The organism is Micromonospora sp. DT43 (genome assembly GCF_049841645.1).
GTDB lineage: Bacteria > Actinomycetota > Actinomycetes > Mycobacteriales > Micromonosporaceae > Micromonospora.
The window spans coordinates 341,043-398,713 of record NZ_JBNCKR010000003.1; the positions used below are offsets into that span (position 1 = coordinate 341,043).

General features: G+C 70.1%; 46 protein-coding genes, 4 tRNA genes and 1 pseudogene (2 of these 51 cut by a window edge). 25 read left to right on the forward strand and 26 right to left on the reverse strand.

What is annotated here, in order from left to right:
- From ACLQ26_RS09345 to ACLQ26_RS09370, 6 genes are all read right to left on the reverse strand, one after another.
- Positions 1 to 411 carry the 5' portion of a glycosyltransferase gene (locus tag ACLQ26_RS09345; protein ID WP_425744057.1) on the reverse strand. The gene continues 654 nt to the left of window position 1, outside the view, so the window shows 411 of its 1,065 coding nt (coding positions 1-411); the start codon lies at positions 409 to 411; the stop codon falls past the left edge of the window.
- A gap of 118 nt (positions 412 to 529) precedes the next feature.
- Positions 530 to 2,080, reverse strand: coding sequence for a lipid II flippase MurJ (locus ACLQ26_RS09350; protein ID WP_425744058.1), 1,551 nt, complete (start codon positions 2,078 to 2,080; stop codon positions 530 to 532).
- A gap of 2 nt (positions 2,081 to 2,082) precedes the next feature.
- Positions 2,083 to 3,213: a glycosyltransferase family 4 protein gene (locus ACLQ26_RS09355; protein WP_425744059.1), complete on the reverse strand. Its 1,131-nt coding sequence runs from the start codon at positions 3,211 to 3,213 to the stop codon at positions 2,083 to 2,085.
- 53 nt (positions 3,214 to 3,266) lie between these two features.
- Positions 3,267 to 4,304, reverse strand: coding sequence for a glycosyltransferase (locus tag ACLQ26_RS09360; RefSeq protein ID WP_425744060.1), 1,038 nt, complete (start codon positions 4,302 to 4,304; stop codon positions 3,267 to 3,269).
- Complete coding sequence (locus ACLQ26_RS09365; RefSeq protein ID WP_425744061.1) at positions 4,234 to 5,745, reverse strand: O-antigen ligase family protein; 1,512 nt, start codon at positions 5,743 to 5,745, stop codon at positions 4,234 to 4,236. The genes ACLQ26_RS09360 and ACLQ26_RS09365 overlap by 71 nt, the downstream gene beginning before the upstream one ends.
- Positions 5,738 to 7,003 (reverse strand): glycosyl transferase family 1, encoded by a 1,266-nt coding sequence (locus ACLQ26_RS09370; RefSeq protein WP_425744062.1) that lies wholly within the window; start codon positions 7,001 to 7,003, stop codon positions 5,738 to 5,740. The genes ACLQ26_RS09365 and ACLQ26_RS09370 overlap by 8 nt, the downstream gene beginning before the upstream one ends.
- 435 nt (positions 7,004 to 7,438) lie before the next feature.
- On the opposite strand from ACLQ26_RS09370, the gene ACLQ26_RS09375 reads away from it, so the two are divergent.
- Entirely contained in the window at positions 7,439 to 8,707 is a 1,269-nt protein-coding gene (locus ACLQ26_RS09375) for a DUF1800 domain-containing protein (RefSeq protein ID WP_425744063.1), read from the forward strand.
- Between the two features lie 14 nt (positions 8,708 to 8,721).
- Entirely contained in the window at positions 8,722 to 9,978 is a 1,257-nt protein-coding gene (locus ACLQ26_RS09380; RefSeq protein ID WP_425744064.1) for a DUF1501 domain-containing protein, read from the forward strand.
- A 9-nt stretch (positions 9,979 to 9,987) separates the two neighbouring features.
- Here ACLQ26_RS09380 and ACLQ26_RS09385 read toward each other — a convergent pair whose 3' ends face one another.
- Positions 9,988 to 11,292, reverse strand: a complete 1,305-nt coding sequence (locus tag ACLQ26_RS09385; protein WP_425744394.1) for a sugar transferase — start codon at positions 11,290 to 11,292, stop codon at positions 9,988 to 9,990.
- A 330-nt stretch (positions 11,293 to 11,622) separates the two neighbouring features.
- On the reverse strand, positions 11,623 to 12,711 hold the full coding sequence (locus tag ACLQ26_RS09390; RefSeq protein ID WP_425744065.1) for an LCP family protein: 1,089 nt from the start codon (positions 12,709 to 12,711) through the stop codon (positions 11,623 to 11,625).
- 329 nt (positions 12,712 to 13,040) lie between these two features.
- Between ACLQ26_RS09390 and ACLQ26_RS09395 the strand changes: the two genes are divergently transcribed.
- Together ACLQ26_RS09395 and ACLQ26_RS09400 are read left to right on the forward strand one after the other, a co-directional pair.
- Positions 13,041 to 13,859 (forward strand): MOSC domain-containing protein, encoded by an 819-nt coding sequence (locus tag ACLQ26_RS09395; RefSeq protein ID WP_425744067.1) that lies wholly within the window; start codon positions 13,041 to 13,043, stop codon positions 13,857 to 13,859.
- Positions 13,860 to 13,968: 109 nt separating this feature from the next.
- Positions 13,969 to 15,015 carry an expansin EXLX1 family cellulose-binding protein gene (locus tag ACLQ26_RS09400; RefSeq protein ID WP_425744068.1) on the forward strand — a complete coding sequence of 349 codons (1,047 nt, stop codon included), beginning with the start codon at positions 13,969 to 13,971 and terminating at the stop codon, positions 15,013 to 15,015.
- A gap of 48 nt (positions 15,016 to 15,063) precedes the next feature.
- Here ACLQ26_RS09400 and ACLQ26_RS09405 read toward each other — a convergent pair whose 3' ends face one another.
- The 5 genes from ACLQ26_RS09405 to bcp form a co-directional block, all read right to left on the reverse strand.
- Positions 15,064 to 15,591, reverse strand: coding sequence for a GNAT family N-acetyltransferase (locus tag ACLQ26_RS09405; RefSeq protein ID WP_425744395.1), 528 nt, complete (start codon positions 15,589 to 15,591; stop codon positions 15,064 to 15,066).
- 91 nt (positions 15,592 to 15,682) lie between these two features.
- Positions 15,683 to 15,765, reverse strand: a tRNA-Leu gene (locus ACLQ26_RS09410).
- On the reverse strand, positions 15,751 to 15,939 hold the full coding sequence (locus ACLQ26_RS09415; protein ID WP_425744069.1) for a hypothetical protein: 189 nt from the start codon (positions 15,937 to 15,939) through the stop codon (positions 15,751 to 15,753). The genes ACLQ26_RS09410 and ACLQ26_RS09415 overlap by 15 nt, the downstream gene beginning before the upstream one ends.
- Positions 15,933 to 16,304, reverse strand: a complete 372-nt coding sequence (locus tag ACLQ26_RS09420) for a hypothetical protein (protein WP_425744070.1) — start codon at positions 16,302 to 16,304, stop codon at positions 15,933 to 15,935. The genes ACLQ26_RS09415 and ACLQ26_RS09420 overlap by 7 nt, the downstream gene beginning before the upstream one ends.
- 31 nt (positions 16,305 to 16,335) lie before the next feature.
- Positions 16,336 to 16,812: a thioredoxin-dependent thiol peroxidase gene (gene bcp, locus ACLQ26_RS09425; protein WP_425744071.1), complete on the reverse strand. Its 477-nt coding sequence runs from the start codon at positions 16,810 to 16,812 to the stop codon at positions 16,336 to 16,338.
- Between the two features lie 262 nt (positions 16,813 to 17,074).
- Between bcp and ACLQ26_RS09430 the strand changes: the two genes are divergently transcribed.
- Genes ACLQ26_RS09430 through ACLQ26_RS09445 form a run of 4 tightly spaced genes read left to right on the forward strand, consistent with a single transcriptional unit; the run spans position 17,075 to position 19,775 of the window.
- The gene (locus tag ACLQ26_RS09430; protein WP_425744072.1) at positions 17,075 to 17,791 is read left to right on the forward strand and encodes an energy-coupling factor ABC transporter permease; all 717 of its coding nucleotides are present in this window, start codon (positions 17,075 to 17,077) and stop codon (positions 17,789 to 17,791) included.
- Positions 17,788 to 18,234: a PDGLE domain-containing protein gene (locus ACLQ26_RS09435; RefSeq protein WP_425744073.1), complete on the forward strand. Its 447-nt coding sequence runs from the start codon at positions 17,788 to 17,790 to the stop codon at positions 18,232 to 18,234. Before ACLQ26_RS09430 ends, ACLQ26_RS09435 begins: the two co-directional genes overlap by 4 nt.
- Before the next feature lie 15 nt (positions 18,235 to 18,249).
- Positions 18,250 to 19,020, forward strand: coding sequence for a cobalt ECF transporter T component CbiQ (cbiQ, locus tag ACLQ26_RS09440; protein WP_425744074.1), 771 nt, complete (start codon positions 18,250 to 18,252; stop codon positions 19,018 to 19,020).
- Entirely contained in the window at positions 19,017 to 19,775 is a 759-nt protein-coding gene (locus ACLQ26_RS09445; RefSeq protein WP_425744075.1) for an energy-coupling factor ABC transporter ATP-binding protein, read from the forward strand. The genes cbiQ and ACLQ26_RS09445 overlap by 4 nt, the downstream gene beginning before the upstream one ends.
- Here ACLQ26_RS09445 and ACLQ26_RS09450 read toward each other — a convergent pair.
- From ACLQ26_RS09450 to ACLQ26_RS09465, 4 genes are read right to left on the reverse strand one after another with little or no spacing between them, the layout of a single operon-like run.
- Positions 19,751 to 20,851: a hypothetical protein gene (locus tag ACLQ26_RS09450; RefSeq protein ID WP_425744076.1), complete on the reverse strand. Its 1,101-nt coding sequence runs from the start codon at positions 20,849 to 20,851 to the stop codon at positions 19,751 to 19,753. The two genes, ACLQ26_RS09445 and ACLQ26_RS09450, sit on opposite strands and share 25 nt — an antisense overlap.
- Positions 20,848 to 21,564: a DsbA family protein gene (locus ACLQ26_RS09455; RefSeq protein ID WP_363679100.1), complete on the reverse strand. Its 717-nt coding sequence runs from the start codon at positions 21,562 to 21,564 to the stop codon at positions 20,848 to 20,850. The genes ACLQ26_RS09450 and ACLQ26_RS09455 overlap by 4 nt, the downstream gene beginning before the upstream one ends.
- Entirely contained in the window at positions 21,557 to 22,081 is a 525-nt protein-coding gene (locus ACLQ26_RS09460; RefSeq protein ID WP_425744077.1) for a MauE/DoxX family redox-associated membrane protein, read from the reverse strand. Before ACLQ26_RS09460 ends, ACLQ26_RS09455 begins: the two co-directional genes overlap by 8 nt.
- A 31-nt stretch (positions 22,082 to 22,112) precedes the next feature.
- Entirely contained in the window at positions 22,113 to 22,694 is a 582-nt protein-coding gene (locus ACLQ26_RS09465) for a sigma-70 family RNA polymerase sigma factor (RefSeq protein WP_425744078.1), read from the reverse strand.
- Between the two features lie 202 nt (positions 22,695 to 22,896).
- Here ACLQ26_RS09465 and ACLQ26_RS09470 point away from each other — a divergent pair, with 202 nt between their 5' ends.
- From ACLQ26_RS09470 to ACLQ26_RS09480, 3 genes are all read left to right on the forward strand, one after another.
- Positions 22,897 to 24,561 carry a copper resistance CopC/CopD family protein gene (locus ACLQ26_RS09470; RefSeq protein WP_425744396.1) on the forward strand — a complete coding sequence of 555 codons (1,665 nt, stop codon included), beginning with the start codon at positions 22,897 to 22,899 and terminating at the stop codon, positions 24,559 to 24,561.
- Between the two features lie 17 nt (positions 24,562 to 24,578).
- On the forward strand, positions 24,579 to 25,316 hold the full coding sequence (locus tag ACLQ26_RS09475) for a YcnI family protein (RefSeq protein ID WP_425744079.1): 738 nt from the start codon (positions 24,579 to 24,581) through the stop codon (positions 25,314 to 25,316).
- 151 nt (positions 25,317 to 25,467) lie between these two features.
- Entirely contained in the window at positions 25,468 to 26,445 is a 978-nt protein-coding gene (locus tag ACLQ26_RS09480) for a hypothetical protein (RefSeq protein ID WP_425744080.1), read from the forward strand.
- A gap of 183 nt (positions 26,446 to 26,628) precedes the next feature.
- On the opposite strand, the gene ACLQ26_RS09485 is transcribed toward ACLQ26_RS09480, so the two are convergent.
- Complete coding sequence (locus tag ACLQ26_RS09485) at positions 26,629 to 27,915, reverse strand: glycosyltransferase family 87 protein (protein ID WP_425744081.1); 1,287 nt, start codon at positions 27,913 to 27,915, stop codon at positions 26,629 to 26,631.
- A gap of 72 nt (positions 27,916 to 27,987) precedes the next feature.
- Here ACLQ26_RS09485 and orn point away from each other — a divergent pair, with 72 nt between their 5' ends.
- Both orn and ACLQ26_RS09495 read left to right on the forward strand, forming a co-directional pair.
- Complete coding sequence (gene orn, locus ACLQ26_RS09490; protein ID WP_425744082.1) at positions 27,988 to 28,578, forward strand: oligoribonuclease; 591 nt, start codon at positions 27,988 to 27,990, stop codon at positions 28,576 to 28,578.
- A 109-nt stretch (positions 28,579 to 28,687) separates the two neighbouring features.
- Positions 28,688 to 28,763 (forward strand) — tRNA-His (locus ACLQ26_RS09495).
- A 159-nt stretch (positions 28,764 to 28,922) separates the two neighbouring features.
- Here ACLQ26_RS09495 and ACLQ26_RS09500 read toward each other — a convergent pair.
- Positions 28,923 to 30,191, reverse strand: coding sequence for an Ig-like domain-containing protein (locus ACLQ26_RS09500; protein ID WP_425744083.1), 1,269 nt, complete (start codon positions 30,189 to 30,191; stop codon positions 28,923 to 28,925).
- Between the two features lie 253 nt (positions 30,192 to 30,444).
- Entirely contained in the window at positions 30,445 to 31,716 is a 1,272-nt protein-coding gene (locus ACLQ26_RS09505) for an Ig-like domain-containing protein (protein WP_425744084.1), read from the reverse strand.
- Positions 31,717 to 31,903: 187 nt separating this feature from the next.
- On the opposite strand from ACLQ26_RS09505, the gene ACLQ26_RS09510 reads away from it, so the two are divergent.
- Positions 31,904 to 31,979, forward strand: a tRNA-Lys gene (locus ACLQ26_RS09510).
- A 64-nt stretch (positions 31,980 to 32,043) separates the two neighbouring features.
- On the opposite strand, the gene ACLQ26_RS09515 is transcribed toward ACLQ26_RS09510, so the two are convergent.
- From ACLQ26_RS09515 to ACLQ26_RS09525, 3 genes are all read right to left on the reverse strand, one after another.
- Positions 32,044 to 32,295: a hypothetical protein gene (locus tag ACLQ26_RS09515; protein WP_425744085.1), complete on the reverse strand. Its 252-nt coding sequence runs from the start codon at positions 32,293 to 32,295 to the stop codon at positions 32,044 to 32,046.
- 106 nt (positions 32,296 to 32,401) lie between these two features.
- Positions 32,402 to 33,112, reverse strand: a complete 711-nt coding sequence (locus ACLQ26_RS09520) for an ABC transporter ATP-binding protein (protein ID WP_425744086.1) — start codon at positions 33,110 to 33,112, stop codon at positions 32,402 to 32,404.
- Positions 33,113 to 33,132: 20 nt separating this feature from the next.
- Positions 33,133 to 36,315 (reverse strand): FtsX-like permease family protein, encoded by a 3,183-nt coding sequence (locus ACLQ26_RS09525; RefSeq protein ID WP_425744087.1) that lies wholly within the window; start codon positions 36,313 to 36,315, stop codon positions 33,133 to 33,135.
- Between the two features lie 12 nt (positions 36,316 to 36,327).
- On the opposite strand from ACLQ26_RS09525, the gene ACLQ26_RS09530 reads away from it, so the two are divergent.
- The 4 genes from ACLQ26_RS09530 to ACLQ26_RS09545 all read left to right on the forward strand — a co-directional run bounded on the left by ACLQ26_RS09530 (position 36,328) and on the right by ACLQ26_RS09545 (position 42,921).
- Entirely contained in the window at positions 36,328 to 39,312 is a 2,985-nt protein-coding gene (locus ACLQ26_RS09530; RefSeq protein WP_425744088.1) for a glycoside hydrolase family 3 C-terminal domain-containing protein, read from the forward strand.
- Between the two features lie 347 nt (positions 39,313 to 39,659).
- Positions 39,660 to 42,359 carry an RICIN domain-containing protein gene (locus ACLQ26_RS09535; RefSeq protein ID WP_425744089.1) on the forward strand — a complete coding sequence of 900 codons (2,700 nt, stop codon included), beginning with the start codon at positions 39,660 to 39,662 and terminating at the stop codon, positions 42,357 to 42,359.
- Between the two features lie 121 nt (positions 42,360 to 42,480).
- On the forward strand, positions 42,481 to 42,777 hold the full coding sequence (locus ACLQ26_RS09540) for a DUF6582 domain-containing protein (protein ID WP_007456213.1): 297 nt from the start codon (positions 42,481 to 42,483) through the stop codon (positions 42,775 to 42,777).
- Between the two features lie 68 nt (positions 42,778 to 42,845).
- Positions 42,846 to 42,921: transfer RNA gene (locus ACLQ26_RS09545), tRNA-Lys, on the forward strand.
- A 140-nt stretch (positions 42,922 to 43,061) separates the two neighbouring features.
- On the opposite strand, the gene ACLQ26_RS09550 is transcribed toward ACLQ26_RS09545, so the two are convergent.
- Together ACLQ26_RS09550 and ACLQ26_RS09555 are read right to left on the reverse strand one after the other, a co-directional pair.
- Entirely contained in the window at positions 43,062 to 43,511 is a 450-nt protein-coding gene (locus ACLQ26_RS09550) for a hypothetical protein (RefSeq protein WP_425744090.1), read from the reverse strand.
- A complete protein-coding gene (locus ACLQ26_RS09555; RefSeq protein ID WP_425744091.1) occupies positions 43,501 to 47,640 on the reverse strand; it encodes a polymorphic toxin-type HINT domain-containing protein in 4,140 nt (1,379 codons plus the stop codon). The genes ACLQ26_RS09550 and ACLQ26_RS09555 overlap by 11 nt, the downstream gene beginning before the upstream one ends.
- A 785-nt stretch (positions 47,641 to 48,425) precedes the next feature.
- Here ACLQ26_RS09555 and ACLQ26_RS09560 point away from each other — a divergent pair.
- The 6 genes and pseudogenes from ACLQ26_RS09560 to ACLQ26_RS09585 form a co-directional block, all read left to right on the forward strand.
- Positions 48,426 to 48,523, forward strand: a pseudogene (locus ACLQ26_RS09560) (kinase); the annotation flags it as partial.
- Positions 48,524 to 48,696: 173 nt separating this feature from the next.
- A complete protein-coding gene (locus ACLQ26_RS09565; protein WP_425744092.1) occupies positions 48,697 to 49,083 on the forward strand; it encodes a hypothetical protein in 387 nt (128 codons plus the stop codon).
- 145 nt (positions 49,084 to 49,228) lie between these two features.
- Entirely contained in the window at positions 49,229 to 52,297 is a 3,069-nt protein-coding gene (locus ACLQ26_RS09570) for a VWD domain-containing protein (protein ID WP_425744093.1), read from the forward strand.
- Positions 52,298 to 52,446: 149 nt separating this feature from the next.
- Positions 52,447 to 53,217: a hypothetical protein gene (locus tag ACLQ26_RS09575; RefSeq protein ID WP_425744094.1), complete on the forward strand. Its 771-nt coding sequence runs from the start codon at positions 52,447 to 52,449 to the stop codon at positions 53,215 to 53,217.
- Between the two features lie 338 nt (positions 53,218 to 53,555).
- A complete protein-coding gene (locus ACLQ26_RS09580; RefSeq protein WP_425744095.1) occupies positions 53,556 to 54,158 on the forward strand; it encodes a hypothetical protein in 603 nt (200 codons plus the stop codon).
- Positions 54,159 to 54,285: 127 nt separating this feature from the next.
- Positions 54,286 to 55,431 (forward strand): FUSC family protein, encoded by a 1,146-nt coding sequence (locus ACLQ26_RS09585; RefSeq protein WP_425744096.1) that lies wholly within the window; start codon positions 54,286 to 54,288, stop codon positions 55,429 to 55,431.
- A 23-nt stretch (positions 55,432 to 55,454) separates the two neighbouring features.
- Here the strand turns inward: ACLQ26_RS09585 and ACLQ26_RS09590 are convergent, their stop codons facing one another.
- Positions 55,455 to 55,880 (reverse strand): VOC family protein, encoded by a 426-nt coding sequence (locus ACLQ26_RS09590; RefSeq protein WP_425744097.1) that lies wholly within the window; start codon positions 55,878 to 55,880, stop codon positions 55,455 to 55,457.
- Positions 55,881 to 56,023: 143 nt separating this feature from the next.
- On the opposite strand from ACLQ26_RS09590, the gene ACLQ26_RS09595 reads away from it, so the two are divergent.
- A protein-coding gene (locus tag ACLQ26_RS09595; RefSeq protein ID WP_425744098.1) for a glycoside hydrolase family 15 protein crosses the window boundary here: on the forward strand, positions 56,024 to 57,671 show its 5' portion. Its footprint extends 182 nt past the window's final position; only the first 1,648 of its 1,830 coding nucleotides appear in the window; the start codon lies at positions 56,024 to 56,026; its stop codon lies beyond the right edge, outside the window.

Genomic DNA, 57,671 nt, shown 5'->3' on the forward strand with positions numbered 1-57,671 from the left:
ATCGGCGGTCTGCAGCACACGCCGCGGCAGGGTCAGCAGCGGGTTGGAGCCTCGACCGTCGAAGTTCGGGCTCCAGATGTATCGGGCGGGGGAGTGCACGTAGCTCAGGTACCGGACGTGTTCCGCCGAGCCGAGCCGTACGGTGTGGGCGAACGCGTGGCTGGACGAGATGACGAGGTCGAACCGCTCCCGGCTGAGGGTCCGCCAGACCAGCGGCATCAACGGCAGCGCCCCTGCCTTCGTATGGCGCAACGGTGTCTTCGCCAACCAGGATTCCCGCAGGTTGGGCTCGTCGGCGTCGTGGTCCTTCCACAACACGAAGCGCTCGGCGTCCGGCAGCAGGTTGCTGATTTGCCGGAAGACGTTCTCCGAGCCGCCGGTCGCCCCGAACCACTCGTGCACGAGCGCCACCCGCCCGCTCCTCAGGTGGTCGAGCGGGCGCGTCCCGTCGGCGTCAGGATGGTCTACCACTGGTTGCTCCTCATCCCACGGGCCGCCGGCGTCCGGCCGTACCGGGCCGCCGAGATGGTCACTGCTCGCCTGTTGCGCTCTTGGTTGCCACCAGGCCGTCAGGCTGAGGCTCGTCCGTGCTGCGGCCGGGCTTCTTCAGGACGAACGACAGGAACGTACGCCGAAGCGAGGGCACGGCCGTTACGTAGCCGGTCCAGATCAGCAGGATGGCCACGCACGATGCGACGAGGCGTAGCAGCCCGGCGCCGGCCAGCAGATATCCGGCTACTGCGGCGACGGCCGCGCCGGGCAGCGCGATGGCGAGCAGGCGTGTGCTGTAGCCCAGCACCGACAGCCACCTCGCCGAGATGAGGAACATCAGGACGCCGCCGATCGAGGAGGCCGCGCCGATCGTGAAGGCCCCCCACTGCTTGTACAGCAGGAGGTTCACGGCGATCGGAATGCCGAACGACAGCGCCATCACGATCGCGACCTGGAAGTTGGCCCCTCGGGCGTTCAGCACCTTTACGAAGGTGTAGCCGAGGACGTGTGCCCAGATCCCGAGCGCGAAGCCCAACAGCAGCACCGATGAGACGTCCACCGCCCGCTCGTCGAACTGGCCTCGGGCATACAGGAGGGTGACGATCCCCCGGCTGTTCAGCGACAGGATCAGGGCGAGGGGGACGGCCACCAGGATCACCGGCGGGATCAGTCGGCGGAGCCCGGCACCCACCTCATCGGCCTTCATGCGGGCGAAGGACGCCAGGCCGGCCAGACCCAGCGGGGCGGCGAGCAGGGCCATGCACGAGTCGACCACGAAGCGTGCGTACTCGGTGGCAGCCACCACCTCGACGCCGAGCAGCGAGCCGACGGCCCGCTCGGCCGCGATCGAGCCCTGCAGGATCACGGGAATCAGCAGCAGTGGCCGCAGGCGTCGCCAGAACATCCCGAGGGCCACCTTGGTGGCCGCCCGATCCAGGCGGTGCGAACCAGTGTCGTTGCCTCCGTGCAGGTAGCCCTGACGGCGGATCCAGTAGGCGCCCCAACCCCACAGCACGATGTACGGCACCGTGAAGCCCCACGCGAGCACGGAAACGTGCCCGGTCCTCCAGGCGATCACGGTGGCGACGATCAGCCCGACGCTCTGGCACGAGGGCCGCAGGTTGATCAGGCGGACGTCGTCGTTGGCCAGGCCGACCAGGGTATTGAGGTTGTACAGAACGTAGAACGGCACGCCTAGCGCGGCGATGCCGAGCATGGCCGCGGCGATGTCCGCCGTGTGCGAATCCAGCCCCGGCCCCAGGAGCCCAACCCACAGGTCCCGCCCGAAGATCAGCGCCACGGTCAAGAGCAGCGAGAAGACGGCCAACAGCAGGTGCACCGCACGGTAGAGCGTCCGCGCCATCGCCGGCCGCTCCTGGCGGTACTGCACGTACAGGGGCAGGAAGCCCGCAGTCAGCGCGTCGGCGGTGAAGAAGTTGATCGGAATCAACGTCGCAGTCAGCGCGATCCGGTTGGCTGCCACCACCCGCCCCGCCCCGAAGAGCGCGGCCAGCAGCACCTCGCGGAGCAGGCCGAGGATCTTGCCGGCGATGCCGCCGAGGACCAGACGGAAGAAGATCTTGCCCATGGTCAGGCTCGGCGCTGTGTGATCAGGTGCGCGAAGTCCGCCAGGTACTCCCGGGCACACTGGTCGAGCAGGAAGGCCGGGGGCAGCAGATTCTTCCGCGGCGCTCGGTCCGCGGTCACCTTCAGCACCACGTCGGCAAGAGCGTCGGAGTTCGACGTGTCGACCTCGTGCATGACCCGGCTCAGCGCCTCGGATCGGATCGACCCGGACGTGACGACGCAGGGCAGGCCGCTGGCCAACGCCTCCAACACCGCCATCGGAAGCCCTTCCAGTCGAGCGGTGGTGAGCAGTGACACGTCCGCGGCCGAGTAGTAGTCGGGCACCGCGTCCGCGTCCACCCGTCCGGTGAAAACGACCATCTTCTCCAGGTGGAGCTTGCGGACCAGGCCGCGCAGCCGCCCGTCGTCCGGGCCATCGCCCACCATGAGGAACCGGAACCGGTCGCCGAGGCCACGGTCGCGGAGAGCCGCTGCCGCATGCAGGGCCCGGTCGACCCGCTTCTGCACGTGCAGCCGGCCGACGCAGCTGACCAGCACCGTCGCCTCGTCGATTCCCAGAGCGCGCCGGATCCGGTCCCGGGCCGCGCCGTCAAAGGCGTGGTCCTCGGCCCGGACACCGTTCGGAATCAGGCGGATCTTGCCCGGCGTCGCCGACCAGTTCTGCGGCGCCGCTGTCAGCGACTCGACCACGTTCTCGCCGACCGCGATCAGGCGGTCGAAGTCGCGATACCGGGCCAGGTCGCGGACCAGCGAGAGGGCGTTCTTGGGCGTACCGGCCAGGGAACGCGCGGTGGGTGCCCGCAGCTTCGACCCGAGTTCCATGGCGGACGTGCCGTGGGCCTGGAGCACGAACGGAGTGTGCGGGTGCAGGGCCCGCTCCCGGACCACCGAGTAGGAGCCGGCGCTGACCGAGAAGACCACCCCCGGTGGGGTGCCGATCGCTGCCCAGTGGGCCCGGGACTCCTCCCACCAGGCGCGGGAGTAGCGGCCCGGTCGGGTGCGGGCCAACGGCGTCACCTGGACGCCGTCCTCGGTGAACGCGCCGGTCCGGCCCGGAATCGCCGTGGTGACCATGTGCACCCGCGGCACGTTCCTGGCCCACTCGGCGGCCAGTCGCCAAGCGAGGGTTTCCATCCCGCCGGTGTGATGGTGCGGCGTCGACCGGGAATGGATGAGAATTGACCCGATCACAGCAGATCGCTATACAACGACTCGAGTTTCGCGGTCTGCCGGCGCAGGTTGAACCGGTCCTCGACAGTCTGCCGCCCGACCTTGCCGAGTTGGTCGCAGAGGTGCTTGTCCCGCAGCAGTTCGATCAGCCGGTCCGCGAGGGCCGCGACATCCCGCTCGGGCACCAGGAAGCCGTTCGCCCCGTCGGTCACCGCCTCCGGTATCCCGCCGTGGAGAGTGCCGATCACCGGCTTGCCGGAGGCGGCTGCCTCCAGGAGGACCATGCCCAGTCCCTCCTGGTCACCGTCCTGGGCGGTCACGCTCGGCAGGCAGAGCAACGTCGACTGGCTCAGCCACTGGAGGGTGTCGCTGTGCTTCTGGGCGCCCAGGAAGCGCACCGATGCCTCGATGCCGAGTTCCCGGGCGAGCGCGCCGAGCGGGTCGCGAAGCGGACCCTCACCGATGAGCGTCAGCTCCGCGCCGGGAATCGCCTTCCGCACGTCAGCGAACGCCCGCAGCAGGTACTGCGTTCCCTTCTTTTCCACCAGCCGCGCGACGTGCAGGATGCGGGGCACCTCGACAGGACCGGTGGGCTGGATGGCGTCGACGTCCACGCCGATGGGCAGTACGCGGCACCGATCCGCGGGGTATCCCCACTCCACCGCGCGGCGGCGGATGTGCTCGGACACGCAGAGGAACACCGCGCCCTCGGTGAAGAGAGAGTTGCGCCAGGTGACGTAGTTCAACCACGAAGGCTTCTTCGAGGCGAGCATCTTCGCCCGGGTGACCGTGACGTCGAAGCCATGCAGGGTCGTGACCAGTGGCACTCCAAGCGCCTTCGCGGTGGGGACCGCGTACACCCCCTCGACGCCGAAGTGGGCGTGCAGCAAGGCGGTGCCGCGCTCCGCGAGGGCGCCGACCAGCGCCTCGGAGCGGCGCGTCAGCGTGTACGACAGGACGGCCGGCTTGCCGAACTCCGCGATGCTAATCGATTCGGTCCCAGGCCGCTTCGGGACCAGATCCCGGCCCACGAACAGCGGTCGGAAGCGGCGCATCGCCAGCGCCTGGCTCGGGATGAACGTCTCCGAGGGCAGGAACTGTTGATGTCGCAGGATTCCAACGGCGGGCAGTCGCATGGTCGTTCGCCTCCTCGCGGCCGCCCCCGACAAGGAAGGCGACCAGCAGCGAAAGGATAGGTATGAGGTGGATGTCACCGAAAATCTCGGTGTTGTCACCCAGCCCATGAATGAGCGTCCAGGCGATGGCCGCGGTGGTCCAGAGCGCGATCGCCCGGTGTCGGGGCTCGCCGTTGGTGACGACGCGGACGGCGAGCCGCAACGCGAGCGTGAAGAACACGGCGGTCAACACCAGGCCGACCAGACCTGTCGCGGCCCAGGCCGCGAGGAGGACGTTGTGCGGCGGGAAGCTGCGGTAGATGCCGTGCTCTCGCGCGTATGTCCCGAAGCCGGCATCCCAGCCGCCGTAGCCGAGGCCGAGCAGCGGGTCACGCAGGAACGCCTCCGCGCCGAAGCCCCAGATGGCCGCCCGGTCGCCGAGGGACTTGGCCAGCGCATCGGTGAAGCCGAGGTTGGCGGCGAGCAGCACGGCCGCGACCGCACCGAGCAGACCGGCGCCGCCCAGCCCGAGCAACAGCTGACGGCCTCTGCGGCCGGTCGGCCAGTGGCGGACGTTCTGTCGGGCCGACCCCGACCCGCGCTTACGGGCGACCCTTTGGACGGCGAGCACGATCGCGGGTAGGACGACCGCGAGGATCGTCGCCGATTTCGAGCCGGTGATCGGCACTGCCGCCAGCGCGACGAAGCCCACCACCCGCGTCCACCGATCCCGGGTGGCAGCCGCGAAGGCGAACGCGGCAATCGCGTTCACACCGAGGAACAGTCCGGCGACGTTCGCGTTCACGAACACCCCGCCGGACTTCGCCTCGTCGAAGACGTTGTTGGGACTGTCCCCAAACAGGGCGGCGACGGTGTTCTGCCCGGCGACGATCCCACCGACGGAACGCAGGAACGCGTCCTCCACGTCAGGCAGGACCCGGAAGGTGAGCACCATCGCCGCCTCCGCCATGACCCAGGGCCAGTACCAGCGCGCCAATCGGCGCGGCAGATCGGGGTCCTGACGGACAGCCTGGAGCATCAGCGTCAGCGTGACGATGAACTGGCCGAGCAGCGCGATAAGCGGCAGACCGGCCCGTGGATCCGGCGACCAGGCCAGCGCGAGCATCCGTACCACTAGCAGCGCCACGAGGACGCGGAAGAAGCCGAGGCGGAGCAGGTCGATGCCCGAGCCGCGACGGGCCGCAAGGAGGACTCCCGGGACCAGCAGGACGGTGACCACCGTCGACGCGGCGATGTCGGTGCTGCCCTTGGGTAGAAGGTAGAACTGCGGCAGGGCGAGGAAGAGCACCAGGCAGGCTGCCGCCGCCGGCGTCGATCCGGTCGCGATCGCCCAGGCTGCGGCTGAGCGTGCCCTAGCCACGGATGCCTCCAGTCTCGCCCGCGGGCTGCGCCACGACCTCGGCGGCGCGTCGTGGCATGCGATGTGCGATGTCGCGCAGGAGGCCGCCCCGAGAGCGCCAGCCGAAGTCGCCGGCATATCGGACACGAGCCTTGATTACGTCGTCCGTGTCAGGGCGGATCGTGGCCAGCACCCGGTCGACGAAGTCACCGGTGGAGCTCGCGGCAGTGATGTGCTTGGTGGCCCCCGCCGTCTCTACGACGTCGGGGATGGGGGTGCTGACCACGTTCAAGCCGGACGAGAGGTACTCATAGCACTTGAGCGGGCTGACGCCGGCGGTGTAGTCGTTCAGCGCGTACGGGATCAGCCCGACGCTGCACGTGCCCGCGGCGGCGGCGAGTTGGTCGAGGGTCAGTACTCCCAGGTACCTGGCGCCGAGGCGTTCGAGTTCGGCCAGTTCGCGGTCGAACCCGCCGCCGCCCGCCGCGATCGGGCCGGCGAGGAGAAGCTCGCCGTGCCCCTGAAGTGCGGTTGTCAACGTGCGGAGCAGTTCGAAGTCCAGCTTGTGTGGCGAGAGGTTACCCGCGAACAGTGCTGCGGGAAGCCGCTGCGCCGCCGGCTGGCTCGCGGCGGAGAAGACATCGATCTCGGCAACGTTCGGCAGCGTGAGGACCTCGGAGAACCCGACGGCGGCCAGGTGGGCGGTGACGGCCCGGCTGGTGCCGATGGTCAGGTCGGCCCGCTCGGCCAGGTTCCGCTCGCCGACGGACACGGCCGAGGCGTCGATGCCGGGGAAGGCCTGAAGGATGTCGACGCAGTGGTAGAGGGTGAAGTCCGCGTACTGCTCCAAGCTGTACGTGACGGGGGTGAACGTCCAAAGGATCCGAGGGCTCGGGCTTCGCCGCCATTCGGCCACGGCACGTTCCAGGAGAAGTCGGTTCGGCAAGCGGGTCGGCCCCTGGTGGATCGGCACGATGAGCGGCGAGATGACCGTGGCCCGCTCGGGGACGGGACGGTAGGCCGCCGTCTTCTGATGGCCGACGACAGCGTGTCGCAGCCGCTTGGCGATGCGGGTGACGTCCTTCGAGTCGAGTCTCACTCGCCGTAGACCCAGAGATTCCACGAAGTAGGTGTCAGAGTCACGGGCCAGTTCCCGTACGACGTAGTGCTGGTTCGTGGCGATCTGAGCATTCCACTCGGCGGTGCCCAGGACGAGGATCGTCGGTGCTGCCGACCCGGCTCCGGAGAGGGGGTCCGGCGGCGAAGGTGGTGTCGTCACGTGTCTCTTCCGGATTCGTCCGGCCACATGTTCGCGCTGCGGCCGCAGGTGTGCAGACCGCGCGGCAGCGGTGGTGCGTGCACGACAGGAAGCACTCCGCTACAACCCGATCCCCGTTCGGTTGGGTGCGTTTCGCCAGCCTCGACAGGTGGCCGGGCGCACCCGCAGACGACGGCAGCGAGGGCCGCCCCCGTCAAGCCCGGGTTAATAGACCTCAGCGCCGGCCCTTCTGTCAATGATGGACCGGACTGCTGGAGCGTCCGGTGACGACGCCGACAAGCTAAGTCAGAACGCTACTCAATCCTTCTGTAGGCATTTGGGATCAGATGGGCTACTCGGGAACACTGAGGAAATGACTCTTTGGTCAGATCCTTTCGACGTGGGAAGGGCTCAGGCCTGTCGCCGGACAACGGTGACACTCCTTAGTGTGGACGGATGACCGACGACATCGTCCTTCTGCTTCGGCGGGCCGGGTTCGGCCCCACCGCGGCGGAGGTGGGCGCCGCGCGGCAACTCGGCTACGCGGCGACGCTGACGGGGTTGGTCGCCCCTGCCGGGCCGGATGTCGGCGCGACCAGCGCACCGGTTCCCGACCTGGGTCCCGATCCGTTCACCCGCATGCCCCGGCCGACGGACGCACAGCGGGCCGAGGGAAACCGCCGGCGTACGGAGCAGACGGTGTCCCTCGCGCGCTGGTGGCTCGATCGGATGACCGTGGCAGATCACCAGGCGGTCGAAAAGTTGGTGTTCTTCTGGCACGGGCACTGGGCGACCTCGGTGGCGAAGGTCCGCAGCCCGCAGCTCATGCTCGGGCAACTGCACGCGTTCCGGGAGGCCCGCGACTTCGCCGAGCTGGCTCACCACATGGTGCTCGACCGGGCGTTGGTGTACTGGCTGGACGGGCAGCACAACAAGAAGGCGGCACCGAACGAGAACCTCGCCCGGGAACTGTTCGAGCTGTTCATGCTCGGTGTCGGCCGGTACACCGAGCAGGACGTCAAGGAGGCTGGCCGCGCACTGACTGGCTGGCGGGTCATCCTCGACCGTGAGTCGTTGGTCTCCGATCCTCAGCACCGCGACACCGGTCGCAAGAAGGTCCTCGGCGTCACCGCGAACTTCGACGCGCCCAGTCTCGTCGACCTCCTGCTGGAACAACCGACTTGCCGGCGGTTCATCGCGTCCCGGCTGTGGTTCCGGTACGCCTCGGCCACCCAGCCCATCCCGGAGCACACCCGTGACGCGATGGCGGAGGCCTTCCCGGCGCCGATGGCGATGCTGCGAGTGCTCTTCGCTGACGAGGCGTTCCAGGCGACTCGCGGGACGATGGTCCTGCAACCCGTCGAGTGGCTGGTCGGCGCGATGCGTCACCTGGGGGTCCGGCCGGCCGCGATGCCCGAGCAGGTGTTCACGCAGATCTACTGGGCGATGGAAGCGCTGGGTCAGCGTCCGTTCGCGCCGCCGAGCGTCGGCGGGTGGCCGGCAGGTGCTGCCTGGCTGACCTCGGCCGCCGCCCAGGTCCGGTTGAGAATCGCCAGCATGCTTGTTGGTCTGGTGCAGCCCGGCTCCCTGACACCGGAAGCCGTGGCGCAACTGCTCTGCGTCGAACGATGGACCAACCGGACGTACGCCGTGCTGCGCGACGCCCGAGATGACCGAATGAAGCTGACACTCGGGCTGGTCAGTCCCGAGTACCTGGTGACCTAAGTGGATGTGTGGACATGAATGCGTTGACCCGACGGCGGTTCCTCATCTCGTCCGGGGTTGTCGGCGGTGGCGCGCTGGCGGCCGGCGCGGGAGTGCTGGGCTTCCACGAACTGCTCAAGAGTGGTGAGAAGACCAGGGCCGGTGATGCCCAGGAGGGCCTGCCAACGCTCGTTCTGGTCACCCTCTACGGCGGCAACGACGGGCTCAACACGGTCATCCCGTACGCGGACCCGGCCTACCACAGCGCCCGGCCGGAGTTGGCCTACGCGCCGGGGCAGGTGCTGCGCCTCGACGACGCGTTGGGCCTCAACCCGGTGCTGCGCGGAATGAAACGGCTCTGGGACGACCGGAAGATGGCAATCGTGCGTGGCGTCGGCTACCCGAAGCCGGATCGGAGCCACTTCAAGTCGATGGACATCTGGCAGACCGCGTCGCCCGGCACTCCCGCTCCAACCGGTTGGGTGGGGCGCTGGCTCGACGCGACGAAAGCCGCCACCGAGACGGCCGTCAGCTTCGAGCCGGCCCTACCGCCGATGCTGGTGGGTAAGTCCCGCATCGGCGCCTGCGTGAGCTACCGAGGGCTCACCCTGCCGCCGGGCGTCTCGCCCGCCGCCGTCTCGGCACTCGGCCGGGCTGAGCCCGGCGAGTCGGAGATGCAGGCGCGGGCAGCGGCTAGCTACGCGGACCTCATCACGATGAACCGTGTGGTGCAGGAAGCCGCGAGCGGAACCGACGAGCAGGGCCATACCGGCGGGAGCGTCGTCCAGGCGACCGGCACGGGCGGCGACAACGCACTCGTCGCCCAGTTGGCGCTCGTCGCCCGGTGCGTGGAGTTCCAGGTGCCCACCCGGGTCTACTCGGTGAGTCTTGGCGGGTTCGACACGCACGCGGGCGAGCGCGTGTGGCAGGAGACGCTGCTCAAGGACCTCGACGAGGCGCTGAGCGGCTTCGTGGACCGGATGGGCCGCACCGAGGCCGGCCGACGAGTCACCGTGGTGGTCTACAGCGAGTTCGGCCGGCGGGTCCGGGCGAACGCCTCCGACGGAACCGACCACGGCACGGCCGGGCCGGTGTTCGTCCTCGGCCACGCGGTGGCCGGCGGTTTCTACGGTGAGCAACCGAGCCTGACCGACCTGGATGACGGCGATCTCAAGGCGACGACGGACTTCCGGGACGTCTTCGGTACCGTGCTGGCCAGCGTGTTGGCCAGCGATCCGGACCGTTACCTCGGTGGCTACCGGGCCCAGTTGCTGCCGCTGCTCATGCGCTGATGCCGACCGTCAGCGGCCACCAGCGCGGAACACCTCGGCGACGGTGCGGAGCACGACCTTGAAGTCCAGCCAGAGCGACCAGTTCTCGATGTAGTAGTTGTCGAACCTTGCCCGGTCCGAGATCGGTGTGTCGCCACGCAGGCCGCTGACCTGGGCGAGTCCCGTGAGCCCAACGGGGACCCGGTGGCGCATCGCGTAGGTGGGGTACTCGACCGAGAACTTCTCCACGAAGTGCGGCCGTTCCGGCCGGGGGCCGACCACGCTCATCTCGCCGCGCAGGATGTTCCAGAGCTGGGGCAGTTCGTCGAGCGACGTCCGCCGCATGAACCGGCCGACCAACCCGACCCGCTGGTCGTGCGCGATGGACCAGTTCGTCTGCGACTCGCTCTCGTCGGTGGGCTGCATCGAACGGAACTTGATGACCTTGAATGGCCTGCCGTATCGACCGATCCGCTCCTGATAGAAGAAAATCCCCCGCCCACCGTCGAGAAACGTCGCAACCGCGCACAGCAGCAGCACCGGGCTGAGGACGAGCAACGCCACCGCGGCGAAGACCACATCGGATGCCCGTTTGACGATCCATCGAGGGCCGGAGAGCCTGGTATCACCGATCTTGACGATCGGTATCGCGCCGATGTGGTCGGGATATCCGCCCAGGGACCGGGATCCCCAGAGACGCGGCACCACCCAGAGGTCGGAGCGCGAATTGACCGCCCGCAGCAGGATGTCCATCAACACCGACTCGGAACAATCCGGATCGGCGATGACCAGGACGTCGCATTCGAGCATGTCGGTGAGCTTTTCGAGATCGTCCAGAGTGCCGATCAAGGGAACCGACCCGACGCCCTCGCCTAGTGCGACGTCGACGCAACCGACGAACCGCAGGCCGTACTGCGGGTAGCGCCGCAGCAGCCGGGCGAGCTCCAGACCGACCGGGCCGCTACCGATGATGATCGTGTTGTGCTCCACCCACCGGCGCTTGCGGGCGACGATGGTGAGCGCCCTGCTGAAGGCCCGGCCGACGATCACCAGGCCGGCGGAGAGCGCGACGCCGCGCATGAACCCGCCCACGTAGTGCACCGAGTCGTGACGCTCAGCCGCGATGATGGCGACCACGGCGGCGGAGGCCAGCAACCGTCCGCAGATGCTCGGCAGTTCGTCCAGAATGCCGACGTGCCGCCGGGCCCGGTAGAGCCCGCCGGACGCGAAGATTGCCACGGTGAGCGCCGCGTTGGCCAGCGTCCCCCGCCAGTAGTCCTGGGTCAGCAGCAAGGGAACGAGCAGCGCGACGACGTCGATGGGCGCCGTCAACATCCACGCTCGTAGCCAGCGCGTGCGCTTCGACGCGCGGGATCCCGCGTACGGCAGAACCGCTGTCGTGTCCAGACCGGGACGGACGGACGCTGTCGCCGACATCTTCGGTGGGTCGGCGACAGGGCTGTTGCTCGCGTCGTGTTGCGCCTCCGCCTGCGGCGGCGCGCCGCCGAACTCCGTCCGTCTCGTACCCGGGTAACTCATGACCGGTTGGCTCGACATGGTGATCCTCCCCCGTGAGCCCTCAGGCGCAAATTCATAGCCAGGGGGCGATCGAAGGTTACGACCGCGTCAGTTGCACCACCAGAGCCGGCACGGTAATCCTGTCTCCTACTTTGCGGCGGACGCGATGTCGGTCACCGAATCGCGGCGAACCGCGTCGAAGACGCGTTGCGCCTTGCCCTTGTCCGCGATCACGACGCTTTCGCTGCCGATTTGGCCCGTCCCCTTGGTGGGGCAGGTGAAGAACGCGAGGTTGCCGCCCCGGAGATGACGAAGTTCCATTGACAGATCGACCAGCGACAGGGAACGGTCGACGGCCACCGAGTTGGCCGTGGCCTTCACGAACGAGTTCAGCTTGGCGGGATTGGCGAGCACGCCGCCGGAGGCCGCCTTGTCCAGAATGGCCTTGATGACCTGCTGCTGATGTTTGATCCGGGCGAAGTCGCCGTTGGCGAAGGCGTAACGCTCACGGGCGTAGTCGAGGGCCGCGGCCCCGTCCATCGTCTGCCGGCCCTTGGTGAACTCGCGCCGGCCATCGGGGTTGAGCGAGTGGGTCGAGGTGAAGTTCTGCTCCACGTCGATCTCCACACCACCCAGCGCGTCCACGATCTCCTTGAAGCCGGAGAAGTCGACCATCGCCACGTGGTCGATGCGGACGTTCGTGAACTCCTCCACCGTCTGGACCATCAACGGGACACCGCCCCAGGCGTACGCCGCGTTGATCTTGGCGTCGGTGCCGCCGCGACCCTCCTTCGACTTGGGCACGTGCACCCAGGTGTCGCGGGGAATGGAGATCAGCTGAGCGCTGGACCGGTCCTTGGGAAGGTGGGCCAGGATGATGGTGTCCGAACGGGAGCCCGAGCTGTTCTCCGTGTCGCGGGAGTCGCTGCCGAGGATCATGATGTTCATGGCGCCGGTCGCCACGGGCTGGGGACGCGACTCTTCGGGAACGTCGCCGAACGCGTCGACCCGCTCGATGTCGGAGTTGATGGAACGGAAGTAGAGCCCGCTCGCGACCACGCCACCGCCGGCGAGCAACGCCACGACCGCGAGGGTGATCAGGACGATCCGTTTCCACCGCCGCCGGGGCCGTGGCGACGGGGAGGCGATCTGCTCGCCATCATCTGGCTGCCCAGGGTCGACCGGCCCCGTGTTCGCCGGGAGGTTCAGTTCTGCGGTCTGGTCTGCACGCGCCATAGCGGCGATGCTACTGATTCACGTTCCGGCCCGCGTACCCTCGTCCGGCCAGGAACGCCCGCCGATGGTGGAGGATCGTCGGCCGGCGATCGGTGACATTTCCAGCCATCGTGCGGCTGGACCTGGTGAGAACCGGCCCGTGGACGCAACGAAGCTCCGACGCCGTGTGACCGAATCGCGCCTGGCGCGGTTCTGCTTCCCGACAATGTCACCACCACCAACGTGCTCACGGAGCACGCCGAGCGCACCGGTCGCCGTTCCTCGCCTACCGGGAAAGCCCGCCAACCACTGGTATCCCGGCGACGGCGTCGGCGTGGCATGGTGAACGGGTGCGGTTGACCTCGATCCACACGTACCCCGTCAAGGGCTGTCACCGGCTCGACCACGACGACGCGTTCGTGCAGCCGTGGGGCCTGGCCGGCGACCGACGCTGGATGGTGGTCGACGCCGACGGCGTCGGCGTCACCCAGCGGGAGACCACACGGCTGGTCGGCCTGCGCGCCACGGTGCGCCCGGGCGGCCTGGTGCTGCGCGCCGACGGGCAGCCCGACCTCGACGTGCCGGAGCCGGCCGGCGGCGACCCGGTGCCGGTGCGGACCTTCCGCAGCCGGACGATCCGGGTGCCCGCGCTGCCCGCCGGCCCGCCGGCCGACGCCTGGCTCGGTGCGCTCCTCGGCCGGCCGGTCCGACTGGTCTGGCTGGCCAGCCCGGCCCGGCACCTGGCCGCGGACGCGCGCGAACACGACACCGGCGACCGGGTCAGCTTCGCCGACGCCTACCCGCTGCTGCTGACGAACGCCGCCTCTCTCGACGCGCTCAACGGCTGGCTCGCCGAGGCGGGGGAGGAGCCGGTGCCGATGACCCGCTTCCGACCCAACCTGGTCGTCGACGGCGCACCGGCCTGGGCCGAGGACGGCTGGGCCGGCCGGTCGCTGCGCGTCGGCGACCTGCGGCTGCGCGCCGCCGGGCCGTGCGACCGCTGCGTGGTGACCACGACTGACCAGGAGACCGGGGTACGCGGGAAGGAACCGCTGCGCACTCTCGGCCGCCACCGCAACATCGGCCGGAAGCTCCTCTTCGGACTGAACGTGGTGCCCGTCGACAGTGGCCCGTTGGCTGTCGGCGACCGGGTCGTCATCGAACCCTGACCAGCCGGCTCAGCGGTCAGGTGAGAGACCGTCACCGTCCGTCGATGCTGTCTTAGCTTTGGCTTAGTCGGCTTGTCCGGTCACACTCGGGTCCGGCAGCATCGCCGACGTGACGGACGGAAGCGCTCCCGGCGGCGTCGACAGCAGCAGCGACGTCAGAGGCGTCGACGTCAGAGGCGTCGACATCGACCTGGACCTGGACCGTGCTCCGGACGACCGGCCCGCGTCCCCGTCGGGCCCGATGCCCTGGCTGGTCGCTGCCGGCGTCACAGTGCTCGCGGCGGCGCTCGGGCTGACCCTGGCCCTGCGGTCCGGCTCCGCTCCGGCCTGCGCGGCCGGGCGGACGCTCGCCGCCGCGCCACCCACCGGCACCGCCACCCACAGCGGCAAGGCGACCTTCTACGACTCGAAGGGCGCCGGCGGTAACTGCTCGAACCCCGCGGCGCCGGCCAACCGACTCTACGTCGCGCTCGGCCCCACCGAGTACGCCGCCGGCGCCGCCTGCGGCGGTTTCCTCGACGTCACCGGCCCGAAGGGCACCGTCCGGGTGCTGATCATGGATCAGTGCCCGGAGTGCGAGCCGGGGCACCTCGACCTGTCCCGGGAGGCGTTCGCGCGGATCGCCGACCCGGTCCAGGGCCTCGTCCAGGTCACCTACCGCGCGGTGGTCAACCCTCCGCTGCCCGGTCCGCTGACCTTCCGGATCAAGGAGGGCGCGTCGCAGTTCTGGTTCGCCGTGCGGGTAGGCAACCACGGCAACCCACTGCGCGCCGTCGAGGTGCGCAAGGGCGGCGACGGCCCGTGGCACGCCACCGCCCGACAGGACTACAACTACTGGCTGCTGGCCTCCGGCGCGGGTCCCGGCCCGTACAGCGTTCGGGTCACCGACGTGTACGGACACCGGGTCACCGTCTCCGGCATCCGGATGGCGCCCGGCCAGGTCCAGACAAGTGTGGTGCGGATGTACGAGCGTGGCGTCGTGACGAAGACCCCGCGCCCGTCCGCGACGGCCCGCCCGCCGAAGGCCCGACCCGGCGGTACGCCGACACCGGCGCGCCGCCCGGCCGAGGTGGCGAAGGCGAACACCCCGGCCACCCCGGTCGCCGACGGGCCCTCCACCCGACCGGCCGGGGCAACCGCCCGCTGGTGCGGCTGACCTGGCTTGTCGGCGCGGTGTGGCCGCCGGCCTGGCGTGTTTGATCTGTCAGTCGGTTGGCGTCAGGTCGAGCCACATGAGGATCTCGTCGCGGTCGTCGCCCGGTGCCACCCGCAGCGCGCCCGGCAGCCGGCCGATCTCCCGGTACCCGAGACGGCGGTAGAACCCGTCCAGCCCCAACCCGTCGCGCACCGTCACGTGCAGCGCCTCGTGACCCAGCTCCCGGCCCAGCCGGGTTGCCTCGCGCATCAGCGCCGACCCGTGGCCCGCACCCTGGGTGTCCGGGTGGACCATCACCCGCTTCAGCACACACCAGTGCGCCTTGAGGCCGAACCGGTTGTCGCAGAAGACCAGCACCGCCACGGGCCGGTCGCCGTCGTACCCGACCAGCAGCCGGTCGAGCCCGTCGGCGATACCCGCGAACGTCGGGTCGGCGATCGTACGGACGTCGGCGGCGGTGACCGGGGGTACGAAGCCGACAGCGCCACCGGCGTTGCTGACGTCCACCCAGAGGGCGACGATCTCGGCGCGCAGCCGTGGGGTCAGCTCGGGATCGAGGACGAAGCGCAGAGTCACGGCGCCCATCCTGGCTGCTCGACCAGGCTCGTGGCCCGCGACCGTGACGCGTTCGACAGCGGGCCCCGCGCACGAGATCTGCGTTGGCTTGTGCGGGAGAGGGGATTCGAACCCCTACGCCCTTTCGGACAATAGGACCTAAACCTATCGCGGCTGCCGTTACGCCACTCCCGCCAACTCGCTGAGTCTAGAGCGTCGGGCTTCGACGGTGTTGAGCCCCGCCTCCTTGAGGATGGTGGAGATCGTGCCGTGGCCCACCGTGCACTGCCCGTCGGGCAGGCTGCGCAGGATCCCCGACAGCCGCTTCGGCCCGACATCCGGGTTGGCCAGCGCCTGTTCGATCACCACGTCGCGATGAGCCCGGGAACGCCAGCTACGGTCCGGCGCCAGACCGGCCCTGTCCCGAATGCCTCGCACTCCTCCGGCACGCCGAGTGTGGCGAGGGCCCGTTTCAATCGCACACCTGGCGTCCGTCGGGACCCCTCGGGCATTTGGACCAGGAGCTGTGCTGATGTCGTCCGCCGTACGCCTCGGTTGTGTGCCTGCCCGGTGAAGTGCGACGTGTCGACGCCGAACCTCTTGAGCTGCCGGCTGATGTGCGCGTGGGAGCCGCCACTGACCCGGACGCCGAGCAGCCGCATCACCTCGGTGATGTTGCGTGCAGCGGCGGCCGCCTGCGCCAGCGTCTCGGGCGTGTACTTGTACCGAACCATTGACGCACGGTAACGAGACCGTACGACAGGGTCAGTCCAGGCCGAGGTCGCGGCGGAGTTTGGCGACGTGCCCGGTGGCCTTGACGTTGTAGAGCGCGCGTTCGATCTTGCCGTCGGCGTCGATGACGAAGGTCGAGCGGATCACGCCGGTGACGGTCTTGCCGTACAGCTGCTTTTCGCCGTACGCGCCGTACGCGGTGAGCACCGCCCTGTCCGTGTCCGACACGAGCGGGAAGGTGATGGCGTCGCGGTCACGGAACTTCGCCAGCTTCTCCGGCTTGTCGGGTGAGATGCCGACCACCTCGTAGCCGGCGGCCTGGAGCGAGGCGAGCGAGTCGCGGAAGTCGCAAGCCTGCTTGGTGCAGCCAGGGGTCATCGCCGCCGGGTAGGCGTACAGGACCACCTTGCGGCCGCGCAGGTCGGCCAGGGAGAGCTGCTCGCCGGTGTCGGTGGGGAGGGTGAACTCGGGTGCGGGGTCACCGGGGGAGAGGCGGTCGGGCGCGGTCATGGCCCGACCCTACCGCCGGGTGCGCCGGTGTCGGCGTCGGCGGCGCTCCAGCGCGTCGATCAACTCGCCTTCGGCGAAACCGGGGTGTCCCCGAGCCGCGGACACCCCGGTTTCCAGAAAAGCGAGTCGATCACCAACAGGAGCGGCGCGGCGAAGGTGATCAAGGCCATGCCTTGTTGCCAGACTCTGGCAACAACAAGTCCTAGGAAATAGGCTGACCCCGCCGGTCCCGGAACGGGTCCGCTGACGCGTGGGAGGTCGCGTGGAGACACTGGCGATGCACATCTCGAACGGGATCATCGACGGTCCCGTCGCGGCGGTCTTCGCGGCCCTGGCGCTCGCCGCGCTCACCGCTTGCGTGCTGCGCGGCCGGCGGGACCTGGACGACCGGCTCGCCCCGATGGCCGGCCTGGTCGCGGCGTTCATCTTCGCCGTCCAGATGCTCAACTTTCCGATCTTCACGGCCGGTGTGAGCGGTCACCTGCTCGGTGGCGCGCTCGCCGCGATGCTTGTCGGGCCGTGGGTCGGCGCGCTCTGCGTGGCCGTGGTGCTCGTCGTGCAGGCGCTGATCTTCGGTGACGGTGGTGTGGCGATGCTCGGCCTGAACATCACCAACATGGCGCTGATCGGCACCGCCGCCGCGTACCTGCTGATCGCCGTGCTGTTGCGGGTGCTGCCGCGCACGCGCGCCGGCCTGGCCGTCACGGCGTTCGTCGCGGCGCTTCTCAGCGTGGTGGTCGCGTCCCAGGGGTTCGTCGTCGAGTACTGGCTGGGCGGCACCACCGACCTGGGCGGCAACCTCGCCGGCCTGGCCGGCACGATGGCCGGCGTGCACCTGCTGATCGGCATCGGCGAGGGCCTCATCACCGCGACCACGGTGCTCACCGTCGCGAAGGTGCGCCCCGACCTGGTGTACGCGCTGCGCGCGCTGCCCACTTCCGCCACCCCTGCCGTCGAGGTCTCCGGAGGTGTCCGATGAAGAACCGAACCTGGGCGTTCCTGGCCGGCGGTCTGCTGGTCGCCCTGCTGCTCGCCGGAGTCGTGAGCAACTACGCCTCGTCGCACCCGGACGGGCTGGACTCGTCCCTGCTCAAGGGCTGCACCGTCGACGCCGACGACAACATCGTCGGTGGCAGTTGCCCGGCGCAGCAGGCCCGCGAGCACGAGCTGGGGGACAGTCCGCTCGCCGACTACGGCGTGCGGGGCATCCGGAACAGCTTCGTCTCGACAGGCCTCTCCGGGGTGCTCGGAGTGCTGGTGACGTTCGCGATCGGCGCCGGCGGGTTCTGGCTGCTGCGCCGCCGGGGCGACGCGTCGACCACTGGCGACGACACGGCCGACGGCACGCCGACCACCGGCGACGCGACGGCCGCCGAGGGCGCGACGGGCGACGTGGTCACCGCCGCGCGCCGCACCAGCTGAGCAGGGGGTACGTCGATGGGTGCCGGTCACGGGCACGTGCTGTACCGCGAGTCGACCTCGCCTGTGCACCGGCTTCCGCCCGAGGTCAAGATCGTGGCGATGGTGGTCTTCACGATCGCCGTGGTGGCCACCCCGCGCGAGGCGTTCTGGGCCTTCGGCGCGTACGCCCTGCTGGTGGCGGCGGTGGCGGCGCTGGCCCGGGTGGGGCCGCGCTGGCTGCTCAGCCGGGCGTTGATCGAGTTGCCGTTCGTGCTGTTCGCGGTGGCGCTGCCGTTCCTGGGCACCGGCGAGCGGGTCGAGGTGCTGGGGCTGCGGCTGTCCGAGGACGGCCTGCACGGCGCGTGGAACATCCTGGCCAAGGGCACCCTCGGTGTGCTCGCCTCGCTGCTGCTCGCGGCGACCACCACCACCCGGGACCTGATCGTCGGGTTGGACCGGCTGCACTGCCCGCAGGTGCTCACCCAGATCGCCACGTTCATGCTGCGCTACCTCGACGTGCTGGTCGGCGAGGCGCGACGCATGCGGGTGGCGCGGATCTCCCGGGGCGACGACCCACGCTTCCTGTGGCAGCTGCGCGGCTTCGCCGCCGGCATCGGGGCGCTGTTCCTGCGCGCGTTCGAGCGCGGCGAGCGGGTCTACCTGGCAATGCTGTCGCGGGGCTACACGGGGCGGATGCCCGCCGTGTGGCAGGGCGACGGCGCGGCGACCGCCGGTCAGTGGCTGGTCGCGGCGACCGTGCCGGTGGTGGCGGCCTCCATCGCCGCGACCGCCGTCGTGCTGACATGATCGGTGTCGTGCAGACAGCCCTCTCGCTGGACGTTCGTGGTGTCCGGTACGCGTACCCGGACGGGCACGTGGCCCTGCACGGGGTGGACCTGACGGTGCCGCGCGGTGACCGGGTGGCGCTGCTCGGGCCCAACGGCGCCGGTAAGACGACGCTTGTGCTGCACCTCAACGGCATCCTCACCCCGACCGAGGGCAGCGTGCACGTCGGCGGGCTGACCGTCACGCCGGACCGGGCCACCCTGGCCGAGGTGCGCCGCCGGGTGGGCATCGTCTTCCAGGATCCGGACGACCAGCTCTTCCTGCCCACCGTGGCGGAGGACGTCGCGTTCGGGCCGGCCAACCTGGGCCTGCGCGGCGCGGAGCTGGCCGCCCGGGTGGACGAGGCGCTGGCCGCCGTCGGGATGAGCGAGCATCGGTCCCGGGCGCCGCAGCACCTCTCGTTCGGGCAGCGCCGGCGGGTGGCGGTGGCGACGGTGCTCGCCATGCATCCGGAGATCCTGGTGCTGGACGAGCCGTCGTCGAACCTGGACCCGGCGGCCCGGCGCGAGCTGGCCGAGATCCTGCGCGGCCTGCCGGTGACCCTGCTGATGGTCACCCACGACCTGCCGTACGCGGCGGAGCTGTGCGAACGTTCGGTGATCCTGGACGGCGGCCGGATCGTCGCCGACGCCCCCACCCTCGATCTGCTGGGCGACGAACCCCTGCTGGCGCGCCACCGCCTCGAACTGCCCTATGGCTTCACCCCCCGGCCGTAACGCCCCGATGGTGCTGTGGCGGCGCGGGAGGCGGCGTGCAGGCGGAGGACGCCTGCCGCTGTCGCGCCGACGCCGGTGATCAGGACCGCGGCCACCATGACGCGGGCGACCTCGGCTGACCACGGCACCGGGGCTACCGACCGGGTGAACACCGACGCGTTCGCCACGCCTGCGAAGAGGGCCAGGCAGGCGCCGGCAAGCGCCACCGCGAAGTCGGCGGCCGGGCGGCGGGCCAGCGCGTAACCACCGGCGGCGAGCGCGCCCAGGCCGGTGAGCAGCGCCCAGACCTGACCGCCGAGCAGGCCGGCGAGCACCCCGCCGACGCCCTCGGCGCCGGCGTCCAGTTCCCGCCCCACCGGGTAGAGCACGGCGACCGCGCCGCCGACGAGCAGCAGCACGCCCACCGCGGACAGCGCCCGGGCGCCGGCCGTGGAGGCGGCGGCGAGCAGCCCGAGCGCGCCCACCGCGAGCAGGCCGACGATTGTCACGGTCCACCAGGTGTACGCGTCCGGCGGCGGTACCCAGTCCAGCGTGCCGGCTATCTGCGCGGGGTCTGCGCCGTCGCGCAGCGGGATCGTCCAGTCCCGTACCCGGTGCGCACTCTCCGGCGCGAGGCGTGCCGCGTCGGGTGGCGCCGACTCCTGCCACAGGGCCCGCTGGTCGTGCCAGCGCACGGTGGCCCCGTCGTCGACGCGCCGCCAGGACGGCGGGGCGGCCGGGTCCGCGTCGGCCGGCAGCGCGGTGTCCCCGGCGAGCGTGCGGTTGAGGTAGGTGGCGGGGGACCGGCTGTTCTCGTACACGCCGTCCGGGCCGACGCGCAGGTACGGCTCGCCGGAGTAGCCGATCACCTCGATCGCCCGGCCGGTGCGGTTGGTCAGTTCCAGTCGGGCGCCCGCCTCGATCACCCGTACCGTCAGGCCGGGCCGGGCCGGCGTGACGCCTGTGACACGTGTGCGGTAGTCGGTGCCGTCCGGCGCGTCCGCGCCGTGCGCGGCGGCGGGCGCCGCGGTGAGCAGCGTCGCCGCGCAGGCGGTGGCGGCGATCAGGGTGGCGCGCGCCAGCAGCGTACGGATCACCTGCCGGCCGCCGCCACGGCTGCGGTGAGGCCCTGCGGGCTGCGGTCGGCGAGGGGCTGGCCGTTGACCAGGACTGTGGGCGTGCCGGTGACCTCGCTGCGGCCGGCCTCGTCGGTGACGTGCTCGGTCCACGTCTTGTACGTGCCGTCGGAGACGCAGCCTCCGAACGAGCCCCGGTCCAATCCCACACCGACGCCGATGTCGATCAGCTCGTCGTTGCCGAGCCCGGCGCTGCCCTCGGGTGGCTGCTTGGCGAAGAGGGCCTTGGCGTACTCGCGGAACTTGCCGCCGGCCGCCGCGCAGCCGGAGGCGGCGGAGGAGCGCGTCGAGTACTCGGTGGTGGAGAAGCGGTTGAGGAACGCGACGGGGTGGTAGACGACCTTCGCCTTGTTGTCGGACACCAGCTGCTCCAGCGTCGCACCGGTGCTCTGCTCGAACTGCTTGCAGACCGGGCAGAGGAAGTCCTCGTAGACGTCGACGGTGACCGGCCCGCCGCCGGTGACGATGCCGGTGCCGGGCCCGTTCGCGCCGGGCGGGGTGGTGAAGCTGTCCGAGCGTTGGCTGGACCAGACGCTCCAGCCGATCAGGCCGGCGATGACAAGCACGGCGACGGCGGCGGCGGAGACCCAGAGCGTGCGGCGGCGGCGCCGTTCGCGGGCCAGTTGCTCGCGGACCACCCGGGCCGCGTCCCGCTGCCCCTTGCGACTACTCATCCTCGTCCTCCACGGCGGGTTCGGCGGACAGCCACCCGTCCACCGAGACGGGCGTACGCGGCCAGATCACCAGAAATCCGGCCAGCACCAAGAATCCCAGGTCCCGCAGGATCTCCGGGAGGTAACTCGGGGCCTGTCCCTCGGCGAGCTGCCCACCGCTGCCGAAACAGCCGCAGTCGATGGCCAGGCCACGCGCCCAGGCCGAGGAGATCCCCGCGACGAAGACCAGCAGCAGCGCGACGGAGACGGCCGCGCTGAGCCGGGTGGCCAGCCCGAGCAGCAGCAGCACGCCCAGGGCCAGCTCGACGAAGGGCAGCGCGGCGCCTACCACTGTCGCCACGTCGTAGGGCAGCACCTGGTAGGCGTTCACGGCCCGCCCGGAGGCGGCCAGGTCGCCGACCTTCGACGCCCCGGCGACCAACCAGACGGCGGCGAGGCCGAGGCGGGCCGCCGTGCTGAGCCAGGGCCGGACGGCCGCCCAACGGCCGGCCCGGGTGGGGGGTGCTGTCACGTTCATTTGTCGTCCCGTCCGTGCCGGAAGTTCCGGCTCAACCGGTCTGGGCGTCGCCGACGGCCTCGACCAGCTCGTCGCGGGCCCGGGCGACCCGGGAGCGGATGGTGCCCACCGGCACCCCCTCGACGGCGGCGGCCTCGGCGTACGACAGACCGAGCAGTTGGGTGAGCACGAACGCCGCGCGGCGCTCGGGGCTCAGCCGGCGCACGAGGTCGGTGGCCCCGAGTTGCCCGGCCGGGTCGGGGTGCGGACGGTCGGTGTACGCGTTCGCGGCCAGCCGCTCGTCGAGACGACGACGCCTGATCACCGTCCGCAGGTGGTCGGCGCAGGCCCGTCGGGCGATGCCGAGCAGCCACGTACGGACGCTGGATCGGCCCTCGAACGCCGGCAGGGCCCGAAACGCCCGCAGGTACGTCTCCTGGGTGAGGTCGTCGGCGCTGTCCGGGCCCACCAGGGCGGCGACGAAGCGCCACACCTCGGCCTGCGTCAGGCGGACGAACACGGCCTGGGCTGCGGGGTCGCCGTCGCGCGCGGTCAGGGCCGACTCGGTCGCCGGGTCCCGTGCGACGTCATCTGTCGCACCGGCGGCTGCGGAGTCACGCGGGACGGGGATCACGACAGACCAGGTTACGCGCCGCCGGGGGTGGCGTCAGGATTCTTCGACGCCTGGATGGTCTGCACCACGTCGGGAACTTTTTCCCGCCGCCGTTCGACTACCTGCTCATGACACGCGACCCCTCGTGCGCGGCGCTGGCGGCTGGCCAGAGGTGAGCCGTTCCCCCGCCTCGGGTCGCCGACTGACAGGTCCGTCGGCGACCATGGCCGGCATGACTGTCGCACCCCGCCGCTGGATCGCCAGGCTGGCTGCCGCCGCCGGCCTCCTGGTCACCGTCGTCGCCCTGTTGATCGCGCCCGCCACCCCGGCCAGCGCCCACGCGGTGCTGTCGAGCACCAGCCCGGCCGCCTCGTCGGTGGTGCCGAGCGGGCCGGGCGAGGTGGTGCTCACGTTCAGCGAGTCGGTCCGCAAGGTCCCCGACAAGGTCCGGGTCATCGGGCCGGACGGCTCCCGGGCCGACCGGGGTGAGCCGTCCTTCGACGGCGCCGTGGTCACCATTCCGGTGGATCCGGCGGGTCAGCGCGGCACGTACCTGGTGACCTTCCGGGTGATCTCCGCCGACAGCCACCCGGTCTCCGGCGCGTTCACCTACTCGGTGGGGGCGCCCTCGACGCCGCCCGTCGATTCCGGCAACGACAGCCGCGCCGACCCGGTGGTGGAGAACGCCGTGAAGGTGGCCCGCTTCCTCGGCTACGCCGGTCTGGTGCTGCTGGTCGGGCCGGCGCTGGTGCTCGCCGCGCTGTGGCCGCGTCGGCTTCCCCGGCGGGGTCCGGCCCGGCTGGCCTGGACCGGCCTTGGCCTGGTGGCCTTCGCCACCCTCGCCGACCTGTGGTTGCAGGTGCCCTACACCGCCGGTGGCGGCCTCTTCGAGGTGACCGGCGAGGGGTTCGGCAGCGTGTTCGGCAGTGCCTTCGGCGCCGCCCACCTGGTCCGGCTCGGCCTGCTCGCGGCCTCGGCGTTCCTGCTGCGGCCGCTGCTGAGCCGGCCGGCCGGTCGCACCGACGCGATCATCCTGGCCGTGCTCGGCGTGGCAGCGCTGCTGACCTGGCCGCTGGCCGGGCACCCGGCTGCCTCCCCGGCGCCGGCGGTCTCCGTGGTGGTCGACGCGGTGCACCTGGGCAGCATGGCGGTCTGGCTGGGCGGCCTGCTGATGCTCGCCGTCTTCCTGCTGCGTCAGGCCGACGAGCGGGAGTTGGGCGCGATCCTGCCGATCTGGTCGCGCTGGGCTGCGCTGGCCGTCTCGGCACTGCTGCTTGCCGGCACCGTCCAGGCGCTTATCGAGGTGGCCACCCCGGACGCCCTGTTCACCACCACGTACGGGCAACTGCTGCTCGCCAAGATCGCGCTGTTCGCGATCGTGATCGCCGTGGCCGCGTACTCCCGGCAGTTGGTCCGTCGGCGCACGGCGGCGCAGCGACCGGCGCCGGTGCGCCGGGCGGTCCTGGTGGAGTTGGCCGTCACCGTGGTGGTGCTGGGGTTGTCGGCGACGCTTGTGCAGACCACGCCCGCCCGCACCGCCGTGGCCGGGCCGTCCGGCACCGAGGCGGGGCTCTTCTCCACCACCCTGACCAGCTCGCTCTTCACCCTCCAGGTCGAGCTGGATCCGGCGCGGCGGGGCAACAACTCGGTGCACCTGTACGCGTACGGCAAGGACAACCAGCCGCTGCCGGTGGCCGAGTGGCGGGCGACCGCCGCGCTGCCCTCGGCCGGGATCGAGCCGATCGAGCTGCCGCTGCTGCCGTTGACCGACAGCCACTCCTACGGCGACGTCAGCCTGCCGGCCGCCGGCGACTGGCAGCTCAAGATCACCGTTCGCACGTCCGACATCGACCAGGCCACGGTGACCGCCACCGTGCCCATCCGTTAGAGAGGTTCCCCGCGCTCATGACCCGACTCCGGCGTACCGCATCCGCCGCTGCCGCCCTGGCGTTCACCGCCGTCGCCACCGCCGTGCTCGGCTTCGCCGGGCCGGCGTCCGCCCACGTCACGGTGAACCCGAAGGAGGCGACCCAGGGTGGCTACGCCCGGGTGGCATTCCGGGTGCCCAACGAGAGCGACTCCGCGTCGACCACCAAGCTGGAGGTCGTGCTGCCGGAGAACGCTCCGGTCGGCTCGGTGTCGACCATCCCGGTGCCCGGCTGGACCGTGGCGACGGAGAAGCGCAAGGTGAACCCGCCGATCGAGGTGCACGGCAGCCAGCTCACCGAGGCGGTCTCCAAGATCACCTGGACGGCCACCGGTGACGCGGCGGTCAAGCCGGGCCAGTTCCAGGAGTTCGGCGTCTCGATGGGGCCGCTGCCGAAGGTCGAGACCATGGTCTTCAAGACCCTGCAGACGTACTCGGACGGCAACGTGGTGCGCTGGATCGACGAGCCGCAGCCGGGCGGCGAGGAGCCGGAGAAGCCCGCCCCGGTGCTCACCCTTGCCGCCGCCGCGGCGCCGTCGGCGTCGGGCGCCCCGGCCGCCTCGGCCGTCGCCGCGGCCGACGATGACGACGACGACGAGAGCGACGGCGCCGCGATCGGCCTCGGCATCGCCGGCCTCGTCACCGGCCTGGCCGGCCTGGTGTTCGGCGGGTTGGCGTTCGCCCGCACCCGCCGGGAGCCGGTCGTCAAGTCCTGACCGCCTCGCTCACCCGCTGGCCCGCCGGAGTTTCCGGCGGGCCAGCGTGCTTCCCGGGACCAAAGCTGGCCGTGCCGTCGATATCCCCTGATCAGCCGGTGTACGTCGGTAAGGTCGGCCGGGTATCTGGCTACGGAGGGGGACGCTGCGAATGCGGTTCGTGCGGGCGATCAGCGGAATGCTGCTGTTGGTCATCGGGATTCTGGCGCTGTCCGTCGGCGGCGGGCTGTGGCTCGTCACCCGGCACGCCGACCCCGGTGGGGCCTTCGCCGCCCGGTTCGAGACGGTTCGCACGCCCGGGCACGCGGTCGTGGTCACCGACCTCGACCGTCTGCTGCGGCGGGAGGCGCCCTTCGCGCGAGGCGCGCAGACCCGCCTCCGGCTCGACGCCCGTACGCCCGATGGACCGGCCTTCGTGGGGTTGGCGCCCACCGCCGAGGTGCGCAGGTGGCTGGAGTCCGTGCCGTACGCCGCGGTCCGCCGGGTGGCCCTGGCCCGAGGTCCGCTGCCGGTCCGCATGGACCCGGCGGTCCCGGCCGCGGCTCCCACCGCCGGTGCGGCGCTCCCCCCGCTCGGGCTTCCCCTCTGGGTACGCGAGGGGGTCGGCACCCTGGAGTGGAGTGCCGACGAGTTGGACGGCGAGTCGATGAGCCTGGTGGTGATGCGCCCGGACGGCCGCGCTGACCTGAGCCTGGATCTGCGCGCCGAACTGCGCGCGGGTTGGGTCGCGCCGGTCACCTGGGGTCTGCTGGCGGCGGGGGTGCTGTTGGTGGCGTGCGCGGTGCTGCTCCTGCTGCGCCCGCCGCGTGCGCGCGAGGTGGTCTTCGTGGTCGAACCGGATCAGGTGCCCGTGCTCGCCGGCCGGCTCGGGGTCACGTCGCTCACCGGCCTGAGCGCCCGGGCTTCCCAGGCGGCCGCACCACCGCCGGCGGTGCGGCAACTCGCTTCGGTAGGCGTCGGCGCGGCCGAGTCGCCCCGGTCGGCGACCGGCGCCGAACCGACCCGGCCGGTCACCCTCGCCGACCTGGACGCGCCGTCGCGACTGCCCCGACCGCCGGAGGTGGCGTTGAGCCTGGCGTGGCCGCCCACCGGCGCCGAACCCACGGCACGGCCGGTGCCGACCGACTAGAGCGTGTGCCGGTGCCTCGGTCGATCCTCGGCCCGCCGCAGGCCGGTCAGGGGCTTCGACACGCGCCCTGACAGCGGCGAGTGGCCCTCCGCGCTGCCGACGCGGAGGGCCACTCTCACCGGGGGATCGGTGCTACCCGAGCGACGCTTGAGGTAGGTGAGTCCAGATTAGCGCCGATCGTCGCTACTGGGGAGTTGTGTCCATTTGGCGCGACTTTTCCACAGTCCGGATCGGGCGGGCCACGCGGATCGGCAGGGCCACCAGCAGGAGCAGGCTGAGCAGCACGTAGGTGTTCTGCAGGACGAAGTCCACCGGGTCGTGGGTGCGGACCGGCGCCGTGCCCCAGTCCTGGAACGTCACCACTCCGTAGATGATCAGGGCGACGGTGCCCAGCGCGAGCCCGGCCAACCACCGACGACGGCGTAGCTCGTCCGGACGATTGGCACTCAACGCCGCGTCGGCGAGCAGCACCACCGCCGGCACGAACCAGTAGATGTGGTGGGTCCAGGTGATCGGGCTGACCAGCGCGCCGACCAGCCCGGTCAGCGTCAGGCCCGCCAACAGGTCACCGGCGCGCGCGGCGCGGACGGCCCGCCGTATCCCGTAGACGGCGACCACGGCGATCATCAGCAGCCAGAGCAGCCAGAGCAGGTGGTCCGGCTTCTCCGGTGCGGTGAACCGGCTGAGCAGGCCGAACAGCGACTGGTTGCCGACGTAGTCGGTGCGACCCACCCGGTCGTTGTCCCACAGTTCCCGGGTCCAGAACCGCCACGAGTCCTCGGGTGCGATCGCCGCCGCGAGCAGGGTCGCCGCCGCCGCGGTCGCGCTCGCCACCGCGGCGGCCCGCCACCGCCGGGTGGCCAGCAGGTACACGATGAAGATGCCCGGGAAGAGCTTGAGCGCCGTCGCCAGCCCCACGCCGACCCCGGCCCACCGCCGCGCCTGCGGTACGGCGAACAACAGGTCGGCCAGGATCAGCACGACCAGCAGCATGTTGATCTGCCCGAACGTGATCGTCTCGCGGGTGCTCTCCACCGCCAGCACCAGCAGCACGGCGACGATCAGGGTGAACGTGCGTGGCAGGTTGTGCCGGGCGATGACCGGCGTCACCAGCCAGCGGGTGGTCACCACCACGGCGAGGACGGTGAGCACCGTGAAGATCGTCACGGTGGCGCTGAGCTTCAACAGCCCGAACGGCCAGAGCAGCAGCGCGCTGAACGGCGGGTAGGTGAAGTACAGCTCGCCCTGCACCCGATCGGGTTGCGCGTAGTCGTAGAGCGGGTGCCCGACGCGCCACCAGTCGACCGCCGACATATAGATCTTGAGGTCGAGGAACTTGTGGTTAAGGCCCGGCAGGTAGAGGGCTGGCAGGACGGCGAGGAGGGCCACGACCGCGACCAGGCGACGGACCGTACGGCCGCCGGGATCGTCGTCGCTGACGGCGGGCGGTGCGACGGGTTCTGCTGGCACCCCGAAACCCTAGCGGGCGGGCGGGCCGAGAGCGCGCAGCCGTGGGGCGTGGGCTGCGCGTAGTCTGTCCCGGTGGCTGATCTCCTCGTCTGGATCGATTGTGAGATGACCGGGTTGGACCTTGGCAGCGACAAGCTGATCGAGGTCGCGGCACTGGTCACCGACCCCGACCTCAACGTGCTCGGTGATGGTGTCGACGTGGTGATCCACGCTGACGAGGCCGCGTTGGAGGCGATGCCGGAGATCGTCCAGACGATGCACGCCAAGTCCGGCCTCACCGAGGAGGTTCGCCGCTCGGTGGTGACCCTGGCCGAGGCGGAGGACCGGGTGCTGGAGTACGTCAGCACCTTCGTCAAGGACCCGCGTACCGCGCCGCTGTGCGGCAACTCGATCGCCACCGACCGTGGCTTCATCGCCCGGGACATGCCCCGCCTCGACGCGCACCTGCACTACCGCATGATCGACGTCTCGTCGATCAAGGAACTCTGCCGCCGCTGGTACCCCCGCGTGTACTTCGGTCAGCCGCAGAAGGGCCTGGCGCACCGGGCGCTCGCCGACATCCGGGAGAGCATCCGCGAGCTGGAGTACTACCGGCGCACCATCTTCGTCCCGCTGCCCGGCCCGGACGTCGAGACCGCCAAGGGCATCGCCGCCGACCTCTGACGGCGCCGGCTGCCTGCGGGCGGGGAACCCGCTGGACGCCGTGAGCGGTCGTGTGGCTATCATTGGTCCGCACCCCGCCCGGGGCGATCGACCGGGCGACGGCGGCATGGTGGCTGTAGCTCAGTTGGCAGAGCACCGGGTTGTGGTCCCGGTTGTCGTGGGTTCAATTCCCATCAGTCACCCCACAGCTCAGGCCCCCTCCTCGGAGGGGGCCTGAGTCGTTGCGGGGGCACCTCGCGGTCCGGGCGCGACCGCTGATCCACCCCCGTTTCACGGAATCCGCGGTGTCCAGGTCGGTCGGACACCCCGGATTCCGCGAACCCGAGTCGATCGTGGCGCGTGGATCAGGCGGTCGGGGTGGGCGTCGGCGTGGCGGCGTCGTCGGGGCTCGCCGGGGCGTACGGCAGGGCGCTGCCCTTGACGTACTCGTCCCAGCTCATGTTCCAGTCGGTCCAGCCGTTGCCGTTCTGGAGCTTGCGCTCGGTGCCCTTGACCGTGATCGGGTCACCGACCTGGGTGTTCCTGAACAGCCAGTCACCGTTGGCCATCGACACGTTCACGCAGCCGTGCGAGACGTTGACGCTGCCCTGCTGTCCTTCGGACCAGGGGGCCGCGTGGATGAACTCGCCACCCCAGGTGAGCCGCTGCGCAAAGTCAATCTTGGTGCGGTAGCCCTCCTCGGGGCCCAGCTCCTCCATCGTGTCGAAGACGGTCTTGCGCAGCTTCTCGATCACGACCATCGTGCCGCTGGACGAGGGGGTGCTCTTCTTGCCCAGGCTCACCGGGATGGTCTTGATCACCGAGCCGTTACGGGTCACAGTCATCCGCTTGGTCTTGTTGTCCACGGTCATGATCAGCGACGAGCCGATCTTGATGTCCACGGAGAGGTCCGAGCGGCCGTAGTAACCGTCACCCATCGGCAGGCCGCCGGCCTGCACCCGGTAGGAGACCTTGCTGTTCGCCTTCCAGAACACCTTCGGCCGGTACCGGATCTCGGTGGGGCTGACCCAGTGCCAGATGCCCTCCTGGGCCGGCGTCGAGGTCACAGTCATCCGACGCTGCACGTCGTCGCGGTAGTCCTCCGGAACGGCCCGGTCGAACTTCACGATCAGCGGCATCCCGACACCGACGACCTGGTTGTCGCCGAGGAAGCTGCTCACCCGGATCTGCTTGGCCGGCTTGGCCATCGTGGTGAAGGTGCTCGTCGCCGTCGCCGGCCGGCCGTCGTCGCCGGTGGCGGTGACCGTGGCGGTGTAGCTGGTGCCGTACGCCAACGCCTCCTTCGGCAGCCACGTCTTGCCGTCCTTGGCGAGGGTGCCCTCGACGGCCTTGCCGGCCGCGTCCTTGAGGTCGACGGTGGTCTCCTCGGCGTCCTTCGTGGTGAAGGTGATGCCTGTGGACGCCGGCACGTCCTTGGCGTCCGCCGCCGGCTCGCTGATGGTCGCCGTCGCCTTGGCCGCCGGGCTCTCGCTGCCGCCCTGCCACGAGGACGGTTTGCCGCCCTCGTCGGCGGTGCAGGCGGAGGTGAAGGCCAGCGCCACGGCGAGAAGCCCCGCCGCGAGCACGCGGCGTCGCCCACGGGGCCGGATCAGCTGGTCCTGGCTAGCTCGCATGATGTCCTCACAGTCGTGGTCCCTGACCCATCGTCTCCTAATGACGCGTCAGAACCGGTCTCGGTTGCCGAGGGTGAACCGGAACACGCCGATCAGGTTGTCGGAATTTTGGTACTATCCGGCGTTTCGTGATTCCGACTCGTCTTTGTGTCGGGACTGAGGGGTCGCCGCCGCCGTCGTCGCGGCGCGGGCAGTGCAAGGGTACGCGCCGGCCCCTGCCGTCGGCAGGGGCCGGCGCGAAGGAATCGAGCCCTCAGAGCGCCGGGCCGGACCCACCCTTGGGCACCGGCAGCGCGCTGCCCTTCACGAACTCCGACCAGCTCACGCTCCATGCCGTCCAGCCGTTACCGGCGGCGATCTTGCGCTCGGTGCCCTTGATCGTGATCGGATCGCCGATCCGCGTCTTCTCGAACAGCCACCTGGCGTTCGCCGTCGACACGTTCACGCAGCCGTGCGACACGTTCGACCGCCCCTGTACGTGCTCCGACCAGGGCGCGGCGTGGATGTACTCGCCACCCCAGGTGAGCCGCTGGGCAAAGTCGATCTCGGTGACGTAGCGGTTGGCCGGGTCCGGGTCGTCGCGGGTGTCGAAGACCGTGGACTCCTTCTTCTCCATCACGACCATCGTCCCGCTCGACGACGGGGTGCTCTTCTTGCCCAGGCTCACCGGGATGGTGCGCGAGAGCGCGCCGTTCTCGTACACCGACATCTTCTTCGTGGCGTTGTCGACCTTCATCACGAACGACCGGCCGATCTTGGCGGTGGCCTTGCGGTCGATGTCGCCGTACCTGCCGTTGCTCAGCGGCACGCCGGCCAACGCGATTCGCACCGTGATGGTGGTGCCGGGCTGCCAGTACTCCGGAGCGCGGTAGTAGGCCTGGGTGCCGTTGTCGACCCAGTGCCAGGCGCCCGGCTGCGGCGGGTCGGTCTTGACGAACATCCGCTTCTGCACCGCGGCCCGGTCCTTCTTCGGAATGCCCGGGTGGAACTCGGTGACCACCGGCATCGCGACCCCGTAGCTCTTGTCGTCGAAGAGGTACAGGCCGGATCCGATTGTCGACTTCGGCTTGGCCATCGTGGTGAAGGTGCTGGTGCCCTGGCTGGTCGTGCCGTCGGACCCGGTAGCGGTCACCGTGGCCGTGTATTTGGTGCCGTACTTCAGGGGGGCTGACGGCACCCAGGCGGAGCCGTCGGTGCGGAGCTTGCCCTCCACCGCACCCCCGCCCGCCGCGGCCAGGGTGACCGCGGACACCTTCCCACCCTCCGGGAGCTTGGCGCTGATCTCCGTACTCACGGGCTTGTTCTTCGTGTCGTTCGCCGGGCTCAGCGTCAGTGCCGGCCCGCTGGGCGCGCTCGACGCGCCCGGCGCCGACGGCGCAGCCGAGTCGGGTCCGGCACTCGCATCTGCCGACGTCCCGCCGACGAATTCCGGCTTCTTCTGCTCGTCGCCGCACCCGGTCAGTGCCAGCGACGCCGCCAGGGTCAGAGCGCCCACCACCGCCCCGGCTCGCGTGAACCGTGCCATCCCCACCTCTGTTCTCGCGTACCTGGCGGACATCGTGCCGCATCAACGCCGAGACCCATGCCCCCGTGCCGGCGTCGGCGGCCGGATTGTGGCTGTATGCCCGTTAAGCTCGACCGAAGGGGGGAGCCGGGTAACCGGATTGGAGGCCCGGTTGGCGGGGTGCTAATGTTCTCTCCGTTGCCGACGAGCGCCGCTAGCTCAACTGGCAGAGCAGCGGACTCTTAATCCGCGGGTTCGGGGTTCGAGTCCCTGGCGGCGCACCAACGAGCAAGGCCCCGATCTGGTGATCAACACCAGTCCGGGGCCTTTTTCGTGGATCGCCGTCTCTCAGGCGCCACTACTGGTGTCCGATCCGTAAGCGGCGTCGGAGGACAACTTGCTGCTGCCCTCGCTGCCCGTGCCACGAATCGTCCCCCGGCCGCGCTTGTTCGCCGCGCCGCCCAGTTGCTTGATGGCAAGCCGGCCCTCGGCCGCGGCATCAAGTCGTCGCTTGGCCGTCATACGGACCAGAACCAGCGCAACTACTGCAAGCAGCAGCGCGAAGCTCATGCCGACAAGGAGCCAGGTCGCACCGTCCACTGCGCCACCTCCCACTGGCAGTGAAATTACCGGGATTTCTCACGGTATTGATCTAAGATTCTCGATCTTGACTGCCGCGCCCCCCACGACCAGGACTGCGCCGGTTTCAGCTGTCCAGGCTGGTGAGGCGTCCGTCGCGCATCTGGACCGCTCGGTCGCAGCGCGCGGCGATGCCGTTGTCATGGGTGGCCATCACGACTGTCGTACCCTGCTCGTCGCGCAGTCTCAGCAACAGGTCGACGATCGCGGTGCCGGTCTGACTGTCCAGGTTGCCGGTGGGCTCGTCGGCAAGGAGCAGGGCGGGTTGGTTGATCAACGCGCGGGCGATGGCGACCCGTTGCTGCTGTCCGCCGGAGAGCCGCGACGGCAGGGCGGCGGTCCGGTCGGCGAGCCCGACCATCGCCAGCAGTTCGCGTGCCCGCGCGGCCTTGTCGAAGTCGGTACGGAACGGAATCAGCGGCGCCATCACGTTGTCCAGGGCGGTGAGCGTGGGCAGCAGGTGAAACCGTTGGAACACGAATCCCACCCGTCGTCGGTACGCCGCCAACGCCCGGCCGGACAGGCCGGTCACCTCCTGGCCGCCGACGTCGATGCTGCCACCGTCACTCCGTTCGATGGCGCCGATCAGGTGCAGCAGCGTCGACTTGCCGGAGCCGCTCGGCCCGGTCAACGCGATCGCGGTGCCGGCCTCGATCGAGAGGCTGACGTCGTTGACCGCGACAAGCGGTGGGCCGTCGGGCAGCCGGAAGGACTTCCGCACATCGGTGAGACGAACCAGCGACGTGGTGGCCAGGGCGTCGACTGACGTCCGTTCCATCGGACCTACTCCTTTGCCGCTCACCCGTCGGCGAGCAGTTGGGCCGTGGGTAGTCGGCGAAGCATGGCGATCGGCACCACGACCGAGACGGCGGAGACGACGACGCCGAACGCCAGCGCGACCACGGAGCACCAGATGAGCGGGGCGGTGACACCCCCTGCGAAGGCCGTCGCGGCGCCAAGGCCGGCGGCGGCGCCGAGCGTACCGCCGAGGACACCCATGCCGAGGGCCTCGACGACGACCAGCCGGTTCAGCATGGCGTCGCTCCAGCCGACCGCGCCGAACAGCGCGAACTCGGCGGCGCGCTCCGAGATGTTGAGATAGAGCACGTCGGCGACGGAAACGATGCCCAGCACGATGGTGACCGCCACGGCGATGTGATCGACCGCGCGGGCCTGGAGGGTGACGGCAGCACCGAGCAGGGTGCCGGTGAGCGCCCCGCGGAACGCGAACGTGATCGCCAGCAACATGGTCAGCGCCGCCACCCCGATCATCAGACTCATCGCGCCGAGCGCGGTCCGACCGGGTGTGCGGGCAAGGTTCGCCAGGGCGAGGGTCGTCAGTCGGCGCGGGGCCTGCCGGCGTACGGCGAGGCCCAGGACCGCCGGGCGGATGATCTCGCCGGGATCGGGTCGGGCGGCTCGCCAGGCGGGCCAGCCACCGGCGAGCAGGGCGAGGACCACCGCTGCGGGTACGGCGAGCAGGGTGTGACTCCAGGCGATGTTCAGCCCGAGGCCTAGTGCGATCCCGAGTGCGAGCCCGGTGCCCGCGACACCCGCGGCGAGACCGATACCGGCGATCTCGATGAACATCAGCTGGAGCAGATGTCGCCGGCCCCAGCCGAGGCAGGTGAGGATGCCGAACTCGGTGCGTCTGGCGCGGATGGCCGCGGTGTTGGCGTTGAGCACCGCCAGCGCGCACACGGTGAGCACCAGAACGGACAACAGCACGCTCTTGCGGTCGGCGGCGCGGACGAGCACCGACGCGACGCCCTTCTGCACCCACGGCTCGGCGACGGCGAGGTCGGGCCGACCGTAGTTTCCCGCCGGGTAGTGCACAGTCATCGCGGTGGGTGACGATCCCAGCGTGATGTCGACCTGGAGGCCGGTGCGTTGCGCGATCTCCTCGGCGATCACGCGGACCCGCTCCCGGGAGAGCGGGTCGATGCCCACATCCCCGGCCAGCCGCACCCGTACCACGCTGATGGGCGCGGCCGTGTTGAGCTGGTACTCCGGATAGCTGGGTTCGGTGCTGTAGGCGCCGGGGTCGAAGACGGCCGGCAGGGCCGCCATCGTGGTGAGCATCAACGGCGGTTGGCTGAGCAGGCCCGTGACGTTCGAGTTGGGGGCCAGGCGGCGGCCGCCCAACGCCTGCCGTGACGCGTCGTCGGCGCCGTCGGCCCCCGGGTTGAAGTACGTGTCCATGGGCACCGCCGACAACGCACTGCCCAGCGAGACCCTGGCGGGGTCGAACGTGCCCACCGCGCCCAACGCGGCGTCCGGCATCTGCACGTCACCGGGTTGCGCCTCGTAACCGTGCGACAGGTTCTGATGGACCGCCACGCCGCTGCGCACGCTGGTGTCGGCGAACTCCATCGGCACCCACCGTGACGACCCGCCGTCGTCGGCCCCCTGACCCCAGATCTTCAGGTCGTACGGGTCCGGCTGGGCGCGCAGGCCGTCCCCGGACCGCACCCTCTTCGGCGGTCCGACGGTCCAGAACTGGTCGAGCCACATGGTGTTCGCCGTCGCCAGGTCGTACTCGACGCCCAGATCGTCGGGCCGGAGCATCCGGTTGACCATGTCCTGGTAGGGGTTCCGCAGCGGCGTCGACCTCTGTGCGACAGGGGTGCCGGACTGGGTGCCCAGGGCTGCGCGTAGCCGCTGATCGTCGGGGGTTGTCCGGACCAGTTCGGCCGCGTCCGGGTTCAGGCGCTGCACGGCCACGTCGAGTGTCGAGTCGACCTGGGGCTGGTCGGCTACCAGTACCGGAAGCACCGAGTACGGATACGGCATTCCGTCCAGTCGCCGTGCCGTCGGCGCCTCCGCCGGCGTGAAGTAGCGGCCCGAGGTCACGGCGTCATCCAGCCCTGCCAGCGCCGCCTCCGAGTCGGGATCCACCGCTGCCATCAGGAACGGCACCGTCCACACCAGCGTGACGACCGGCCGCATCGCCTTGCCCTCGCGATCCGTCGATCCGGGACCGCCGACGCACGTCAGTGAGGACCGGGCTCGTGGGTCCGTCGGTGACAGCCAGTCCTGCTCGCCGACGGCCACCGCCGCGGGGCAGATCTTGACCCGCCGGCCGTCTGCGTCGATCTCCTCGGGCGGCGGTAGCCCTCCGCCGCTCCTCAACTCGCTGTTGGGCAAGACCTCCAGTCGGTTCCGCGTCACGTAGAGAAACGCCGGTCCGTCCGGGATGTGACTCAGCCCCCCGTCGGTCAGCCACGTCGGCTGAACCCGCAACACCTGGCGCTCGGCGTTGGGATCGAGGTGTTCGGACAGGTCGACCGTCACGGGCACGGTACGCATCACGTACCCGATCATCGCGACCGGCGCCGCCACCGACACCCCCTGCACCGCCTGGATCTCGCGCCACTGGGCAGGTGTGATTCCGCCACGCATGCCCGCCAACTGACCCGACTGGACGAGGTTGCGCTCCTGCTCCAACGGCAGCACCGCATCCTTCGGCCGTACCAGAAGGTCGTAGACGGGGCGGTAATTGGCGCTCACCGTGCCGACGGCGTCCAGACGCGAGGTCACCGCAGCACCTGTGAGCAGGGTGAACCCCGCTACGGCTATGGCGATCATCGACAGCAGGGCCACCGACCGACGCAGTCGTACTCGCCATTGCGAGGCGGCTATCGCCAGCATTGACGCACCATGCCCCGCATCATTGGTCCTCCAGCGTGCGGCCGTCGGCCGCATGGCGATCTCCGACCCTTGTTGTTGTAGCAGAAGGGCACGCGCCACGCGGATGCCGCGACCGTCGGTGGGACGGAGGGTCGGTGCGCGGTGGGGCGCGCCGGTATTGCCAGCCCATTGGCGTGCATCTATAGTTGCGCGGATCACCACATTCATGGCCGTGGTCAACGCGGCCGGGTCGTCGAAGCGCTTCGACGATTCGTCGTTCAGGCCCGTCAGCCGGGTGTCGAGCCTGGCCACGCCGGTCTCGACGCCCGCCGGGTGTCTGTCGTACGACATGAGGAGAACCGCATGCGGAACAGGCGCCTCCGGCGCGGAATCACCGCGCTCGCGCTCGCACTGCTCGCCCTGCCAGTCGTCCCCGGCACGGCGCACGCCGAACCCACCTACCCGTTCCGAGATCCACACCTGCCCGTGCAGGCAAGGGTCGACGACCTGCTCGGCCGGCTCACCCTGGACGAGAAGATCTCGTGGCTGCACCAGTACCAGCCGGCCGTTCCCCGGCTGGGCATCGGCCTGTTCAAGACCGGCACCGAGGCGCTGCACGGGGTCGCCTGGTCCACCGACATCGACAACAACGGTGCGGTCGTGAAAGCTCGCGGCACGTCCTTCCCGCAGCCGGTGGGCATGGCGAGCACCTGGGACACCGACCTGATCAAGCGGGTCGGCTCCGCCGTGGGCGACGAGGCGCGGGGCTACCACGCGCAGAACCCCCGGGTCTGGGGTCTCAACCTCTGGGCGCCTGTGGTCAATCTGCTCCGCGATCCGCGCTGGGGTCGCAACGAGGAGGGCTACTCCGAGGACTCGCTGCTCACCGCGAAGATCTCCACCGCGTACGGCACGGGTATGACGGGTGGAGACCCGGACCACCTGAAGAGCGCACCGACCCTCAAGCACTACCTGGCCTACAACAACGAGGTGCGGCGTGACGTGACCTCGTCGAACGTACCGCCGAGGGTCTTGAACGAGTACGACCGCGCCGCCTTCAAGCCGGCCATCGCCGCCGACGCGGCCACCGGGGTGATGGCGTCGTACAACCTGGTGAACGGTCGTCCCGCCACTGTGGATCCGGACCTGGCCACTGTCGTGCGCGGCTGGACCGACCAGCCGCTGATGAACGTCACGGACGCCTGGGCGCCGAACAACCTCGTCGCCTCGCAGGGCTACTACGCCACCCAGCCCGAGGCGAACGCCGCGATCGTCAAGGCCGGCATCAACAGCTTCATCACCGACGACACAAACGCGCAGCCGACCGTCGCCGCCATCAAGCAGGCGCTGTCCTCCGGCCTGCTCACCGAGAGCGACATCGACGCCCGGATCTCCGAGACCCTGAACGTCCGGTTCCGCCTGGGTGAGTTCGACCCGGGCGGCGGTCGCTACGGCGGCATCACCCCGGAGGTCATCAACAGCGCGGAGCACCAGCGGCTGGCGCGTCAGGCCGCAGGCGAGGCGATGGTGCTGCTGAAGAACTCCCGACAGGCGCTTCCGCTCAACCCGACCCGGACCCGCAAGGTGGCCGTGCTCGGCCCGCTGGCCGACACCCTCTACTCCGACTGGTACGGCGCTGACCTGCCGTACGAGGTGACCGCCCTCGACGGCATCCGCGAGCGGCTGGGCGGCGCCGCAAGCGTCAGCGGGCTCGACGGGGCGGACCGGATCGCCCTGAAGGACCCGGCGACCGGCCGGTACGTCACGGCCACCGGCACCACCGACGCCGACCCGGTCGCGGCGACCGGTGCCACCGCCTCGCTCGCCGCCCAGTTCGACGCGGTGGACTGGGGCCAGGGTGTGGTGACGCTGCGCAACGCAGCAAACGGCCGTTACCTCGGCTACAACTGGGGGCCCTTCATCACCCGCGACCAGCAGCCGAACGGGTGGTACGTCCAACAGCAGTTCACGCTGGAGCCGCAGGCCGACGGTACTGTCGCGCTGCGCTACACCGGCTACGAGACGAAGGAGAGCTGGTTCGGCGTCAACACCTATGTCACGGTCGGCGACGACGGCGCCCTCACGCTCGGCGCGTCCACCGCGGCGGACGCGACCCACTTCGCTCGCGAGGTGATCAGCAGCGGGGTCGACCGGGCCGTCGCGGCGGCCAAGGCTGCCGACACCGCCGTCCTGGTCGTCGGCAGCAACCCGTTCATCAACGGGCGCGAGGCGCACGACCGGACCTCGACGGCGTTGAGCGCCGGCCAGGAGGCGCTGGTCAAGGCCGTGACCAAGGCCAACCCGCACACCGTGCTGGTGCTGCAGACCAGCTACCCGGTCACCATCGGATGGGAGCAGGAGCACGTCCCGGCGATCGTCTGGACCACCCACGCGGGCGCCGAGACCGGGCACGCCGTCGCAGACGTCCTGTTCGGCGACCGCAACCCGTCGGGCAAGCTCACCCAGACCTGGTACCGCTCCGACCGGCAACTACCGCCGGACCTGCTGGAGTACGACATCATCTCGTCCGGGCAGACCTACCTCTACAGCACCGCGAAGCCGCTCTACCCGTTCGGCCACGGACTGTCGTACACCCGGTTCCGGTACGGCCAGCCCCGCGCCGACGCCCGGTCGGTCGCGGCCGACGGCACCGTCACTGTCACTGTCGACGTGACGAACACCGGCAACCGGGCCGGGTCCGAGGTCGTCCAGCTCTACGCCCACCAGCGCACCTCGCGGGTGAAGACCCCCATCCGGGCGTTGAAGGCGTTCCAGCGGGTGGAGCTCGCACCCGGGCAGACCCGGGCCGTGACGCTCCGGCTGCCAGTCGCCGACCTGGCGAACTGGGACGTCACCCGCAGCCGGTGGGCTGTCGAGTCGTCCACGTACGACCTGCTTGTCGGCGCGAACGCCGAGGACATCCGGGGTCGGACGGCGGTCGCGGTGCGCGGCGAGACGATCCCGGCCCGGGACCTCTCCCGGACCACCCGGGCCGAGAACTTCGATCGGTACGCGGGGGTCCGGCTCGTCGACGAGTCGAAGGCGAGGGGTACGGCCGTCGGCGCCACCGCCGCCGGCCAGTGGATCTCCTTCAGCGGTTCCGCCCTGCGTCCCGGTGCGCACACCTTCACGGCCAGGGTCGCCAAGGCCACGGCGGGTACCGGCACGATCCAGGTCCGGCTGGGCTCACCCACCGGCCGACTGCTCGGTACGGCAACCGTGCCCAGCACCGGCGACGACTACCGGTACGTGAGCGTCAGCGCCGAGGTGGCCCGGGCGGCCGGGACGCACGACGTGTACCTGGTGTTCGACTCCGCGCTGCGGCTGGCGGACTTCTCCCTCAGGTGACGAGGTGGCTCGGGTCGGGTGCCGTTCGGCCCCGGCCCGAGCCGGTCCCGGCCGTGCTTCGTCGTCGGAAACCACGGGCAAATTCATCGGATGATCTCGCGGAGGCCTGTAGTCGGGGTGGTTGTTTTGCCCTATTTTGAAGGTATTTACGCATAGACAGGTTACGATCTCGTATTGCAGTCGTCACACGTGTGACTTACGCTCCCGGAGACAGTTCGTAGCGATTGGCAAAAGAGTGCGGCCGGGCGGCAGGTGCCCCCGCCGGTCCTAAGTGGCGTCGCTGTTTCCTGCTCGTCGCTCGATACACGCATCAGGCACCACATCGACGACCAGGAAAGGAACAGCACGTGAGATCAGCCGCATCCACCACCCGTACGGCATTGATCGCGGCGGCGATGCTCGTCGCCGCCACGCTGCCGGCCGTGACGGCTCAGCAACGGCCAGCCATGGCCGCTGCCCAGGCCACCTACTACGTCGCCCCGGACGGAAACGACGCCAATCCGGGGACGCTCGAAGCGCCGTTCAAGAGTCTGCAGCGCGCGCGGGACGTCGTCCGTACGGTGAACACGAACATGACCGGCGACATCAACGTGTATCTGCGCGGTGGCACCTATCCGGTGAGCAGCACCGTCGAGTTCGGGTCGAGTGACTCCGGCACCAACGGCTTCCGGGTCGTCTACGCCGCCTACAACAACGAGACCCCGGTCCTCGACGGTGGTGTTCCGGTGACCGGCTGGACCCAGCACAGCGGCAACATCTGGAAGGCCCCGCTGGACCGCAGCACCAAGCTGCGGACGCTCTACGTCAACGACAAGCGGGCGCAGATGGCGTCGAAGACGATCAGCTCGGGAGGGTGCTACGGCACCTACACCGTCACGGCCGGCCAGGCCGCCTGGGCGTGGGAGTCGGGGTCGCAGTGCGACGGCGCCAAATACAGCCTGAACGACTTCCCCGCCATCGCCCGCAACCAGGATGACCTGGAGATCGAGACGGGTACGACCTGGACCACGGCCATCGTGGGGGTCCGCCAGGTGACCACCAGTTCCGACGGCGCGAACCGGGTCGCCCTGTTCCAGCAGCCGGGCGCGGCCATCGCCCAGGGCTCGTTCAACGGCAACGCCCAGGTCGGCGGCACCCACAAGCTCATGAACGCGTACGAGTTCCTGGACGCGCCCGGCGAGTTCTACTTCGACAAGAGCGCCCGGACCGTCTACTACTACAGGGCCAGCACCGAGGACATGTCGACCGCGTCGGTCTTCGCGCCGAACAACGTCACCACAGTGCTGCGGGTAGCCGGCACCTCCACGAGCAGCCACGCGCGCAACATCACGTTCTCCGGCCTGACCGTGCAGCACTCCGACTGGAACCTGTTCAACGTCGCCGGCTCGTCGTTCAAGCAGGCGCAGCAGGGCAACCTCGGCGCCCAGGTGTACGCCAAGGGCAACTTCCACGTCTACTACTACCGCAACGTGGACGTCACTCCCGGCATCCTCCAGGTGCAGAACGCCGACGGGATCCTCCTGCAACGCAATCGGATCCAGCACACCGGCGCCGACGGGATCAGCATGGTCAACGACGTGCAGAGCACGCAGTTGATCGGGAACTACACGAACGACGTCGCCGGATCCGCCATCAACGTCGGCCATCCCCAGCACGTCTACATCGGAGACGGCACGTCGACCAACCGGGAGAAGTACTCCCCGCAGGTCGAGGGGCTGCCGAAGAACATCGACATCAAGAACAACTACCTGTACGACAGCGCGGTCCTGTTCAACGGACACAGCCCCATCTCGGCGTACTTCGTCGACACCCTGACGATCCAGCGCAACCGGATCGAGAAGGCTCCCTGGTCCGGCATCACGATGGGCTGGGGCTGGTGGAACTTCGACGGATCGTCGGGCTCGATCGTGCCCAACCGGCCGACCACGACGGCGCGGAACAACACCATCAGCTACAACCACATCATCGACACGGTCCAGCGCCTCAGTGACACGGCACCCATCTACACGCTGGGCAGCCAACCCGGGACGACGATCACCAACAACTACTTCCAGGGCGTGCCCGCGGGCCACAAGTACGGACTCCACCCGGACGAGGGATCGGCGTTCATCACCTTCCGGGACAACGTCCTGAACATCGACAAGAACGTCACCTGGATGATCAACTCGGACGACTTCGGCCGGAAGCACGATCTGAGCATCACGCAGATCTACGGCCCGATCAACAAGGTGTCGAACAAGAACCTGCCGAACAGCACTGTCGCCGACATCCTCGTCTCCTCCGACTACGTCTGGCCGGCGGCGGCCTACAGCATCGCGGCGAACTCCGGCCTGGAGGACGCCTACCGGGACATCATCCCGGCGAGCAGGTTCTCCGCACCGAACTACGTGCTGCCGGCAAGCACGTTCGTCACAAGCGCCACGGCGACGATCCCGATCCGCAGCACCGGCGACGCCACCAAGTCGGTCTGGCTGGCGCCGTCCGGCACGACCACCTTCACCGCGGGGGCGACGATGACCAGGGCGGCCGGCACCGCCACGTCAATCGCCGTGCCGGCGACCCAGGGCGAGTACCGCCTGTTCGTCGTCGACGCACAGGGCAACCGGTCGGCCGAGTCGACCTCGATCGTCCGGCAGCAGAGCGGCGGCGGCACTCCGCAGGGCGGACAGCTCGTGGGCGGCCAGTCCGGCCGCTGCGTGGAGGTCCCCAACTCCTCCACCACAAACGGCACCCAGGTGCAGCTCTGGGACTGCGGCAGCGGCACGAACCAGCGGTGGACCTCCACCGCCAGCAAGCAACTGACCGTGTACGGCAACAAGTGCCTCGACGCCTCCGGGTCGGGTACGGCCAACGGCACCCAGGTCATCATCTGGGACTGCCACGGCGGCCTCAATCAGCAGTGGAACGTCAACGCCAACGGCACCATCACGAACGGCCAGTCCGGGCTCTGCCTCGACGCCAACGGCGCGGCCAGCGCCAACGGCACGAAGATCATCCTCTGGTCGTGCAACGGTGGCGCGAACCAGCGGTGGAGCCTGCGGAGCTGACCGACCGAGCACACCGGGGCCGGGCCGATCGCGGCCCGGCCCCGGGCCGTTCCCGCTGCCGCCGTCCACACCTCGTCGGTGCCGCATGTGCTACCGGACAACAAGTGGGTAATGGTGGGTGATGAAGACAACCTGGAAGCCTCACGAGAAGCACGGCGGCCTGTCGGAGAAGGACAAGCGCGAGTTGCCGGAGAGCGTTTTCGCGTTCCCCGACGAGCGCAAGGAGCCGATGACCGACGCGAGCCACGTCCGTAACGCCATCGCCCGCTTCGACCAGGTGCAGGGCGTCACCGACAAGGACCGCGACCTGGCCTTTCAGAACATCCTCGCCGCCGCGAAGCACTACGGCGTCGACGTCGCCGAGACGAACTGGCGTCAACTCGGCAAGCTGCCGCACACGCCGAACCCCGCGCACTGAACCGGGCTCCGGGACGGGTCCGAAAGCAGGTTCGGGGACGTGTTACCGTCTCTTCCCGTTGCCGGCGAGCGCCGCTAGCTCAACTGGCAGAGCAGCGGACTCTTAATCCGCGGGTTCGGGGTTCGAGTCCCTGGCGGCGCACCAGCAATTAGGGCTCTGTCCTGGTGGATCGTCACCCGGGCGGAGTCCTTTTGCATTCGTGCCGGCGCGGTGCGAACCGGTCGCGGCGGCAGCGGGTGCGGCCACCGCGACCGGTTCGCGGCGAGATCGAACTCTCGTCGTAGCTAAAGTCGGCTCCGGAACGATGTCACCACTGACCGCCATTCCAGCGTCTTGAGGGTGGCCAGATCAGGCGCCACGACCGGCTCCACCCCTGGAGCGCCGACACCATAGACCTGCGGCGCGACCGTCTCGGTCAGGATGTTGTCGAAGTGGAAGGAGCCCTCGAAACCCAGCCACACGACGCTTCCGCCCGCCAAGGCTGCGGCGCTCAGGCAAGCCCTCAGATAGCCATCGAGGTCGGTCGGCAGTTCGTCGAAGATCAGATCGTACTCAGTGACGCAGGCGTACGGAAAGGAGTCCGGCTCCTCCCGCTCGAGCGAGTACCTCTGCACCTCGGCTGGCGCCGTGCCGCCGAACACGAAGTTCGGCGACACGGCGGGAGTGCCCGGGACGAAGACACTGACGACCGGCTGTGCGGCAAACCGCAGCCCGGATGCCAAGTCAGCAGCCACAGATACCCCACAACTTCAGATCCTCCGGGGTGACGATCTTCGACGACGTAACCCTACCTGCATATTCGCCCTCCTTCGCTACGAAAAGGGCGACCGTCTTGCCGTTGACCTGACCGATGAACCCCTTGTTCCGGATGCCGCCGGTCCCACCCAGAGTCCAGTCGAAGGTCTTCTGTGGCGAGGTCAGGATCGAGGAGGTGATGTTCTCGAACGCCTGCCTCTTCACCTCGTTGCTCCCCACGTTGGGAACGATGTCGCCGACGAGCCGCCGCATGGCGTGCCCGCCATCGGCCCGCATTCCCTGGTACGCCGTGGCGACGGTGTCCGCGCTGAACCCGATCGCGGGCGGGCAGCCCGCGTTGTGCACCAGAACTGGCGTATCACCGGCAACGACGTAATAGGTCTGCAGGTCGGCGATGGACAGGTTGTGGACCTGGGAGACCTCGGTCCGCGCCAACACGGACTCGATCTGCACCCAGGTCCCCGCAGCCGTACGGATTGACTGCCCCGGCTTGAGCGACTCCGCTCTGACCCATTCGCCAAGATCACGCACCCAGAACGGATGGTTGTGCGTGGCCGTGACGGTTCCGGTCGCGTCACCCTTTGCCCCGTCGCTGTCGACGGTGACATCGACCAGTTGTTTGACGCCGGCGCTGCCGATGAGGGCGGTGACTGCCTTCGCTGCCGTGGTGCCGGTGACGGGATCGGTGGCCAGGACCTCGTCGCCGACCCGGATCTGTTCGATCGCCCGACGACTCCCATCGGCGAGCAGGACCGCCGTACCGGGGGTGAAGCTGCTACCGCACTTGATGAGCTGCTCGACGATGTTCTTGATCGTGCGCAGCTTGTCAGAGTTCTTCAGGGCTTTGGCGCCGGAGCCCAGCCAGCCGACCACCGGGACCATGGCGCCCAGGGACAACAGGCCTCCGACCACGTCGCCGCGGCCGAACGAGATTGCCGCGTCGGCGGCGTCGCACACCTCCCCAGCGCCCGGGACGAGGCCGCACATGCCCAGAACGAACTGAAGCATGTCGAGCATCAGGCCAGGGTTCTCGTCGACGAATCCCTTGAGATCGTTGAGCATCGAGCAGCCAGGGGTGCCCGAGTTCGCCGGAACGCTGCACTTGGCCGGGTTCGTCAGAACCCCGGCCAGGTCCTTGTATACGTTCACGCACTGCGGCGACATGGCGGACTCCGGTACCAGACAGCCCCAGCTCTTGTGGCTGTCCGCCGCGGTTCCGGTGCCGCCCGGGCCGGTGCCCGCTGCGGTGCTGCGCTGTAGCTGCTCCCACTCCTTGAGTTTGGTGGCGTAGATGGCCGAAGCTTCTCTGGCCGCGGAGTCGGCGGCCGCAGCATCCTTACCGGCGGCCGTGGCCGAAGCGCGTGCATCCCTTGCATCTGCCGCTGCTGCAGCGGCGTCCGCGCTCGCACGACGGGACGCGGCGCTCGCGGTCGCCGCCGACTTGGCGGCGCTGTTGGCGCTGGCCTGCGCGGAGTTCGCCGCGTTGCGGGCGGTCTGGGCGGACGCGGCGGCGTCGTCGGCTGACTTCTTTGCTGCCTGGGCCGAGAGTTGCGCGTTCGCCCTGTGCTGCTCGGCCGCCTGGGCGGCGGCCGTCGCCCTGGCGGCTGCCTTGTCCGCCTCGGCGGCGCTGCCCGCCGCGTCGAGCGCTGCCTCCTGCGCTCGGGCGGCGTCCTCCAGGGCCTTCTGCGCGTACTGCTGCGCCTCGAGGATCAGCTTGCGAACCGTCGCCACGTGGGCGGCCTGCTCCAAGTCCCTCTGCGCCGCCTGGTAACGGGACGTGGCGAGGAAATACGAGATGTACGACGGCGGGCCGGAGAGCGCGACCTGCCCGGCGGCCTTGACCTCCGGACCTCCGGCGTCCATCACGCGGTACACCTCTAGCCGCTCGTCGGCGGTGCGTGCGGTGTACTGGCCGGTGCGGAGGAAGTCGTGCGCCGCCGTGGCGTCACCCGCGAGGGCGCGCTCGGCAGCCGCCTTCAGCGTCAGCTGGCCGGCGGCCTGGGCAGTATCGAGGATCGCGTAGATCGACCGCCGATCGTTGGCGACCTTCCCCTGGTAGTTGCGGGTCCGTAGGAAGGCATCCACGGCCGCGTCGTCACCAGCCAACGCCGTGTTCGCAGCCGTCTTCTGCGGCCCGTCGGGCAGGGTGTCGATCAGGTGCCACACCCTGGACCGGTCGTCCTGACCGCTCGCAGCCCTCCGGCCGGTGGCCAGCCAGGTGCGCATCTCGACCTCACCGCCGGTCAGGACGTCCATCGCGGCGTACTTGGTCCACTCGCCGCCGGTGCTGGTCAGCGCTACGGCTGCGCGGCGGCCCTGGTCGAGCATCGTCGCGGTCGTAACGCCCGGTGCTGCCGCCTGGTCTAGGAGGGCCCGGGTGGCCGGGTCGACCCGAAGCTCCTCAGCTGTGTCCCACAGCAGACTGCGGTTCCACTCTCCCAGCACCCCGGCCGATGCCCTGATCTGCTGTTCCTGGGCCGCAGCCTCCTGCGCCGCCAGCACGCCCTGCTCGGCGGCCTCCGTCAGCCGCACCTCGTCTTCCTGGCGGGCCAGGGTCTCCAACTCCGTTGCCTTGGTGGCAGCGGCTACCGCGAGGTTCGCCGACTCCACGGCCGCAGCCGCGGCCTTGGCCGACTCTGCCGCCGAAAACTGGGCGTTCTCGGCGGCGACCGCCGCGGCCAGCGCCGATCTCTCCGCGTTCTCCGCGTGCGTCGCCGCCTGCTCGGCGAAGCTGAACGCTTCCGCCGACGCCTGCGCCGCCGATCGCGCCAGTGCCTCGGCACGACCCGCTGCGCGGGAAGCTGTCGCCGCCGCGGTCCGGGCCCGCGCTGCCGCGTCCCGCGCGCGCTGCGCCTGCTGCGCCGACACGCCCGACTGCCTGCTCGCCGCGTCAGCGGCGTTCGCAGCGGCGTCCGCGTTCACGCCCGCCGCCTTCGCCGCCTTCGATGACGCATCGGCCTGCGCCAGGGCGCGGTCGCGCTCAGCCTTCACCTGCGTCAGTTCACGCGCCCGCGCTGCCGCGTCCCGTGCGGCCTCCGCCGCCTCCCGTGCCGCTCGGGCATCCCCGGCGTTCGCCCGCGCCGCCGCCGCAGCGCGCTGCGCCCGCGCCGCCGCCTGTGCAGTCAACGACGCCGCCGTCACCGCCCGTCGCGAAGCATCCGCCGCGGTCCTCGCTGCCCGCATGGCTGCGTTCGACGCCGCGACCGCCTCCTGTGCGGCCTTCGCCGCGCTGGCCGCGGCATCGGCTGCGCGCCCGGCCGCAGCCGACGCCTTTGCCGCGGCACCTCCAGCCGCCTGTGCCTCCGCCTGCGCGGCCAGCGCGGCCTTCTTCGCCTCCTCAGCGGCGTTCGACGCCCGAGTGGAGAATTCCTCCGCGGCCAGCGACTCCCGTGAGGTCGCCTCACCGGCCTGCCTGGCCTGCTCGGTCAAGGCCCGGATCGTGGCCAGCTCCGCATCCCGCGCTCGGGCCACGAACTGACCGCTCGAGAGGAACTCCGCCAGCTCCTCCGGCGATCCCGACAGCGCCTGCGCCGCGGCGGTGTTCAGTACCGGGCCGCTGTTGTTCGGTCCACCGGTGAGCATTCGGGTCGCGGCCAACCGATCGTCGGCATAGAGCGCTGCCTCGCGGCCCGAGGACAGGAAGTCCTCGATGTCCTGCTCCGAGCCGTTCAGGGCCTTCTGCGCCGCGGCCTTAGTGGACGGTCCTTCGGCTGCGGACAACACCCGGTATGCCCGTAGCCGCTCGTCCGCTGTCCAGGATGTCTCCCAGCCGCCGTCGACGAACGCGCGCACGTCAGCTGCCGAGCCGTTCAGCGCCTGCAGTGCCGCAGCTCGCGTCGATGGACCATCCATCGAGGCGAGCACCTGTGCCGCTGCCCGCGTATCAGCGTCCTGAGCCACCTGGCGCCCCGAGTCGAAGAACGCTTGAAGGTCCTGATCGGACCCCAGCAGAGCGGCCTCGGCGGCCCGTCGTACCGAGGGCCCGCCGGAGACCATGTAGTCGACCGCTGTCTCTCGAAGGGCCCGAAGGTCGCCTTCCGCAGCGGACGCTGACGATGGCGCATGGAGGAGCGACCCCACCATGGTGAGAGCGATCACGGTTGCCATGCCCCGCACAGGGCGGTGCCACCGCCTCGGGCGGTGTATTGCCGGATCAAGCATGCGAGATAACACCTGAACCCCCGTTTGAAGACGCCATTGATGGCGTGCAGTGCAATCGGCATGCCGCCCCAGGTATATGAAGACCACTGGGTGGGCAGCACGGGGCAGTCTGCCAGACAGCGAGCGCCGTCACTGCCCCGGAAGTTCCCGCTTCACGCATACCGCCAGCGAGTAGATGGCCGCCCCGTATCGGACCGCCCGGAATGATCCACCAAGGTCGGGGCCTATTTCTTGTGCAGCGGTGGTGGGCGGTCGCTCGGTGGGTGTTCGGGAGCTGGTGGACCGGGTGGCGTTGGTGGACACGGCGCGGTGCTCCGGGACGCCGCTCGGTGGCTGCCGGCGTGAGATGGTCGAGCGGCCGGGTTTGCGGCTGTCGGCGGTTCCGGATCGGTTCGGTGGGCGGCTCCCGAATGGGCTCGGAGTCAGGGGGCTGTTCACCGCTTATGGGTTCGAGGTCGGGTCAGCATCGACGGACCGCGCGCTGTACCGGAACCGCCTCGGCCGGGCCGGCACGTGGACGAATGCCCGACCCTGCGCGGCATGCAGACCCTGGCCGATGTAGGGCTGAGGTACCCGGTGATCTGTGTGATCATCATCGATCTCTTCACCGGCCCGGACCGGCTTGCCGACATCTCGCCGCCACCCGCGCCGGACGCGTCGACCACGCGCCATACGAGCCGATCCCGTCCGTCTCCTGGGATGGACAGGTGGTGCTGCTGTCACCGGAGCCGCTGGACCACGGCTATCACGTCGTGCTGGAGGCATCTTGCACAGCAGCCGCTACCGGAGCAGGCTGACCTCCCTGCGGGACGGCCACCGAGGGCGGTCGCCCGATCAGACCACAGCGAGCCGACGCTCTCGTACCTGTGCCACCAGGTGATCGATCAACTCGTGGCTGAGGCCGTCGCGGCCAGCCGGAGCGAACGCCACCGTCGATGCTGCCACCGCCTGTGACAGCATCGACGGTGCTGAGCGAGACTGGACCGTCCTACAGGAGTGCGTATGGCGCTGGGGCCCGTACTGGTGATCGGTCTTGATCCGGTGCGGATCCCGGGCTGGGACCCGGCGCCGGTCGTGGCGGCGATAGAGCGCGGTCAGGCCCGTTTCGCCGAGCACGACGTCGAGGCCGATCTGTGCCTGGTCGCGCCCGACGACGACGCCGAAGCCGCCGTCGTCGAGGCGCTGACCCGCAGGGACTACGCCTGCGTGGTGGTCGGCGGCGGCATCCGCAAGCACGAGCCGCTGCTCCCGCTCTTCGAGAAGATGGTCAACCTCGTCCGGCGGTACGCTCCCGACGCGGCGATCGCCTTCAACAGCACCCCGGAGGACACTGCCGACGCCGCGCTGCGGTGGCTGCCCCGCGACACGGGAGAACGCCGCACCCCTTGACGGCAACCGGTCAGCTCTTGGCGGCGGTCGCCGACGCGTACCGGATCAACGAGCGGGGTGGGCCGCGGGGTCGGCGAGCCACGGTTGCGACCGGTGCCCGACAGTGCGTGGGAACACGGGCGGGCCGGCCCTACAGTCAGCCTCCATGAGGCTGATGGCGCGACTCGCGGCCGGGTCCGCCGTACTACTTGCCGCGCTGGTCGTCGGGCGGGGCACGGCGGCCGCGGACGATGGCCTGGGGCTTGAGCTGCGCGCGGACCGACAGTCCTATCGGATCGGTGAGCCGGTCCGGGTGGATCTCACGGTCACCAACTCGACAGGCGCGGCCTGCGCGCTGGCGACCGAGGCCACCGGGACCGTCCAGGTGACCGGTGTACGCCGGGACGGGCGGGACGTGGCGGCGGTGCTCGGTCGCAGCTTCTACGCCGACGGGGTGGCCGCGGTCGCCACCGCCGGCCTCACCACTGTCGAGCCCGGCGCGAGCGTTACCGTGCCGTTGACAGCTGTCCGGGTGCACGACGGCGACGACGCCGGTGACGTGGTGCTGCGCTCGGTGGCCGCGACGCCCGACGGCGGTGGGTTGGACACGCTCTGGCCGATCGGGGCGGCCGGCCGGTACGAGGTGACCGCCGGATACGTGACGTTGCCGTTTGGTGGTGCCGCGAACTCGTGCGCGGGGGTCACCGCGCTGCGGACCGCCACCTTCGTCGTGGGTGACGGCGGGTCGGGCGTACCCCGATGGGTCTGGCTGCTCGGCGGTGCCGCGCTCGTGCTGCTGCTGCTCGTGGTCGCGACAGTGGTCCTGCGGGTCCGCCGCCGGTCCCCGGCGGGCGCCGCCGCCCTGCTGCTGGTCGTCGTCGGTGGGATCGTGGTCGCGGCGGCGCAGCCCGCGCGAGCGGATTACACGGTCGACCCGAACTCGGGCGCACCCGTCGCCGGGGTCGACTTCCAGGCGGCGGTCGACGGCTGCCTGCAGGGGTTCGCGGCGGCCGGTGGTGATCCGGCGGGGATCCTGCCGCGACTCAAGGATTCGAAGTCGCCCAAGGTGCGGATCATCCCCACCCGGGGTGGTTCGGGTGCCTTCGAGACCCCGGACAGCGCGGACGGCAAGGGTTCCTCCACTGTCACCTGGAACCCGACCTCCACCGAGCCGTACGGAGACGGGGTGGTCCGTGACCCCTGCGCCGGGCTGTACCACGAGCTGAACCACGCCGACGACATCTCCCGCAGCGCCGTGCCGCCGGGCGAGTGCGGCGCCACCGGGATCAAGACCGCCGAGGTGAAGGCGACGCTCGCGGAGAACCGTTACCGCGTCGCGAAGGGGCTGCCGCCACGCACCGAGTACGACGGCAAGCCGTTGCCGAAGAACCTCGACGAGTGCAAGAAGCCGGCGAAGAAGAAGCCGCCAGCGAAGGGGCCGACGAAGCTCTGCGAGGAGGGTGCCGCCTGCGCGAGCACCAACGGCGACCCGCACCTGGTCACCTTCGACCGGGCCTTCTACGACTTCCAGGCGGTCGGCGAGTTCGTGCTCGTCGCCGCGACCGGCGGCGATCCGCTTGAGGTGCAGGTCCGGCAGACCCCGATGGCCGGCACCCGGACCGCCTCGGTCAACAGCGCGGTCGCCTTCCGGGTCGGTGAGCGGCGGGTCAGCCTCACCCTCAGCGGCGGCGCAACCCGGCTGTACGTCGACGGCGCGCCGGTCGCCGTACCGCCCGACCGGATCGACCTCGGCGGTGGCGGCACCCTGGCTCGCCGGCCGTCCGACACCGGTCCGGCGGACGGTTACGACCTGCGCTGGCCGGACGGCTCCGCGGCGGCCGTGGACCAGATCGGCCACTACGGTTACCGGCTGCTGGTGAAACTGGACAGCAGCCGGGCGGGAAAGGTGCGCGGCCTGCTCGGCGACTTCGACGGCGACCCGAGCGACGACATCGCCGCCGCCTCCGGGCCGGCGCTTGCGCAACCGGTGCCCTTCGAGAAGCTCTACCCGGCGTACGCGGACGGTTGGCGGGTCGCACAGGAGCGCTCACTGCTGCCCTACGAGGACGGCCAGGACACCGGAACCTTCACCGACCGCGCCTTTCCCGAGCGGCCGATGACGACTGCCGACCTCGATCCGGGTCGCCGGGCGGCGGCGGAGGAACTGTGCCGCTGGGCCGGCGTCACCGCGCCAGCCGCGTTCGCCGACTGCGTCTTCGACGTCGGAGTCAGCGGCCGACCCGAGTTCGCCGTCGGCGGCGCGGCCACCGAGCGGATCGCACCACCGCCGACCGTGCCGATAGCCGCCACGCCTGTCGCCTCCGCCGTCCTCACCCCGGGTGGTGACCGGCTGACCTTCCCGGCCCGCGCCGGGGACGCCGTCTTCGTCGACGTCGTCGCCAGTGGAATCGCCGATCGCTGCTCCGCGTACCGGCTTCTCGACCCGGAGGGCCGGGAGGTGAGCAGCGGCTGCAACATCAACGGCTCCGGCTACATCGACCGCGTCGACCTGACAGCCGCCGGCAGCTACGCGGTGGAGGTCACCGCCGCGACGGGCGACACCGGCCGGGCCACCGTACGGGTCTACGCCGCCTCGGACACGGCGGGCACTGTCGAGCCGAACGGACCAGCGGTCTCCGCGATGATCGAGCAGCCGGGCGCTCAGGCCCGGTACCGGTTCACCGGCCGGGCCGGCGAAAGGGTCTTCGTGGAGGTGCCGACGAGCACCCTGAGCGACCAGTGCTCGCCGCTGCGGATCGAGGATGTCGGCGGGCACCTGGTGAACAACGGCTGTGTCGTCAACGGCGTCGGCGAGGTCGATGGCACGCTGCTGCCCGCCGACGGCGCGTACACGGTGGTGGTCGATCCGGTGGACCGCACCACAGGTGCGTTCGCCCTGCGGCTCTTCGCCGGCCGGGACGGCAGCGGCACGATCACCGTGGACGGGCCGGCGGTGGTGGCTGAAGTGGTCCGGCCGGGTGCGCTGCTCGGTTACCGGTTCACCGGTTCGGCGGGAACCTCGGTGGCCCTGACGGCGAGCGCTGCCACCCTGCCCGACCAGTGCGGCGTACTGGAGTTGCGCGGCCCCGACGGCATCCTGCTGGCCAGCGGCTGCGTCATCAACGGCGCCGGCACTGTCGACGTGACAGTGCTGCCGGCCACCGGCACGTACACGGTGGTGGTGAACCCGTCGGGCACCGCGACCGGGCGGGTCAGCCTCACCCTGCACCGGTGAGCGAGGGATTGGCCCCAACGATCCGTCGCCGGTTCGGTGATGGGCATGGAAGGGCTGATCCCAAGTTACCGTCCGGTTGTCTGGGGGATTGACCGGCGAGCATGATCCGATGCTGGACGGTTGCATTCTGCCCATCTAGCTTATTAGGCGTGGATCTATTCTCTGAATCAATGTCCTTTCTCGACCCTGAAAATCCCGAGCGTGTCGGCCATCCCGACTATCGCGAACTGCTCGATTCCGGTATCGCCTGTCTGATCGAGCGACGTGCCTTGCCCAGTCGCGCAGCCGTCCTGAGCGCCCAGAAGCATCGTGCGGTGTTGAGTGGACGAAAGCCGTTGACTCAGGGCAGATTCGTGAGCCTGTTCGTCACCACACGCAATTTCCACGAACGCCTGGCCGCGTACGCCCGCTGGTTCGCCAAGGCCGAGTCAGCCGTGGTGCTGACGCTGCGCCAACTGAATCGGCAGGTGGTGAGCCTGCGTGCCGGCATTGTCAGTCTCGCGGAAGTTGTTGACCTGGCCGCGCTGCGGAACGTCCGGCTCCGGGTGCGATCTGCGGAGTTGGCTGCCGTGTTGGAAGGTGCTTCGTCTCCGCTTCTGTGCGCCCACCTCGCGCACCATGTCAGCTGGCGCAGTACTGGGCAGTTGGTGGCCCACTATCAAGCCGAGTACGGCAGGTTCTGTGCGGCTATAGGTCTCGGAATACCGTTCAACTTCGACCTGGAGGCGTTCGCCGGCGAGTGCATGGCGCTGGCTCAGTTCTACGCGAAGCTGGCCCACGCCGAGATCGAGGGTTGCGGAGGAGATTACAACCAGGTGTGTGCGGCGTACGGTCAGAAACTGTCGAGCGGCGTCTTGAAACTTATCCGGGGGAGCCTGCCGGAGGTGTCTCTGAATTCGCTGTGGACTCCCGACTTCTGAAGGCAGCCCTCGTGGATTATCTAGAGATCATCGCCCTGATATACGCGGCACGGCGTGCCGTGGAATGGTGCCTGGCTCGGGGGTCGGATCTGGTGGCCCTGCCCCACGAACTGTTGATTCGGTGGTATGAGGCAAGCGCGCGCCGGCGTAAAGCGCGGCTGAAGTACCACGCGGAGGTGGCCCGCCTGGTGCGGGATGTGCCGTCTCAAAGGCCACCGTTTGCCAGCGATGCTCCCTCGGGGGGTGGAACCGGCTCGCGCCGCCGGGGGAGGTCGTGGGGTGCGTGAGCCGGCAACGTGGATCCCGACAGCGACGACAGTCGCTACGAGGGAGGACCGATGAGGAACACGTTCCGGGCACTGGGCACGGCGGCGATCATGGTCGGCGTGACACTTGTCGCCGTGCCGGGCGCCAACGCCACACCACACGGGCCGAGGGTCGCCAGCGTCGGCGGTTCGGGCGAGGTCAGGTTGACGTATTCGCCGGACAACGACGTACGCAGCTTCACCTTCGACGCGCGAGCGACCCCGTACACCCGGGCACTGCCCGGCGCGCCGCACGGCCTGCCCACCGACGCGACAGGCACGGTCCGCGTCGCCCACCGGCTCGCCGCGAACGGTCTCACCGTCCGCTTCGCGGCCCGCGTCGACTGCCTGGTCACGGCCGAGCGGACCGCGAGCCTCACCGCCGTGGTCACCGAGGCCGACACGCCGGCGGCCGACCTGGTCGGTAGGCGCCTGGGATTCAGCGTGTACGACGGGCCGGGCGGCGATCGGGTCGGTTTCTCCTGGTCCGTGGTCAACGCCGACCAGGGGCCGGACGGTCAGTGGCGCGAGGGAACGGTCGGCACGTGCATGGCGCCGGCGGCGTTCGCCCCGGTGACCAGGGGCGACTGGACCGTTCGGCACGCCGAACTGCTGCCGCCACCAACGGACAGGTGAGCCGCCGGCGGCAATGACCCCGGCGGATAGGCGCGCGTGTCGTGGGTAAGCGGCGCGCGTGCCCGCCAACCAGGAGCCGGAGACCGAAGGCGGCCCGGCACCGCACGGATGGCTCGGGGTTCGCCGGATGGTCGCTGGCCTGCGGGAGCGTGCACGCGAGGGGTTGCGCTCCCGCACCTGGCGGCTACGCCTGTACGGCCTGCTCGCGGTGCAGGCCGGCATCGCGGCCGCGATCGCCTGGTTCGTGGCGTACCAGTTCCTCCACAACCCGTCCCCGGTTCTCGCGCCCACCACCGCGGTCGGCATCGTGGCCGCCTCGATGGGGTCACGCCTGCGGCGCACCGTCGAGCTGCTGGTCGGGGTGATCCTCGGGCTGGCCGTCGGCGACGCGCTCATGCCGTTCTTCGGTATCGGGGCCTGGCAGACCGGCGTGGTCGTCGTGCTGTCGATCGTCCTCGCCATCCTGTTCAAGGGCGGTGGTTCGCTGCTGACCCAGGCCGGTGGCACCGCGGTCCTCATCGCCACCCTGGAGCCACCCGTACGCGAGCTGTCCGTCCCCCGCTTCGTCGACGCGGCGGTCGGCGGACTGGTCGGGCTGGCTGTCGGTCTGCTCCTGGTGCCCATCCACCCGCAGCGGACGCTGCTGCGGCTGGCCGAGCCCGTCGTCGGCCCGGCAGCCGCCACCATCCACGAACTGGCCGCGGCGCTGCGGAGCCGCGATCTCAGCGACGCCGAGCGGAGCCTGCGCCGGTTGCGGGAACTCGGCCCCCGGCTGACCGCCCTCAACGACGGGCTCAGCGCCGCCCAGGAGGTGGTGCGACTGGCGCCCCTGCGCTGGCGGGAGCGCGACTCCCTGGCCTTCCACACCGCGTCGATTCAGCATCTGGAACGTAGCCTGCACAGCTGCCGCTCCCTGTCCCGACGGCTCACGACGGCACTCAAGGACGAGGAACCCATCCCCGAGGAGTTTCCCGCGGCCGTCGACCTGCTGGCCTGCGCCCTGCTGACCCTGCGCTGGACGATCCAGGCCGGTGCGGAGCCGCGGGAGGCCCGCGAGCAGATCCTGGTGGGCGTCGAGATGATCGGACGGGCGCAGGGGGAAGCCGTGCCGGACCCCACCCGCCCGCGCACCCACCGCCTGGGCTACTCCGGGTTGATCGCCGTGGGCGAGTTTCGCACGGCCGCCCACGACCTGCTCATGGCCGGTGGACTGGACGCCGAGAGGGCGGCCGTGCTGGTGCGGAGGGCCGTGGACGGGCACCGGCAGGACTGAGGGGAAAACCCGGCACGGCCAGGTCAGGTCGCCGTCCGCGCGGACAGCACGTCGAGGTAGTGCGGGTTGTTCATGACACCCAGCACGTTGCCGAAGGGGTCGACCACCGCCGCCGTGATGAACCCCTCGTCCCCGTGCGGCGTGATCGGCTGGTACTCCGTGGCACCCAGGGCCAGGAGTCGCGCCACGGTGGCGTCGAGGTCGTCGACGTGCCAGTGCATGACTGTGCCACCCGGCCCGGTCGCCGCGCCGGGGGGCGCGTATCGGCGGTCGATGATGCCCAGCTCCGCCTGGTAGTCGCCGAGGCGGAACTCCGTGTAGGCCGGGCTTCCGTCGGGGCCGGGCCGCGAGAAGTACGCGTCCTGGCCCAGGAACTGGGCATACCACTCGGTGGCCGCCGCCACGTCGTCGGCCCAGATGTTCAGCGTGGCGAATCCGCGCAGGCTCATCAGGTCTCCTCTCGTCGATGCCGTCCGGTGTCACGCTATCGGCGGGCACCGACACGTTCGTCCCACACGGCGGCGGCGACCCGTGTAGCGCGCTGTTTCCCGGGTAGTCGCCGCCGTCAGCCCGACGAGCGGCGGGAGCCAGGGTGGAGACGTACCCCGCAGTGGAGGAGCACGGCCTGATCGGCGACCTGCAGACCGCCGCGCTGATCAGCAAGGACGGCACGATCGACTGGTTCTGTGCGCCCCGCTTCGACTCGCCGAGCGTTTTCGGCGCCCTGCTCGACCGCCGCAGGGGCGGCCACTTCCAGCTCTCGCCCGACGGCATCGACTACACGAGCAAACAGCTCTACCTGCCCGGTACGCCAATCCTGATCACCCGCTTCCACAGCGCCGACGGCGTGGGGGAGCTGGTGGACTTCATGCCCGTCACGGGCGAGCGGGCCACCGACCAGCACCGGTTGATCCGGCTGGTCCGGATGGTCCGGGGGAGCATGCGTTTCCGCTTCGACTGCCGGCCACGGTTCAACTACGGGCGGGATCCGTACGAGCTCGAGGTCCATCCGGAGGGCGACGTCTTCCGCAGCTCGACCCTCTCCCTCACCCTGACCCCCTTCAAGGACGCGAAACGGTTGGTCGACACCGGGGCGATCCACCGGGACGCCGAGGGCGTCTGCGTCCGCTACGAGCTCCACGCCGGCGACATCGGCGGGGTCGTCCTGGAGACGGCCTGCCCGCACGCTCCCCGGGCGCTCAGCATCGAGCAGGCCTGTGAACTGCTCGCCGAGACCCGCGACCACTGGCGTCGGTGGATCGGCCGCTCCACCTACACCGGCCGCTGGCGGGAGATGGTCGAACGGTCGGCGATGACGCTCAAGCTCATGACGTACGCCCCGACGGGGGCTCTGGTCGCCGCGCCGACGGCAGGGTTGCCGGAGCAGATCGGAGGGCCGCGGAACTGGGACTACCGCTACACCTGGATCCGGGACGCCTCGTTCTCGGTGCACGCGCTGCTCCGCCTCGGCTTCACCGACGAGGCGGAGAAGTACCTTCTCTGGCTCGACGCGCGCATCCGGGACGCCCGCGACGGCGACGTTCCCCTCCAGGTGATGTACCGGATCGACGGCTCACCCGACCTCCCGGAGGAGGTGCTGGGCAACCTGGAGGGGTACCGGAGGTCGGCGCCGGTGCGAATCGGCAACGGCGCGGCCGGCCAACTGCAACTCGACATCTACGGCGAGGCGCTCCTGGCTCTGGATCTCGCCAGCCGAAACGGGCTCTTCGTCTCGTACGAGGCGTGGCGGAAGACGGCGGGGCTGATGGACTGGCTCTGCGACCACTGGGACCAGCCCGAGGACGGCATCTGGGAAACCCGGTCCGGCAGGCAGGACTTCACCTACGGGCGGTTGATGGCCTGGGTGGCGTTGGACCGTGCCATCCGTCTCGCGAAGCGCCACGGACGCCCCGGCGACACGGCCCGCTGGACCATCGAGCGCAACGCCGTCTACGAGCAGGTCATGACACGTGGATTCCACCCCGGACGTGGCGCGTTCGTGCAGCACTACGGCAGCGACATCCTGGACGCCTCGCTGCTCGCGATGCCTGGGCTCGGCTTCATCTCGCCGACCGATCCGATGTGGCAGTCGACGTTGCGCGCGATGGACGGCGACCTGGTCTCCGACAGCCTCGTCTACCGCTACGACCCGAAGGCCTCGCCGGACGGGCTCGCCGGCTCCGAGGGCACCTTCAGCATGTGCACCTTCTGGTACGTCCAGGCCCTCGCCCAGTCCGGCC

Bases quoted from the DNA above. Each gene is read 5' to 3' on its own strand.
- ACLQ26_RS09590 (WP_425744097.1), bottom strand. From the start codon at position 55,880: ATGAGCCTGCGCGGATTCGCCACGCTGAACATCTGGGCCGACGACGTG.
- ACLQ26_RS09540 (WP_007456213.1), top strand. From the start codon at position 42,481: ATGAAGACAACCTGGAAGCCTCACGAGAAGCACGGCGGCCTGTCGGAG.
- ACLQ26_RS09555 (WP_425744091.1), bottom strand. From the start codon at position 47,640: ATGGCAACCGTGATCGCTCTCACCATGGTGGGGTCGCTCCTCCATGCG.
- ACLQ26_RS09505 (WP_425744084.1), bottom strand. From the start codon at position 31,716: ATGGCACGGTTCACGCGAGCCGGGGCGGTGGTGGGCGCTCTGACCCTG.
- ACLQ26_RS09460 (WP_425744077.1), bottom strand. From the start codon at position 22,081: ATGAACGTGACAGCACCCCCCACCCGGGCCGGCCGTTGGGCGGCCGTC.
- ACLQ26_RS09375 (WP_425744063.1), top strand. From the start codon at position 7,439: ATGACCGACGACATCGTCCTTCTGCTTCGGCGGGCCGGGTTCGGCCCC.
- cbiQ (WP_425744074.1), top strand. From the start codon at position 18,250: ATGGGTGCCGGTCACGGGCACGTGCTGTACCGCGAGTCGACCTCGCCT.
- ACLQ26_RS09500 (WP_425744083.1), bottom strand. From the start codon at position 30,191: ATGCGAGCTAGCCAGGACCAGCTGATCCGGCCCCGTGGGCGACGCCGC.
- ACLQ26_RS09480 (WP_425744080.1), top strand. From the start codon at position 25,468: ATGCGGTTCGTGCGGGCGATCAGCGGAATGCTGCTGTTGGTCATCGGG.
- ACLQ26_RS09525 (WP_425744087.1), bottom strand. From the start codon at position 36,315: ATGTCGTACGACAGACACCCGGCGGGCGTCGAGACCGGCGTGGCCAGG.
- ACLQ26_RS09585 (WP_425744096.1), top strand. From the start codon at position 54,286: ATGGTCGCTGGCCTGCGGGAGCGTGCACGCGAGGGGTTGCGCTCCCGC.
- ACLQ26_RS09360 (WP_425744060.1), bottom strand. From the start codon at position 4,304: ATGCGCCGCTTCCGACCGCTGTTCGTGGGCCGGGATCTGGTCCCGAAG.
- ACLQ26_RS09475 (WP_425744079.1), top strand. From the start codon at position 24,579: ATGACCCGACTCCGGCGTACCGCATCCGCCGCTGCCGCCCTGGCGTTC.
- ACLQ26_RS09380 (WP_425744064.1), top strand. From the start codon at position 8,722: ATGAATGCGTTGACCCGACGGCGGTTCCTCATCTCGTCCGGGGTTGTC.
- ACLQ26_RS09435 (WP_425744073.1), top strand. From the start codon at position 17,788: ATGAAGAACCGAACCTGGGCGTTCCTGGCCGGCGGTCTGCTGGTCGCC.
- ACLQ26_RS09390 (WP_425744065.1), bottom strand. From the start codon at position 12,711: ATGGCGCGTGCAGACCAGACCGCAGAACTGAACCTCCCGGCGAACACG.
- ACLQ26_RS09355 (WP_425744059.1), bottom strand. From the start codon at position 3,213: ATGGAAACCCTCGCTTGGCGACTGGCCGCCGAGTGGGCCAGGAACGTG.
- ACLQ26_RS09565 (WP_425744092.1), top strand. From the start codon at position 48,697: ATGGCGCTGGGGCCCGTACTGGTGATCGGTCTTGATCCGGTGCGGATC.
- ACLQ26_RS09520 (WP_425744086.1), bottom strand. From the start codon at position 33,112: ATGGAACGGACGTCAGTCGACGCCCTGGCCACCACGTCGCTGGTTCGT.
- ACLQ26_RS09580 (WP_425744095.1), top strand. From the start codon at position 53,556: ATGAGGAACACGTTCCGGGCACTGGGCACGGCGGCGATCATGGTCGGC.
- ACLQ26_RS09570 (WP_425744093.1), top strand. From the start codon at position 49,229: ATGAGGCTGATGGCGCGACTCGCGGCCGGGTCCGCCGTACTACTTGCC.
- bcp (WP_425744071.1), bottom strand. From the start codon at position 16,812: ATGACCGCGCCCGACCGCCTCTCCCCCGGTGACCCCGCACCCGAGTTC.
- ACLQ26_RS09470 (WP_425744396.1), top strand. From the start codon at position 22,897: ATGGCCGGCATGACTGTCGCACCCCGCCGCTGGATCGCCAGGCTGGCT.
- ACLQ26_RS09445 (WP_425744075.1), top strand. From the start codon at position 19,017: ATGATCGGTGTCGTGCAGACAGCCCTCTCGCTGGACGTTCGTGGTGTC.
- ACLQ26_RS09385 (WP_425744394.1), bottom strand. From the start codon at position 11,292: ATGTTGACGGCGCCCATCGACGTCGTCGCGCTGCTCGTTCCCTTGCTG.
- ACLQ26_RS09420 (WP_425744070.1), bottom strand. From the start codon at position 16,304: ATGGTTCGGTACAAGTACACGCCCGAGACGCTGGCGCAGGCGGCCGCC.
- ACLQ26_RS09455 (WP_363679100.1), bottom strand. From the start codon at position 21,564: ATGAGTAGTCGCAAGGGGCAGCGGGACGCGGCCCGGGTGGTCCGCGAG.
- ACLQ26_RS09530 (WP_425744088.1), top strand. From the start codon at position 36,328: ATGCGGAACAGGCGCCTCCGGCGCGGAATCACCGCGCTCGCGCTCGCA.
- ACLQ26_RS09350 (WP_425744058.1), bottom strand. From the start codon at position 2,080: ATGGGCAAGATCTTCTTCCGTCTGGTCCTCGGCGGCATCGCCGGCAAG.